The organism is Mycobacterium sp. 94-17, from assembly GCF_035617725.1.
In the GTDB taxonomy this organism is placed as follows: Bacteria; Actinomycetota; Actinomycetes; order Mycobacteriales; family Mycobacteriaceae; genus Mycobacterium.
Genome location: NZ_JAPIYN010000001.1, coordinates 114,015 through 170,516 on the forward strand (window position 1 = coordinate 114,015; position 56,502 = coordinate 170,516).

The 56,502-nt window shown below is 69.2% G+C and carries 58 protein-coding genes (2 of these 58 running past the window's edge); 40 read left to right on the top strand and 18 right to left on the bottom strand.

Annotated elements, in window-relative coordinates:
- Positions 1–571 carry the 3' portion of a tRNA lysidine(34) synthetase TilS gene (gene tilS / locus OQ789_RS00530; protein ID WP_324682690.1) on the top strand. The gene continues 404 nt to the left of window position 1, outside the view, so only the last 571 of its 975 coding nucleotides appear in the window; its start codon lies beyond the left edge, outside the window; its stop codon occupies positions 569–571.
- A gap of 50 nt (positions 572–621) precedes the next feature.
- On the top strand, positions 622–1,233 hold the full coding sequence (hpt, locus tag OQ789_RS00535; protein ID WP_324683330.1) for a hypoxanthine phosphoribosyltransferase: 612 nt from the start codon (positions 622–624) through the stop codon (positions 1,231–1,233).
- A gap of 10 nt (positions 1,234–1,243) precedes the next feature.
- Here the strand turns inward: hpt and OQ789_RS00540 are convergent, their stop codons facing one another.
- Both OQ789_RS00540 and OQ789_RS00545 read right to left on the bottom strand, forming a co-directional pair.
- Positions 1,244–1,975 (bottom strand): SIMPL domain-containing protein, encoded by a 732-nt coding sequence (locus tag OQ789_RS00540; RefSeq protein WP_324682692.1) that lies wholly within the window; start codon positions 1,973–1,975, stop codon positions 1,244–1,246.
- Positions 1,976–1,998: 23 nt separating this feature from the next.
- On the bottom strand, positions 1,999–2,973 hold the full coding sequence (locus OQ789_RS00545; protein ID WP_324682694.1) for a hypothetical protein: 975 nt from the start codon (positions 2,971–2,973) through the stop codon (positions 1,999–2,001).
- A gap of 408 nt (positions 2,974–3,381) precedes the next feature.
- Between OQ789_RS00545 and OQ789_RS00550 the strand changes: the two genes are divergently transcribed.
- The 3 genes from OQ789_RS00550 (at position 3,382) to OQ789_RS00560 (ending at position 5,220) form a co-directional block, all read left to right on the top strand.
- On the top strand, positions 3,382–3,681 hold the full coding sequence (locus OQ789_RS00550) for a PE family protein (RefSeq protein ID WP_324682695.1): 300 nt from the start codon (positions 3,382–3,384) through the stop codon (positions 3,679–3,681).
- An 11-nt stretch (positions 3,682–3,692) separates the two neighbouring features.
- Positions 3,693–4,886 carry a PPE family protein gene (locus OQ789_RS00555; protein ID WP_324682697.1) on the top strand — a complete coding sequence of 398 codons (1,194 nt, stop codon included), beginning with the start codon at positions 3,693–3,695 and terminating at the stop codon, positions 4,884–4,886.
- 199 nt (positions 4,887–5,085) lie between these two features.
- Entirely contained in the window at positions 5,086–5,220 is a 135-nt protein-coding gene (locus OQ789_RS00560; RefSeq protein ID WP_324682698.1) for a hypothetical protein, read from the top strand.
- A 193-nt stretch (positions 5,221–5,413) separates the two neighbouring features.
- Here the strand turns inward: OQ789_RS00560 and OQ789_RS00565 are convergent, their stop codons facing one another.
- Genes OQ789_RS00565 through OQ789_RS00575 form a run of 3 tightly spaced genes read right to left on the bottom strand, consistent with a single transcriptional unit; the run spans position 5,414 to position 8,576 of the window.
- Positions 5,414–6,427, bottom strand: a complete 1,014-nt coding sequence (locus OQ789_RS00565) for a zinc-binding dehydrogenase (RefSeq protein ID WP_324682699.1) — start codon at positions 6,425–6,427, stop codon at positions 5,414–5,416.
- On the bottom strand, positions 6,427–7,614 hold the full coding sequence (locus OQ789_RS00570) for an LLM class flavin-dependent oxidoreductase (protein WP_324682701.1): 1,188 nt from the start codon (positions 7,612–7,614) through the stop codon (positions 6,427–6,429). Before OQ789_RS00570 ends, OQ789_RS00565 begins: the two co-directional genes overlap by 1 nt.
- On the bottom strand, positions 7,611–8,576 hold the full coding sequence (locus OQ789_RS00575) for an alpha/beta hydrolase (RefSeq protein ID WP_324682703.1): 966 nt from the start codon (positions 8,574–8,576) through the stop codon (positions 7,611–7,613). Before OQ789_RS00575 ends, OQ789_RS00570 begins: the two co-directional genes overlap by 4 nt.
- A gap of 74 nt (positions 8,577–8,650) precedes the next feature.
- On the opposite strand from OQ789_RS00575, the gene OQ789_RS00580 reads away from it, so the two are divergent.
- The 18 genes from OQ789_RS00580 to OQ789_RS00665 all read left to right on the top strand — a co-directional run bounded on the left by OQ789_RS00580 (position 8,651) and on the right by OQ789_RS00665 (position 26,007).
- On the top strand, positions 8,651–9,088 hold the full coding sequence (locus tag OQ789_RS00580; RefSeq protein WP_324682704.1) for a VOC family protein: 438 nt from the start codon (positions 8,651–8,653) through the stop codon (positions 9,086–9,088).
- Positions 9,089–9,213: 125 nt separating this feature from the next.
- Positions 9,214–11,661, top strand: coding sequence for an ATP-dependent zinc metalloprotease FtsH (gene ftsH / locus OQ789_RS00585; protein WP_324682706.1), 2,448 nt, complete (start codon positions 9,214–9,216; stop codon positions 11,659–11,661).
- Between the two features lie 16 nt (positions 11,662–11,677).
- Entirely contained in the window at positions 11,678–12,292 is a 615-nt protein-coding gene (gene folE / locus OQ789_RS00590) for a GTP cyclohydrolase I FolE (protein WP_324682707.1), read from the top strand.
- Complete coding sequence (folP, locus tag OQ789_RS00595) at positions 12,289–13,140, top strand: dihydropteroate synthase (RefSeq protein WP_324682708.1); 852 nt, start codon at positions 12,289–12,291, stop codon at positions 13,138–13,140. The genes folE and folP overlap by 4 nt, the downstream gene beginning before the upstream one ends.
- Positions 13,133–13,534, top strand: a complete 402-nt coding sequence (folB, locus tag OQ789_RS00600) for a dihydroneopterin aldolase (RefSeq protein WP_324682709.1) — start codon at positions 13,133–13,135, stop codon at positions 13,532–13,534. The genes folP and folB overlap by 8 nt, the downstream gene beginning before the upstream one ends.
- Positions 13,531–14,079, top strand: coding sequence for a 2-amino-4-hydroxy-6-hydroxymethyldihydropteridine diphosphokinase (gene folK, locus OQ789_RS00605; protein ID WP_324682710.1), 549 nt, complete (start codon positions 13,531–13,533; stop codon positions 14,077–14,079). The genes folB and folK overlap by 4 nt, the downstream gene beginning before the upstream one ends.
- Positions 14,079–14,555 carry a DUF3180 domain-containing protein gene (locus OQ789_RS00610; RefSeq protein ID WP_324682712.1) on the top strand — a complete coding sequence of 159 codons (477 nt, stop codon included), beginning with the start codon at positions 14,079–14,081 and terminating at the stop codon, positions 14,553–14,555. The genes folK and OQ789_RS00610 overlap by 1 nt, the downstream gene beginning before the upstream one ends.
- Positions 14,556–14,678: 123 nt before the next feature.
- Positions 14,679–16,106 carry a DUF6779 domain-containing protein gene (locus tag OQ789_RS00615; protein ID WP_324682714.1) on the top strand — a complete coding sequence of 476 codons (1,428 nt, stop codon included), beginning with the start codon at positions 14,679–14,681 and terminating at the stop codon, positions 16,104–16,106.
- A 113-nt stretch (positions 16,107–16,219) separates the two neighbouring features.
- The gene (locus OQ789_RS00620) at positions 16,220–17,131 is read left to right on the top strand and encodes a Rossmann-like and DUF2520 domain-containing protein (RefSeq protein WP_324682716.1); all 912 of its coding nucleotides are present in this window, start codon (positions 16,220–16,222) and stop codon (positions 17,129–17,131) included.
- On the top strand, positions 17,128–18,066 hold the full coding sequence (gene panC / locus OQ789_RS00625; RefSeq protein ID WP_324682717.1) for a pantoate--beta-alanine ligase: 939 nt from the start codon (positions 17,128–17,130) through the stop codon (positions 18,064–18,066). The genes OQ789_RS00620 and panC overlap by 4 nt, the downstream gene beginning before the upstream one ends.
- Entirely contained in the window at positions 18,066–18,491 is a 426-nt protein-coding gene (gene panD / locus OQ789_RS00630) for an aspartate 1-decarboxylase (protein ID WP_324682718.1), read from the top strand. The genes panC and panD overlap by 1 nt, the downstream gene beginning before the upstream one ends.
- A 2-nt stretch (positions 18,492–18,493) precedes the next feature.
- Positions 18,494–19,318 (top strand): type III pantothenate kinase, encoded by an 825-nt coding sequence (locus OQ789_RS00635; RefSeq protein ID WP_324682719.1) that lies wholly within the window; start codon positions 18,494–18,496, stop codon positions 19,316–19,318.
- 76 nt (positions 19,319–19,394) lie between these two features.
- Positions 19,395–20,900 (top strand): lysine--tRNA ligase, encoded by a 1,506-nt coding sequence (gene lysS, locus OQ789_RS00640; protein ID WP_324682721.1) that lies wholly within the window; start codon positions 19,395–19,397, stop codon positions 20,898–20,900.
- A gap of 128 nt (positions 20,901–21,028) precedes the next feature.
- The gene (gene lsr2 / locus OQ789_RS00645) at positions 21,029–21,367 is read left to right on the top strand and encodes a histone-like nucleoid-structuring protein Lsr2 (protein WP_008263502.1); all 339 of its coding nucleotides are present in this window, start codon (positions 21,029–21,031) and stop codon (positions 21,365–21,367) included.
- Positions 21,368–21,709: 342 nt separating this feature from the next.
- On the top strand, positions 21,710–24,256 hold the full coding sequence (gene clpC1, locus OQ789_RS00650; protein ID WP_324682723.1) for an ATP-dependent protease ATP-binding subunit ClpC: 2,547 nt from the start codon (positions 21,710–21,712) through the stop codon (positions 24,254–24,256).
- Between the two features lie 204 nt (positions 24,257–24,460).
- On the top strand, positions 24,461–24,673 hold the full coding sequence (locus OQ789_RS00655) for a CbtB domain-containing protein (RefSeq protein WP_324682725.1): 213 nt from the start codon (positions 24,461–24,463) through the stop codon (positions 24,671–24,673).
- A gap of 9 nt (positions 24,674–24,682) precedes the next feature.
- Positions 24,683–25,468 (top strand): CbtA family protein, encoded by a 786-nt coding sequence (locus OQ789_RS00660; RefSeq protein WP_324682726.1) that lies wholly within the window; start codon positions 24,683–24,685, stop codon positions 25,466–25,468.
- Positions 25,465–26,007 (top strand): histidine phosphatase family protein, encoded by a 543-nt coding sequence (locus OQ789_RS00665; RefSeq protein WP_324682728.1) that lies wholly within the window; start codon positions 25,465–25,467, stop codon positions 26,005–26,007. The genes OQ789_RS00660 and OQ789_RS00665 overlap by 4 nt, the downstream gene beginning before the upstream one ends.
- 4 nt (positions 26,008–26,011) lie before the next feature.
- Here the strand turns inward: OQ789_RS00665 and OQ789_RS00670 are convergent, their stop codons facing one another.
- Positions 26,012–27,376 carry a serine hydrolase gene (locus OQ789_RS00670; protein ID WP_324682730.1) on the bottom strand — a complete coding sequence of 455 codons (1,365 nt, stop codon included), beginning with the start codon at positions 27,374–27,376 and terminating at the stop codon, positions 26,012–26,014.
- Positions 27,351–27,671 (bottom strand): mycobilin-forming heme oxygenase MhuD, encoded by a 321-nt coding sequence (gene mhuD / locus OQ789_RS00675; protein ID WP_064950523.1) that lies wholly within the window; start codon positions 27,669–27,671, stop codon positions 27,351–27,353. The genes OQ789_RS00670 and mhuD overlap by 26 nt, the downstream gene beginning before the upstream one ends.
- Before the next feature lie 63 nt (positions 27,672–27,734).
- Here mhuD and OQ789_RS00680 point away from each other — a divergent pair, with 63 nt between their 5' ends.
- The 8 genes from OQ789_RS00680 (at position 27,735) to OQ789_RS00715 (ending at position 35,971) form a co-directional block, all read left to right on the top strand.
- Positions 27,735–28,490, top strand: coding sequence for an alpha/beta hydrolase (locus tag OQ789_RS00680; protein ID WP_324682733.1), 756 nt, complete (start codon positions 27,735–27,737; stop codon positions 28,488–28,490).
- 104 nt (positions 28,491–28,594) lie between these two features.
- On the top strand, positions 28,595–28,930 hold the full coding sequence (locus OQ789_RS00685) for a lsr2/espR transcriptional regulator (RefSeq protein ID WP_324682735.1): 336 nt from the start codon (positions 28,595–28,597) through the stop codon (positions 28,928–28,930).
- 14 nt (positions 28,931–28,944) lie between these two features.
- A complete protein-coding gene (locus OQ789_RS00690; protein ID WP_324682736.1) occupies positions 28,945–29,424 on the top strand; it encodes an oxidoreductase in 480 nt (159 codons plus the stop codon).
- Positions 29,421–31,397 carry a proton-conducting transporter membrane subunit gene (locus OQ789_RS00695; protein WP_420716015.1) on the top strand — a complete coding sequence of 659 codons (1,977 nt, stop codon included), beginning with the start codon at positions 29,421–29,423 and terminating at the stop codon, positions 31,395–31,397. Before OQ789_RS00690 ends, OQ789_RS00695 begins: the two co-directional genes overlap by 4 nt.
- Positions 31,398–31,402: 5 nt before the next feature.
- Complete coding sequence (locus tag OQ789_RS00700) at positions 31,403–32,353, top strand: respiratory chain complex I subunit 1 family protein (protein ID WP_324683333.1); 951 nt, start codon at positions 31,403–31,405, stop codon at positions 32,351–32,353.
- Complete coding sequence (locus OQ789_RS00705) at positions 32,350–33,012, top strand: hypothetical protein (protein ID WP_324682738.1); 663 nt, start codon at positions 32,350–32,352, stop codon at positions 33,010–33,012. The genes OQ789_RS00700 and OQ789_RS00705 overlap by 4 nt, the downstream gene beginning before the upstream one ends.
- Positions 33,012–34,484: a proton-conducting transporter membrane subunit gene (locus OQ789_RS00710; protein ID WP_324682739.1), complete on the top strand. Its 1,473-nt coding sequence runs from the start codon at positions 33,012–33,014 to the stop codon at positions 34,482–34,484. Before OQ789_RS00705 ends, OQ789_RS00710 begins: the two co-directional genes overlap by 1 nt.
- Positions 34,481–35,971, top strand: a complete 1,491-nt coding sequence (locus OQ789_RS00715; protein ID WP_324682740.1) for an NADH-quinone oxidoreductase subunit C — start codon at positions 34,481–34,483, stop codon at positions 35,969–35,971. The genes OQ789_RS00710 and OQ789_RS00715 overlap by 4 nt, the downstream gene beginning before the upstream one ends.
- Before the next feature lie 8 nt (positions 35,972–35,979).
- Here OQ789_RS00715 and OQ789_RS00720 read toward each other — a convergent pair whose 3' ends face one another.
- On the bottom strand, positions 35,980–36,891 hold the full coding sequence (locus OQ789_RS00720) for an A/G-specific adenine glycosylase (protein ID WP_324682741.1): 912 nt from the start codon (positions 36,889–36,891) through the stop codon (positions 35,980–35,982).
- Here OQ789_RS00720 and OQ789_RS00725 point away from each other — a divergent pair.
- Together OQ789_RS00725 and OQ789_RS00730 are read left to right on the top strand one after the other, a co-directional pair.
- Positions 36,890–37,507 (top strand): carbonic anhydrase, encoded by a 618-nt coding sequence (locus OQ789_RS00725; protein ID WP_324682743.1) that lies wholly within the window; start codon positions 36,890–36,892, stop codon positions 37,505–37,507. The two genes, OQ789_RS00720 and OQ789_RS00725, sit on opposite strands and share 2 nt — an antisense overlap.
- 111 nt (positions 37,508–37,618) lie before the next feature.
- The gene (locus tag OQ789_RS00730; protein ID WP_324682744.1) at positions 37,619–38,428 is read left to right on the top strand and encodes a hypothetical protein; all 810 of its coding nucleotides are present in this window, start codon (positions 37,619–37,621) and stop codon (positions 38,426–38,428) included.
- Between the two features lie 22 nt (positions 38,429–38,450).
- Here the strand turns inward: OQ789_RS00730 and disA are convergent, their stop codons facing one another.
- From disA to OQ789_RS00745, 3 genes are read right to left on the bottom strand one after another with little or no spacing between them, the layout of a single operon-like run.
- Positions 38,451–39,524, bottom strand: a complete 1,074-nt coding sequence (disA, locus tag OQ789_RS00735; protein WP_324682745.1) for a DNA integrity scanning diadenylate cyclase DisA — start codon at positions 39,522–39,524, stop codon at positions 38,451–38,453.
- Between the two features lie 6 nt (positions 39,525–39,530).
- On the bottom strand, positions 39,531–40,967 hold the full coding sequence (radA, locus tag OQ789_RS00740) for a DNA repair protein RadA (protein WP_324682746.1): 1,437 nt from the start codon (positions 40,965–40,967) through the stop codon (positions 39,531–39,533).
- Positions 40,968–41,016: 49 nt separating this feature from the next.
- Complete coding sequence (locus tag OQ789_RS00745; RefSeq protein ID WP_324682747.1) at positions 41,017–41,574, bottom strand: hypothetical protein; 558 nt, start codon at positions 41,572–41,574, stop codon at positions 41,017–41,019.
- Between the two features lie 288 nt (positions 41,575–41,862).
- On the opposite strand from OQ789_RS00745, the gene carD reads away from it, so the two are divergent.
- From carD to OQ789_RS00775, 6 genes are all read left to right on the top strand, one after another.
- Entirely contained in the window at positions 41,863–42,351 is a 489-nt protein-coding gene (gene carD, locus OQ789_RS00750; protein WP_007166539.1) for an RNA polymerase-binding transcription factor CarD, read from the top strand.
- Positions 42,352–42,367: 16 nt separating this feature from the next.
- The gene (gene ispD / locus OQ789_RS00755) at positions 42,368–43,081 is read left to right on the top strand and encodes a 2-C-methyl-D-erythritol 4-phosphate cytidylyltransferase (RefSeq protein ID WP_324682755.1); all 714 of its coding nucleotides are present in this window, start codon (positions 42,368–42,370) and stop codon (positions 43,079–43,081) included.
- Positions 43,082–43,095: 14 nt separating this feature from the next.
- Positions 43,096–43,575, top strand: coding sequence for a 2-C-methyl-D-erythritol 2,4-cyclodiphosphate synthase (ispF, locus tag OQ789_RS00760; protein WP_324683335.1), 480 nt, complete (start codon positions 43,096–43,098; stop codon positions 43,573–43,575).
- Between the two features lie 114 nt (positions 43,576–43,689).
- Positions 43,690–45,099, top strand: a complete 1,410-nt coding sequence (gene cysS, locus OQ789_RS00765) for a cysteine--tRNA ligase (RefSeq protein ID WP_324682757.1) — start codon at positions 43,690–43,692, stop codon at positions 45,097–45,099.
- Positions 45,100–45,110: 11 nt separating this feature from the next.
- On the top strand, positions 45,111–46,043 hold the full coding sequence (gene rlmB / locus OQ789_RS00770; protein WP_324682759.1) for a 23S rRNA (guanosine(2251)-2'-O)-methyltransferase RlmB: 933 nt from the start codon (positions 45,111–45,113) through the stop codon (positions 46,041–46,043).
- A 74-nt stretch (positions 46,044–46,117) separates the two neighbouring features.
- The gene (locus tag OQ789_RS00775) at positions 46,118–47,035 is read left to right on the top strand and encodes a glycerophosphodiester phosphodiesterase (RefSeq protein WP_324683336.1); all 918 of its coding nucleotides are present in this window, start codon (positions 46,118–46,120) and stop codon (positions 47,033–47,035) included.
- Here the strand turns inward: OQ789_RS00775 and OQ789_RS00780 are convergent.
- Complete coding sequence (locus OQ789_RS00780; RefSeq protein ID WP_324682761.1) at positions 47,032–48,432, bottom strand: 2-polyprenyl-6-methoxyphenol hydroxylase-like oxidoreductase; 1,401 nt, start codon at positions 48,430–48,432, stop codon at positions 47,032–47,034. The genes OQ789_RS00775 and OQ789_RS00780 overlap by 4 nt on opposite strands.
- Positions 48,433–48,602: 170 nt before the next feature.
- Between OQ789_RS00780 and OQ789_RS00785 the strand changes: the two genes are divergently transcribed.
- Entirely contained in the window at positions 48,603–51,230 is a 2,628-nt protein-coding gene (locus tag OQ789_RS00785) for a helix-turn-helix transcriptional regulator (RefSeq protein WP_324682763.1), read from the top strand.
- Here OQ789_RS00785 and OQ789_RS00790 read toward each other — a convergent pair.
- The 6 genes in view from OQ789_RS00790 to OQ789_RS00815 are tightly spaced (at most 13 nt apart) and all read right to left on the bottom strand, a layout consistent with a single transcriptional unit that may run on beyond the window.
- Positions 51,227–52,468, bottom strand: coding sequence for an SLC13 family permease (locus tag OQ789_RS00790; RefSeq protein WP_324682765.1), 1,242 nt, complete (start codon positions 52,466–52,468; stop codon positions 51,227–51,229). The two genes, OQ789_RS00785 and OQ789_RS00790, sit on opposite strands and share 4 nt — an antisense overlap.
- 13 nt (positions 52,469–52,481) lie before the next feature.
- Complete coding sequence (locus OQ789_RS00795; RefSeq protein WP_324682767.1) at positions 52,482–53,399, bottom strand: MBL fold metallo-hydrolase; 918 nt, start codon at positions 53,397–53,399, stop codon at positions 52,482–52,484.
- On the bottom strand, positions 53,399–54,157 hold the full coding sequence (locus tag OQ789_RS00800) for a 5-oxoprolinase subunit PxpA (RefSeq protein WP_324682768.1): 759 nt from the start codon (positions 54,155–54,157) through the stop codon (positions 53,399–53,401). The genes OQ789_RS00795 and OQ789_RS00800 overlap by 1 nt, the downstream gene beginning before the upstream one ends.
- 9 nt (positions 54,158–54,166) lie before the next feature.
- Positions 54,167–55,027, bottom strand: a complete 861-nt coding sequence (locus OQ789_RS00805) for a metal ABC transporter permease (protein ID WP_324682770.1) — start codon at positions 55,025–55,027, stop codon at positions 54,167–54,169.
- Positions 55,027–55,848, bottom strand: a complete 822-nt coding sequence (locus OQ789_RS00810) for a metal ABC transporter ATP-binding protein (protein WP_324682772.1) — start codon at positions 55,846–55,848, stop codon at positions 55,027–55,029. Before OQ789_RS00810 ends, OQ789_RS00805 begins: the two co-directional genes overlap by 1 nt.
- A protein-coding gene (locus tag OQ789_RS00815; protein ID WP_420716016.1) for a metal ABC transporter solute-binding protein, Zn/Mn family crosses the window boundary here: on the bottom strand, positions 55,845–56,502 show its 3' portion. Its footprint extends 284 nt past the window's final position; only the last 658 of its 942 coding nucleotides appear in the window; its start codon lies beyond the right edge, outside the window; its stop codon occupies positions 55,845–55,847. Before OQ789_RS00815 ends, OQ789_RS00810 begins: the two co-directional genes overlap by 4 nt.

Sequence of the window (56,502 nt, forward strand, 5' to 3'; positions counted from 1 at the left end):
CGGGTCCGGGGCGCGCTCGATCGCCGGAATGCGTCCCTACGATCCGCCGTGGTGCCGGCCGTTACTGGGAGTGCGCCGGGCCGTCACGCACGCCGCGTGCGGGGAGCTGGGGCTGGCCCCCTGGCACGATCCGCACAACACCGACCGCCGCTTCACCCGGACCCGGCTGCGCACCGAGGTGCTGCCGCTGCTCGAGGACGTGCTCGGCGGCGGCGTGGCCGAGGCGCTGGCGCGCACCGCGACCTCGCTGCGGGAGGACTGCGAGCTGATCGACACGCTGGCCGCCCGCGCGCTGCCCGAGACGAAGGCGGACTCCGGCCTGCGGGTCCCGATGTTGGCGACGCTGGACGCCCCGGTGCGGCGCCGGGTGATCCGGGCCTGGCTGCTGGCCGGCGGCGCGACGAACCTGACCGACAAGCAGATTCGCGGCGTGGACGCGCTGGTCGCCGGCTGGCACGGGCAGGGCGGGGTGGCGGTGGGGTCGTCGCTGCAAGGCGAGCGATTGTTCGCGGGCCGCCGCGACGGTGTGCTGACGCTGTGGCGCGAGCCGGTCGGCGAAGCTATCCAGTAGCCGCACTATCGGGGCTGCCGTTGGTTATTCGCCCGACGTCGTGGCACGCTGTGGGCGTGGCCCAGATCTCCTCGGCGATCACCCCCGCGCAACCCGCCGAGCTGTACCCCGGGGATATCAAGTCTGTCCTGCTGACGTCGGCGCAAATTCAGGCGCGAATCGCTGAGCTCGGCCACGAAATCGGGGAGAACTATCGGGACGCCGCGCTGCAGACCGGACAAGACCTGCTGCTGATCACCGTGCTCAAGGGCGCCGTGATCTTCGTCACCGACCTGGCCCGCGCGATCCCGCTGCCCACCCAGTTCGAGTTCATGGCCGTCAGCTCGTACGGGTCATCCACGTCCTCCTCGGGCGTGGTGCGGATTCTCAAGGACCTGGACCGCGACATCGAGGGCCGGGACGTGCTGATCGTCGAGGATGTCGTCGACTCGGGTCTCACCCTGTCCTGGCTGCTGCGCAACCTCAAGACGCGCCACCCGCGTTCGCTGCGGGTGTGCACCTTGCTGCGCAAGCCCGACGCGCAGGGCGCCCACGTCGACATCGCCTACGTGGGCTTCGACATCCCCAACGACTTCGTCGTCGGCTACGGCCTCGATTACGACGAGCGCTACCGCGACCTGTCCTACATCGGCACGCTGGACCCCCGGGTCTACCAGCAGTAGCCGGTGCGGCTCAGTCCAACTCCCACACCGCGGTCACCGAGAAGTTCACGGTCTGCTGGCCGGGTTCCAGCGGAACCATCGTCGGCATGGCCCGCGGTGCCCCGGCCGGGGGCGGGGTGTTGCCGGTGGCCTCCGAAATGGACAGCACCCGTCCCAGCCGGAGCCCGGACAGCTGGGCGTACTGCTCGGCGCGGCTCTTGGCGTCGTTGAACGCCCGCGACCTCGCGTCCTTCACCAGCTGTGAGTCATCGGCGATGGAATAGCGGACCGACTTGATCCGGGTGGCGTCACCGCCCGTGCCGACGATGAGGGACAGCAGGCGCGACGCGGCGTCCGTCGGGCGGATTTCGACGGCGATGGCATTGGTCGCGCGATACGCGGTGATGGTGGCGGTACCGCTGGGCCCGGGGTTGTTGTACTCCGGCGACAGCGTGACCTCGGTGGTGCTGATGTTCTTGCGGTCGATGCCCGCGCCGGTCAGCGCGTTGATGACCGCCTGTTGCCGATCGTTGGTCTGGTTCATCGCCGTGGTGACGTCGGGCGCGCTGAATTCGATGCCGACGTCGGCGGTCAGGGTGTCCGGGACGCCTTGCACCCGGCCGGTGCCCACCACAGTGACCTGACGGGGATGGGCGCCGGGTTGCGGCGGGTTGTGCTCGTCGCACGCCGAGACCGCTGCGATGGTCAGGCCGGCCGCCGCCGCGGCGATCGACAGGCGGACCAAGCTTTCAGTGCTGGGCATGCCTGGACACTAGCGCGAACGCACTACAGCAGCGGCAGCAACCTTGCGTCCGAAGACTCGCTGCGTGCTCTGCTGAGTTCGGCTCTCATTCCGGCGAACCCGCCGCCCGTCGCCCGTTGCTCCTCGAGTCGCTGCTGGGCCTCGTCGGGGAGACGGGCCCTGCGGTCGGGCGTCTTCCAGAGTTCGAAGGTCTGCACCGCCCAGTACGCGGCGAACTCCAGGATCACCAGCGATTCCATCAGCAGAACCCAGAGTTGCCACCGGGGGTGTATGAGGTGCAGTGCGATGACGGCGATCAACGTCACCACCATCGCCCCGGCGATGCCCCGGTAGCACCACTGGTAGCGGCGCCGATGGGGTGACTTCGCCTCGTCCTCGTGCCCGACGACATACGCGGCGCCGAACACGGTGACGATGAATGACGAGAGCATCAGGACACCGGCAATGCCGTGGATATGCGCGTTGAACCAGGCCGGAAAGAAGACAAGGGCAATCGCGCCGAGCGCCATGATCAGCCAAAAAATGCACAGCGCCACGATTCCCAGCGGACTTCTCGCGTGCCGGGTGTGGTTGCGGTAGTGCAGCCAGGCCGTCCACAGCCAGCCCGCAATCAACGCCAGGACAACCGTCCAGACGTTGGGCCGAATTGCGGGCTCGAATTGGCTCGGCAAATCGCCTTGCCCACACAGCAACTCGGGCCGGCCCTGCGGCACCATCGCGATCATCAACGCGGACACGCCGGCCAGGGTCAGGAACGCATCCTCGGTGTCGTTGGTGCCCCTGTAGAGGATGAGTAGCACGCCCAGAGCCAGGAGCGCCGCAATCAGAATGCTGTGCGCCGACGTGTAGTAGTAAGCGCTGAGGGCGAATTGCCAACAGGTTGCCGACAATTCCTCGATGAGGATGGCCACGAAGACCATCAGCGTGATGATGACCATCCCGACCCGCAGGTCACGATAGATGGCAAGTGGGACGGGAGTCGGTGTCCGGTCGCTCATGGCCGCCTGCCACCGCCGGATCACGAGCGCATTTTCGTTCGCCTGAGGCGTGTCCGGCAACTGTTCGAGGACACTACCGAGTGAACTGGCCGACCGCAGCGGATATGGACAGATATCTGAAAAACGGCCCCCTTCTTATGCGCTGTTGCGGGACAACCCAATGGGCGCCGCGGGAGGCTCAGATATTTTCATATATGTCTCCAATCATATTGTTCTGAAACACCTTTCATTCGAAATCCAAATGTCGCAGCATTTCAGATCAGTGAAGTGAACAGTTGTCATCACGGCCGTGAATTAGCGATTTCTGGGCTGTTATTTGCGGACATGACTGACCTAACGTGTCCAGGCGTCCGATTCGGCACGGCTATTTGTGCCGAGAGCTATTGATTTGGAAGGGTTTTGAGAAGCATGTCTTTCTTGATGGCACAGCCGGAAATGCTGGACGCCGCGTCGCGCGAGCTGCACCGAATCAATGCTTCGGTGCGGGAGGGAAGCTCGGCGGTGGCAGTCTCCACGACGAGGTTGGCCCCCGCCGCGGCGGACGCGGTGTCGATATTGACCGCGCAGCAATTCTCCCGGCACGGCCTGCTCTTCCAGGAGATCAGCGCGCAGGCCGCGGCACTTCGTGAGCAGGCGGCGACGATGCTTGGCATCAGCGCGGGTTCCTACGCCGCCACGGAGATCGCCAACACCGCCGCGGTCGAATAGGCGGGAACGCCATGCTGGACTTCGCGCAGTTGCCGCCGGAGATCAATTCCGCGCTGATGTATTCCGGGCCCGGCTCGGCGCCCTTGCTCGCCGCGGCGGCCGCCTGGCAAGGCCTGGCCACCGAGCTGCACTCCGCGGCATCCCGCTACGGGTCGGTGGTCGCGGGCCTTGTCGACGGACCATGGCAGGGACCGGCTTCGGCCGCGATGCTGACCGCGGTTGCCCCGCACGTGGCGTGGTTGCACGGCACGTGCGGGCAGCTGGAACAGGCCGCCCGCCAAGCCATGGCGGCGGCGGATGCCTATGAGGTGGCGTTCGCCGCGACGGTGCCGCCGCCGGTGATCGCGGCCAACCGGGCGTTGCTGACCGAGTTGTCGGCGACCAACGTCCTCGGCCAGAACACCCCGGCCATCACGGCCACCGAGGCGCAATACGGCGAGATGTGGGCCCAGGACGCCACCGCGATGTACGGGTATGCCGGCACGTCGGCCGCGGCGGCGACGTTGCCGCCGTTCGAGCCGGCCCAACCCGCTACCGACCCGGCCGGCGCCGCTGCGCAGGCCGCCGCGGTGTCCCGCGCCGCGGGCACCGGGGGAAGTGAGGGCGCCCAGGCGCTCGCGTCGTCGGCCAATCCCACGGTGTCGCTGGGTGGAATCGGACTGAACCCCGAAGGTGATGGTCTGGTGGTGGGGGGCCCATTGGGTGATCTGTTGGAGGGCTTGACCGGGTCGCAAACATTGGATGCCAGCACGCCTTTCGACGCGTTCATCCGATTGATTTCTCCGACGCGGCTCTTCACCACCGCGTTCAAAGACATTCAGGGTGTCGCGCAGGGCTTCATGCCGGCCGCGAAGTCGGCTGCCGAGGGTGTCGCCAAGGCCGCGCAAGCCGCTGTGCCCGCGGCCGTTTCGAGCGCGGGCATTGGCCCGACGGGCGCGATCGGCGGCGTCGTCGGCAAGGCGGCATCGGTCGGTGGACTGTCGGTGCCGGCCGCCTGGGCGAGCGCGGCGCCTCAGGCGCATTCGGCCGCCGCGGCGCTCAACGGCGTGACCGCCGCTGGGGCCGTGGGAGGCGGCACCAACGCGGTGGGCGGGGTGCCGATGACGCCCGGCGGCGCGATCGGGCGCGGCGCCGGCGCCCACTTCGCCCCGCCCCGATACGGTTTCAAGCCCACCGTCATCGCTCAGCCCCCGGCGGGAGGCTGATCCGAAGGGCCTTAACGGGCGACTGCAGTCGAGTCGTCAAGATTGCACACCCACTGAGTTACACGAATCGTCCATGGCTACGCTTGCCGGCATGTCTGGCTACTTTTCGCGGTGGAGGCACCCGACGAGGAGGGACCTAGCAGGTGCGATCCTCGTCATTGCGTTGGTCGCGTTAGCCATGATGTGGACAGTCCACGAGATGCAGAAGCGATCGGACGAGGCCAAGAAGGCCAAGTACGAGAGCTGCCTTCACGAAGCCGAGTCGAAGCACGTCCTGCCGCTGCCCAGCATTGAGGAGATCCAGGCGTGCAAGCAGAATGCCGGCGTCAAGTAGCATTTTCGACCCGCTATTTGCGTGCCGTAATGGCGGCCATGACGGCTTGTCTTTCGTCGTAGGTATAGGGGTCTTGGCGTAGTCGGTTGTGGCGTGACCTATGCGGAGGCGCCGGACACCAGGCTGCCCACCAGCTCCGCGGGATCCGTCATCGTTTCGAACAGGGCGAATGTAGCCGGGCCCACCGGCAACCTCAGGGCGTGACGAGGATCTTGCAGTGCCGCTCGGGGTCGGCGAGGTCGTCGAACGCCGTGCCTACCCCTTCAAGGCCGACCTCGCCGGTGATCAGCGGGCTCGCGTCGATGTCGCCCTCGGCCAGGGCGCGCAGGGAATCGCCGAACTCCTCGGGCGTATAGGCGAGCACGAATTGCACATTGATCTCTTTGGCGATCGCGAAGAAGGGATGCACGGTATCGGGCTGCATGCACACGCCCGCGACCACCAGGCGAACGCCGGGCCGCGCCCGAAGGAGTACGTCGTCGATGATGCCGGGCACGCCGACCGCCTCGAATACCACCGACGGCTTGACGGTGTCGAACGGCGAACCCCGCGCGGGATCCAGCGTCTGATGCGCCCCCATCGCGGTGGCCAGCTCGCGGCGCTTGGGCGAAAAATCAGACGCCACAATGGTTTCCACGCCCTTAGCGCGAAGAGAGGCGATGATGGCGATTCCGATCGGGCCGCAGCCGAGCACCAGGGCGGTCTCGCCGGGCGCGATGCCGGACTTGTTGACCGCGTGCAGCCCCACCGCCATCGGCTCGGTGAGCGCGGCGTGCTTGAGGTCCAGCCCGTTGGGGATGGGCATCAGCAGCGGGGCGGACAAAAGCATTCGTTCGGCGTAGCCACCGACGGTGTGGTTGCTGTAGACGATCGGCTCGACACCCTTGGCGGACAACAGCACCGGCAACGACGTGACCAGCGTGCCCGGCGGATGGGTCTCGGTATCGGGTCCGGCTTCGAGTATCTCGGCGCTGAACTCGTGGCCCATGAAGACGTCGCGGCCCAGGTCCACGTGCATGGCGCCCGAGCCGCCGGCCACCCGATCGCTCATTTCCAGCACCTGCGCGCCGTGGGCGGCGAAATGCAGGTCGGAGCCGCAGATTCCGCACGCCCGCACGCCCACCAGCACCTGGCCGGATTCGGGTACCGGGTCGGGAACGTCGTCCCGGTACACCATGCGCCCGTCGCGCAATACCGCCGCGCGCATCAGTGCACCGCGTCTTTATGCTCGTCGACGTGCTCGGTGATCGCTTTGACGACGGCCTCGCCCGCCCGGCCGATCAACTGGTCGCGCATGCCCTTGGCCCAGTCGTGTGACGAGCGGGGCGCTTCGAGCTGACGTTTGAAATGCGGAATCACCTTGCGCGCCATCAGTTCATAGCTGTGGTACGTCGCCTGCGGGGAGGCCCAGTCGTGGCCGAGCATGAGCAGGGTGCCGAAGCCGCCGGAACGGTCGAGCAGGTCCTCGATGTGGGCGATCGCGTCCTCGGGCGTGCCGATGCAGCAGTTTCCCTTGGCCGCATAGTCGGCGACGAACTCGTGTGGCGTCTGGGTGCCTTCCACGCTGTTGGCCAGCGGCACGAATCCCGCGGCGCCAAAGTAATTCGCGAAATCCTGTAGCCCGTAGGTGCAGTCGTCGATGGCCTGCTCGCGGCTGTCGGCGATGTGCATGATGCTCAGTACCCGCCAGCCGGCCCGGTCCGGCTCATCACGGCCGGCCTTCGCGGCCTGTTCGCGGACCACGTCCCAGGTGGTTTCCAGCGCCGCGTAGCCGCCGGGCACCGACATCGACAACGACAGCAGCGAGGTGCCCAGTGCTCCGGCCAACCGCGGACCCGATGGCGAAATCATTGCCGCCGTGGAGATTTCGGGGTAGGGCCAGGTATAGGGCCGGACGTGCAGCTGCGCGTCGCGCAGGGTGAACCAGTCGGAGTGACGGTCTATGCGTTCGGTGGGGGCGGCGCGGAACAGCGCCAGGATGGCCTCGAGGGACTCCTGCATCATCCGGCGCTGCTCTATCGGGTCGATGCCCATCATGTAGGCGTCCGAGGGCAGGGCGCCGGGCCCGGTGCCGAACATCACCCGGCCGCGGGTCAGGTGATCCAACAGCACCCAGCGGTCGGCCACCATCAGGGGGTGATGGTAGGGCAGCGACACGACGCCGGTGCCCAGCCGGATGTGTTTGGTCCGCTCGGCCGCCGCCGCGATGAACACCTCCGGACACGCGATCAGCTCGTAGCCCCCGGAGTGGTGCTCGCCGAACCACGCCTCGTCGAATGCCAGCCGGTCCAGCGCGACGACGCGCTCCATGTCGTATTCCATTGCCACGGTTGGGGATTGGCCAGTGGGGTGAAACGGGGTGATGAAGACACCGAAACGCAGGGGCGCACTCATTGCAGCTCCAATCCGTTGAGGAATTCCAGTAAGGCCGCATTCACCTCGTCGGGGCGCTCCTGCTGCAGCCAATGCCCCGCGCCGTCGATCATCACCTGGCGATACGGGCCCGAGATCGCTTCCGCGGCGCGATCGGTGCGGGTGAACGACAGCACGGGGTCGGCCGTCCCGCCGATGAACAAACACGGCACCGCGATCTTCGCGCCGTCGAGTTCGGCGGTGGTCTCCCAATTGCGGTCGAAGTTGCGGTACCAGTTCAGGCCGCCGGTGAAGCCGGTGCGGGTGAACTCGGCGATGTAATGATCGATCTCGTCCTGGCTTATCCAGTCCGGCAGCCCGTCGGGTTCGGGCAGCCGCTCGATGAAACCTTCCGGGCCGGGGGCCACCATCCGCAGCGCCGCGGCCTTGTCGCCGGAGGTCCGCAGGCTGCCCATCATGCGTCGCATCACCCGGGCGGGATCGTCGTTGAGTTCCGCGTCGGCGACGCCGGGCTGCTGAAAGTACAGGATGTAGAAGAAGTTCTCACCGAACGTCTTGCGCCACGCCGTCGTCGGCGCCAGCCGCGGGCGCGGCGTCACCGGCACGCTCATCGCGGCGACTGCCGCGACTCGGTCCGGGTGCAGCAGCGGGGCGTTCCATACCACTGCGGCGCCCCAGTCGTGCCCCACCCACACGGCGCGTTGCGCGCCGACGTCGTCGAGCAGGCCGACCAGGTCGGCGGTCAGCTGGTGAATGTCGTAGGCGTCGACGGCGTCTGGGCGATCCGAACCGCCGTAGCCGCGCTGGTCGGGCGCCAGCACGTGGTAGCCGGCGTCGACGAGAACCGGTATCTGGTGGCGCCAGGAGTAGGCGAGTTCGGGGAAGCCGTGCGCCAGGATCACCACGGGTGCGCCTCGGTCGCCCGCTTCGGTCACTCTCAGCCGCACACCATTGGTATCTACTAACCGTTCGGTCGGTGGCACCGTTTCACCAAAGCACAACGGTTGCTGGCTGAGAAGGGCTTGCGCCGGGTCGGGGCACCGCAATACTCGAATCCATGCGGCTGGACCATGTGGTGCTCTGGACGAGGGATGCGCGCGTCTCGATGGACTTCTACACACGAGTCGTCGGGCTCGAACCGGTCCGGTTCACCGAATTCGAAGCCGGCGAGGCGCCGTTTCCGAGCGTGCGGGTGTCCGAGGACTGCATCATCGACCTGATGCCGATCGAGATGGCTTCCGGCGGGGCGTCATCCGCGGTGTCCGAAGGAAGTGCCGGCCAGTTGGTCAACCACGTCTGTCTTGCCTTCTCGAAACCCGAATACGACGCGCTCGATGCGCGCCTTCAGGCGGCGGGCGTGGACACCAGCGTGCGGCTGCACCATAGCTTCGGGGCCCGGGGGTGGTCGCCGCACACGTACTACTTCGCCGATCCGGACGGCAATGTGGTCGAGGCCCGGTACTACGAGGACCGGGAACTGCCGCTCGTTAACTGACCAGGACGGCGGTGACCCGCTGCGCCCCGGCTCTGCCGGAGCTGCCGGGTGCAGCTAGCGGTAGCCTGGACTTTTTCAGCTGCGTGTATATCGGGGAAGGACCTGGCCGGCACGGCCGATGATTGATGAACCGGAAAAATCTCATTCGCACCGTCACGGCAATCGCTGTCGTGGTGCTGCTCGGTTGGTCGTTCTTCTACTTCAGCGACGACACCCGCGGCTACAAGCCCGTCGACACGTCGGTGGCGATGTCCCAGATCAACGGCGACAACGTCAAGAGCGCGCAAATCGATGATCGCGAACAGCAACTGCGATTGACCCTGAAAAAGGGCAATGGCGACACCGACAATTCCGACAAGGTCATCACCAAATTTCCCAGCGGCTACGCGGTCGACCTGTTCAACGCGCTGAGCGCGAAAAACGCCAAGGTCAGCACCGTCGTCAACCAGGGCAGCATCCTGGGCGAGCTGCTGGTCTACGTCCTGCCGCTGCTGTTGCTGGTCGGGCTGTTCGTGATGTTCTCCCGCATGCAGGGCGGCGCCCGGATGGGCTTCGGGTTCGGCAAGTCGCGCGCCAAGCAGCTCTCCAAGGACATGCCCAAGACCACGTTCGCCGACGTCGCCGGGGTCGACGAGGCGGTCGAGGAGCTCTACGAGATCAAAGACTTCCTGCAGAACCCCGGCCGCTACCAGGCCCTGGGCGCCAAGATCCCCAGGGGCGTGCTGCTGTACGGGCCGCCCGGAACCGGTAAGACGCTGCTGGCCCGCGCGGTCGCCGGGGAGGCCGGGGTGCCGTTCTTCACGATCTCGGGTTCGGACTTCGTCGAGATGTTCGTCGGCGTCGGTGCTTCCCGGGTGCGCGACCTGTTCGATCAGGCCAAGCAGAACAACCCGTGCATCATCTTCGTCGACGAGATCGACGCGGTGGGGCGCCAGCGCGGCGCCGGCCTCGGTGGCGGTCACGACGAGCGCGAGCAGACGCTGAACCAGTTGCTGGTCGAAATGGACGGGTTCGACCCGCGGGCCGGCGTCATCCTGATCGCCGCCACCAACCGGCCGGACATCCTGGACCCGGCGCTGCTGCGGCCCGGCCGCTTCGACCGGCAGATCCCGGTGTCCAACCCGGACCTGGCCGGGCGTCGCGCGGTGCTGGAGGTGCACTCCAAGGGCAAGCCGATCGGCCCGGACGCCGACCTCGCCGGCCTGGCCAAACGCACCGTCGGCATGACCGGCGCCGACCTGGCCAACGTCATCAACGAGGCGGCACTGCTCACCGCCCGCGAGAACGGCACCGTCATCACCAGCGCCGCCCTCGAGGAAGCGGTCGACCGGGTGATCGGCGGGCCACGCCGCAAGGGCCGGATCATCAGCGAGCAGGAAAAGAAGATCACCGCCTACCACGAGGGCGGGCACACGTTGGCGGCCTGGGCGATGCCCGACATCGAGCCGATCTACAAGGTGACGATCTTGGCGCGCGGGCGCACCGGCGGGCACGCCGTGGCGGTCCCGGAGGAGGACAAGGGCCTGCGGACCCGCTCCGAGATGATCGCGCAACTGGTGTTTGCCATGGGCGGGCGCGCCGCCGAGGAGCTGGTGTTCCGGGAGCCGACGACGGGCGCGGTGTCCGACATCGAGCAGGCGACCAAGGTTGCGCGCGCGATGGTCACCGAGTTCGGGATGAGTTCGAAACTGGGTGCCGTCAAATACGGTTCGGAGCATGGCGACCCCTTCCTGGGCCGCACCATGGGAACTCAGGCCGACTACTCGCACGAGGTTGCCCGCGACATCGACGACGAGATCCGCAAGCTGATCGAGGCCGCCCACACCGAGGCGTGGGAGATCCTCACCGAATACCGCGACATTCTCGACACGTTGGCCGGCCAGCTGCTGGAAAAGGAGACCCTGCACCGGGCCGAGCTGGAGGCCATCTTCTCCGGTGTCGAAAAGCGCCCCCGGCTCACCATGTTCGACGATTTCGGCGGCCGCATCCCGTCGGACAAGCCACCGATCAAGACGCCAGGCGAGCTGGCCATCGAGCGCGGCGAGCCCTGGCCGCCGCCGACCCCCGAGCCGGCCTTCAAGGCGGCCATCGCGCGGGCCACCGAGGCGGCGGCCGCCGCCCGGCTGGATGCCGACAGAAACGCCAACAGCGGCAACGGTTCTCACGGTGCCCAGGGCGCCCAGGGCAGTGGCGGCGCCGAGGGCGAGCCGGGCGGGCCCACCCAGCCCGACTACGGCGCCCCGGCCGGCTGGCGGGCTCCCGGATGGCCACCGCAGCAACAACAGCCGAACTACTGGCATCCGCCCGCGCAGCCCGGACAGCAGCAGCCGTACTGGCAGCAACCGGCACGCGGCTACCCCGGCCCGCAGGGCTATCACGGACAGCAGGGCCATCCGGGTGGTCAGCAAAGTCATCCAGGTCAGCAGGGCGGTGCGGGCCACCCGGGTCAGGCGCACCCCGCCTACCCGCCGTATCCGCCGTATCCGCCGCCCGGCCAACCCGCCCGGGAGGGCGGCGCGCCGGACCGGCAGGATGACGACGTAAGCCGGTCCAAGCCGCCGGCTCACGGCTGAGCAAACGGAGGATTCGATGGCCTTAAGCGGTTTGGGGCCGGATACCGCGATGCCCGCGACACGGGTGTTCGATCAGGAGCGCGCCGAGGCGGCTGTCCGCGAGTTGCTGTGCGCGATCGGCGAGGATCCCGACCGCCACGGCCTGCGGGAGACGCCGGCTCGCGTCGCCCGTGCCTATCGCGAGATGTTCGCCGGGCTCTACACCGATCCCGACAGCGTGCTGAACACGATGTTCGACGAGGACCATGACGAGCTGGTGCTGGTCAAGGAGATCCCGCTGTACTCCACGTGCGAGCACCACCTGGTGGCCTTTCACGGTGTGGCCCACGTCGGCTACATCCCCGGTAACGACGGCAGGGTCACCGGTCTGTCGAAGATCGCGCGGCTGGTCGATCTGTACTCCAAGCGGCCCCAGGTGCAGGAGCGGCTCACCAGCCAGATCGCCGACGCCCTGGTGAAGAAGCTGAATCCGCGCGGCGTGATCGTCGTGGTGGAGGCAGAGCATCTGTGCATGGCGATGCGCGGGGTCCGCAAGCCCGGAGCGGTCACCACCACTTCGGCGGTTCGCGGACTGTTCAAGACCAACGCGGCTTCTCGAGCCGAGGCGCTCGACCTGATCCTGCGTAAGTGAGTCTGGCGCCTGTGCAGGTAATGGGAGTCCTGAACGTCACTGACGATTCGTTCTCCGACGGCGGCCGCTATCTCGACCCCGACAAGGCCGTCGCTCACGGTGTGGCCCTGATCGCCGACGGCGCCGACATCGTCGACGTGGGGGGAGAGTCGACCCGGCCGGGCGCCACGCGCATCGATCCGCACGTCGAGACGTCCCGGGTTGTGCCAGTCATCAAAGATCTTGCGGCACAAGGCATCACGGTCAGCATCGACACGATGCACGCCGACGTCGCGCGGGCGGCGCTGTGCGCCGGGGCGCGGATCGTCAACGACGTGTCGGGCGGCCGCGCCGACCCCGCGATGGCGCCGCTGCTGGCCGACGCGAAAGTGCCCTGGGTGCTGATGCATTGGCGATCGGTGTCGGCCGGGCGGCCGCACGCGGCGCCGCACTACCGCGACGTGGTCGCCGAGGTGCGCGACGAGTTGCTGGCAGGCGTCGACGCCGCTGTATCCGCCGGTGTGGACCCAGGCCAATTGATGATCGATCCCGGTCTGGGTTTCGCCAAGACGGGACAACACAATTGGGCGCTGCTCCATGCCCTGCCGCAGTTGGTCGCCACCGGTATTCCCGTGCTCCTGGGTGCGTCGCGCAAACGGTTCCTCGGTACGTTGTTGGCCGGGACCGGCGGTGCGCCGCGACCGCCCGACGGGCGTGAGACGGCCACCGCGGTGGTTTCCGCGCTGGCCGCGCTGCACGGGGCGTGGGGGGTGCGCGTGCACGATGTGCGCGCCACGGTCGACGCCCTCAAGGTGCTAGCGGCCTGGACCCACGGGTCGGACACGGAACTGGCTGGAGACAATGGCTGATCGAATCGAGTTGCGCGGATTGACGATCCGCGGATACCACGGGGTCTTCGACCACGAGCGCGCCAACGGGCAGGACTTCGTCGTCGACATCACGGTGTGGATCGACCTCGCTGCTGCCGCGGCCAGCGACGACCTGGCCGACACCTATGACTACGCCGCCCTGGCCCAGTTGGCCGCCGACGTGGTCGCCGGGCCCGCGCGCAAGCTGCTCGAAACCGTCGGGGCCCGGATCGCCGACCGGGTGATGGACGACGAACGCGTGCACGCCGTCGAGGTGGTGCTGCACAAGCCGCAGGCTCCGATCCCGCAGCAGTTCGCCGACGTCGCGGTGGTGGTGCGGCGGTCGCGCCGCGGCGGCCGGGGTTCGGTGGTGCCGGCGGGCACAGCGTTATGACGCGCGTCGTGCTGTCCATCGGGTCCAATCTGGGTGATCGCCTGGCGCGGCTGCAGTCGGTCGTCGACGGGCTGGCCGACGCGGTGCTCGCCGTGTCACCGGTGTACGAGACGGACCCCTGGGGACGGGTCGATCAGGCTCCGTTTTTGAACGCGGTGCTGATCGCCGACGACCCGGCCCGCGACGGGCAGGACTGGCTGCGCCGGGCGCAGGAGTTCGAACGCGCGGCGGGGCGGGTGCGCGGCGAGCGCTGGGGCCCGCGCACCCTCGACGTCGACCTGATCGCCTGCTACGGCCCCACCGAGGTGACCTCGCGGGAAAGCAACCTGACGCTGCCGCATCCGCTGGCCCACCTGCGGGCGTTCGTGCTCATCCCGTGGCTGGACGTCGACCCGGAGGCCCGGCTGACGCTGGCCGACGGGCCGCAGCCCGTCGCCGGCCTGCTCGCCCAGCTGGAGGCGCCCGACCGCAACGGCGTGCGGCCGACCGGCCTGACGCTGCGGACCAACCGGAATCCGCCGGGCGATCGGGGGCCGACGAGCTGATGGGGCCCACCCGCAAGCGTGACCTGACCGCTGCGGTGGTCGCCGCCGCCGTGGTGGGCTATCTGCTGGTCAAGGGCCTCTACCGGTGGTTTCCGCCGATCACCGTGTGGACCGGCCTGTCGCTGCTGGCGATGGCCGTCGCCGAGGCGCTGTGGGCGCGCTACGTGCGGGCCAGGATCAGCGAGGGCGAAATCGGGTCCGGTCCGGGCTGGCTGCACCCGCTCGCGGTGGCACGCAGCCTAGTGGTCGCCAAAGCCTCGGCCTGGGCGGGCGCGTTGATGCTGGGCTGGTGGATCGGCATCTTGGTGTACTTCCTGCCGCGGAAATCCTGGCTGCGTGCGGCGGCCGAGGACACCTCGGGGACCGTGGTGGCGGCCGTCAGCGCGCTGGCGCTGCTGGTCGCCGCGCTGTGGCTGCAACATTGCTGCAAGTCGCCGCCGGACCAAACGGATCGCGGCGAGGGTGCGGAAACCTAGTTCTGCACCGGCATTGCCGGCGTCCGGCGCGTCATCGACTCGGGCGCCCCGGCGGACAATGCGCGCGAGAATCGCCGGAGCGGCCCGACACGCGGATTGACCTCGCACAGGTACTCTCAGGCCATGACCGTTCTGTCCCGCGGCGCCCGGGTCCGGCGCGGCGGCCGCAGGCCGGGGTGGGTGCTCTTGACGGCGTTGCTGGTCCTCGCGATTGGGGCCAGTTCCGCCTTGGTTTTCACCAATCGGGTGGAACTTCTCAAGCTCGCTGTAATCCTGGCGCTGTGGGCCGCAGTCGCCGGCGCCTTCGTGTCCGTGCTCTACCGCCGCCAAAGCGACGCCGACAAGTCCCGGGTCCGCGACCTGAAGCTGGTTTACGACCTGCAGCTGGACCGGGAGATCTCGGCCCGGCGTGAATACGAGCTGACCGTCGAGTCTCAGCTGCGTCGCGAGCTGGCCTCCGAGCTGCGCGCTCAGGCCGCCGATGATCTGGCCGAGTTGCGCGCGGAGCTCAGCGCGCTGCGCACCAGCCTGGAGATTCTGTTCGACACCGACCTCGCGCACCGCCCTGCGCTGGGCGGGACGCCCGAAGCCGAGCCGCAACCGGAGCGCGCGTACAGCGAGTGGGACCGCAACGGCGAGAACCCGCGCGAGACTTCGGTCGATTGGGTGCCCAGCGACCGGATGACGTCGGTGCCGCATGACAACCCCGGCCGCAGTGATGACGCCATCATCGACGTGCCCGAGGAACCGCTGCTTCCCCCGCGGCAGCCGACGCCCCAGCCGGAACCGGACTCCTACCAGTACGAGGCCGCCCAGGATCCCGCGTACGCCGATGAGCCCGCGTACACCGCGCAGCCCCCTTACATCGGACCGGGGGAGCCCCGGTTCGAGCCTGGTCACCAACCGCCGCCCGCGGCGTACCCCCCGGAGCCTGCGGCGGCGTACCAACCGGAACCGGAGCCCGAACCGCAGCCCGAGCCGGAACCCCAACGACAGGCGCACTGGCCGGGGCAGGGTTGGCAGCCGGCCGCCGCCGAAGGCCAGTGGTTGCCGCCCGGCGCACCGGGCAGCAACTGGATCGGCGCGGATTCCCCCACGGACGCGACCGGCGGACGGCGGCGTGCCCGGCATTCGGGCGTCGACGAAGCCTGGGATGGTCTGCCCGTCGAGCCGGTGCCGCCACCGCCGTACGGCGATTCGGGTCGCCGGGCACGGTCTCGCCACTCGGCGGAGTACCGCGACTACGGGGTGGGCAATTTCTCGCCCGCCGACGAGGGGCCCGCTGGACCCGCACCGGCCGCCGCGACGCCGCCACCGGCGCCCGCGGCTCCGCCGATGCAGCCCGGTCCGTACGGCGCACCCCCGCCGCCCCGGCTGGCGCCGCCGCAGGTGCCGGACCAAGCGCCCCGGCACGGCGGAGACCTGCAGCAGGAGGAGTCGGCCGGTGCGGGCGAAGGCCCCGCGACGGGCGGCCAGTCGGTGGCCGATCTGCTGGCCCGCCTGCAGGTGCAGCCTTCCCAGGGCGGCCGGCGACGCCGCCGCGAAAGCTGAGCTGGGAGCTTCCTCACATTGGGTAATGCCTGGTAATCGACTACAGTCGTGGTGACCGAACGGTACCCACCTGGTGGGACCGGAACGAAACAAGATCTGTGAGGTCGTCTGCGATGGTGCAGTTCGACGGTCTGCGCCCGGCCCGGCTCAAGGTGGGAATCATCTCGGCCGGCCGGGTCGGCACCGCCCTCGGTGTCGCGCTGGAGCGCGCGGACCACGTCGTGGTGGCGTGCAGCGCCATCTCCCATGCGTCGCGTCAGCGCGCCCAGCGCCGGCTGCCCGATACTCCGGTCGCCGCCCCGCAGGACGTGGCCGCCGGTGCCGAGCTGTTGCTGCTTGCGGTCCCCGACAGCGAACTGGCCGGCCTGGTGTCCGGGTTGGCCGCGACGTCGGCGGTGCGCCCCGGGACCATCGTGGTCCACACGTCCGGCGCCAACGGGATCGGCATTCTCGAGCCGCTGGCCCGTAACGGGTGCATCCCGCTGGCGATCCACCCGGCGATGACCTTCACCGGCTCCGACGAAGACATCAGCCGGCTGGCGGATTCCTGTTTCGGCGTCACCGCCGCCGACGAGATCGGCTATGCGATCGGGCAATCGCTGGTCCTGGAGATGGGCGGTGAACCGTTCTGCGTCGCCGAGGACGCCCGCGTCCTGTACCACGCCGCCCTGGCCCACGCAGGCAACCACATCGTGACCGTGGTCGCCGACGCGCTCGACGCGCTGCGCGCCGCGTTGCGCGGCAGCGAACTGCTCGGCCAGCAGTCGGTCGACGACCAGCCGGGCGGCATCGCCGAACGCATCGTCGGGCCGCTGGCCAGGGCCGCGCTGGAGAACACGCTGCAACGCGGGCAGGCCGCGCTCACCGGTCCGGTCGCTCGTGGCGACGCTGCCGCGGTCGCGGGGCACCTGGCCGCGCTCGGTCAGGTGGGGCCGGAGTTGGCGCAGGCCTACCGGGTGAACGCCCTGCGGACCGCCCAGCGCGCGCACGCCCCGAAGGATGTCGTGGAGGTGCTGGCGCCATGAGACCCGGCAAGCCGCCGGCCTTCACGGCGGGCGAACTCAACGTCTTCTCCGCGCCCCGCGACGTCGCCGACGTCAGCCGCGCGCTGCGCCACACCGGACGCCGGGTGATGCTGGTGCCCACCATGGGCGCACTGCACGACGGACACCTGTCGCTGGTGCGCGCGGCCAAGCGGGTGCCCGGCGCGGTGGTGGTGGTGTCGATCTTCGTCAACCCGCTGCAGTTCGGTGCAGGCGAGGACCTCGACGCCTACCCCCGGACCCTGGACGACGACCTCGCATTGCTGCGCTCCGAGGGCGTCGAAATCGCCTTCACCCCGATGGCCAGCGCGATGTATCCCGACGGCCTGCGCTCCACCGTGCGTCCCGGGCCGCTGGCCGCCGAGCTCGAGGGCGGTGTTCGGCCGACCCATTTCGCCGGCATGCTCACCGTCGTGTGCAAGCTGCTGCAGATCGTGCGCCCGGACCGGATCTTCTTCGGCGAGAAGGACTATCAGCAGCTGGTGATGGTCCGCCAGATGGTCGCCGACCTCAACATCGACGTACAGGTCGTCGGGGTGCCGACCGTCCGGGAGGCCGACGGCCTGGCGATGTCGTCGCGCAATCGCTACCTGGACCCCACGCAACGCGAACTGGCCGTGACGCTTTCGGCGGCGCTGACGGCCGGCGCGCATGCCGCGCACCACGGCGCGGCGGCCGCACTCGCGGCGGCGCGCGCGGTGCTCGACGCCGTGCCCGAACTGTCCGTCGACTACCTCGAATTGCGCGACGCAGGCCTCGGCCCGGCGCCCGCCCACGGTTCGGCCCGGCTGCTGGTCGCAGCCCGGCTGGGCGCCACCAGGCTGCTGGACAACATCGAAATGCAGATCGAAACACCCGCCGGCACCCCTGGGCCGGACGGGCAGCACGAATATGCCCAATCACCTTGGAGGAATTGATGTTACGGACGATGCTCAGGTCGAAGATCCACCGCGCCACGGTCACGCAGGCCGACCTGCACTACGTCGGCTCGGTGACCATCGACGCCGACCTGATGGACGCCGCGGACCTGCTCGAGGGCGAACAGGTCACCATCGTCGACGTCGACAACGGCGCCCGGCTGGTCACCTACGCGATCACCGGTGAACGCGGCAGCGGTGTGATCGGAATCAACGGTGCGGCAGCCCATCTCGTCCATCCGGGCGACCTGGTGATCCTGATTGCCTACGGGACCATGGAGGATGCGGAAGCGCGGGCGTATGAGCCGCGGATCGTCTTCGTCGACGCGGACAACAGGCCGATCGACCTCGGTTGCGATCCGGCGTTCGTGCCGTCGGACATATCGGCCGCCGAGCTGCTTGATCCCCGGATCGTTGTGCGGTAGCCGTGCTGCTGGCGATCGACGTCCGTAACACCCACACCGTCGTCGGGCTGATATCGGGGACGAAAGAGCACGCAAACGTCGTGCAGCAGTGGCGGATTCGCACCGAAGCGGAGATCACCGCCGACGAACTGGCGCTGACCATCGACGGTCTCATCGGCGACGATTCCGAGCGGCTCACCGGCGCGGCGGCGCTGTCGACCGTGCCATCGGTGCTGCACGAAGTGCGGGTCATGCTCGACCAGTACTGGCCGTCGGTGCCGCATGTGCTCATCGAGCCCGGCGTTCGCACCGGCATCCCGCTGCTCGTCGACAACCCCAAGGAAGTCGGCGCCGACCGAATCGTCAACTGTTTGGCTGCTTTTCACCGGTTCAACGGCCCCGCGATCGTCATCGACTTCGGATCCTCGATCTGTGTGGACGTCGTGTCGGCCAAGGGCGAATTTCTCGGCGGCGCGATCGCGCCCGGATTGCAGGTGTCCTCCGACGCCGCCGCGGCCCGCTCGGCCGCCCTGCGCCGGGTGGAATTGACCCGCCCCCGTTCGGTGGTCGGCAAGAACACCGTCGAGTGCATGCAGGCGGGAGCGGTATTCGGTTTCGCCGGGCTGGTCGACGGCCTGGTCGGGCGCATCCGCGAGGACGTGGCGGGATTCGGCACCGAGCTCGGCGAACAGGTCGCGGTCGTCGCCACCGGCCATACCGCGCCGCTGCTGCTGCCCGAGTTGCAGACCGTCAGCCAGTATGACCAGCACCTGACCCTGCACGGCCTGCGGCTGGTCTTCGAGCGCAACCGCGACGCCCAGCGCGGCCGGCTGAAGACGGCGCGCTGACACCCCGGCCCGTAATCGCGGCGTGCGAGCAAAGCCGTCGGCACCCGCAGAGCGCAGTCCTTTAAGCTGGCACGTCGTGAGTGTCGACGACCCGGATATTCCCGAGCAGTACCGAATTCGCCGCGACAAGCGCGCTCGGCTGCTCGCCGAGGGGCACGACCCCTACCCGGTGGCCGTCGCACGCACCCACACGCTGGCACAGGTCCGTGCCGCCCATGCCGACCTGCCGGTCGACACCGCGACCGATGACGTCGTCGGCGTCGCAGGCCGGGTGATTTTCGCCCGCAACTCGGGCAAGCTCTGCTTCGCCACGCTGCAGGAGGGCGACGGCATCAGCCTGCAGGTGATGATCAGCCTCGACAAGGTCGGCCGGCAGTCCCTCGACGCGTGGAAAACCGACGTCGACCTCGGTGACATCGTCTACGTGCACGGCAACGTGATCAGTTCGCGGCGCGGCGAACTGTCGGTGCTGGCCGACTCCTGGCAGATGGCGTCCAAGTCGCTGCGTCCGCTGCCCGTCGCGCATAAGGACATGAGCGAAGAGTCGCGAGTCCGGCAGCGCTACGTCGACCTGATCGTGCGCCCCCAGGCGCGCGCGGTGGCCCGACAGCGGATCGCCGTCATCCGCGCGATACGCAACGCATTGGAACGCCGCGGGTTTCTCGAAGTCGAAACCCCAATGTTGCAGACGCTGGCCGGTGGCGCCGCCGCGCGGCCGTTCGTCACGCATTCCAATGCGCTGGACATCGATCTCTTCTTGAGGATCGCACCGGAACTGTTCCTGAAGCGCTGCGTCGTCGGCGGTTTCGACCGGGTTTTCGAACTAAACCGCGTGTTCCGAAACGAAGGGGCGGATTCCACCCATTCTCCGGAATTCTCCATGCTGGAGACCTATCAGGCGTACGGAACCTATGACGATTCCGCAGTAGTGACGCGTGAGCTTATTCAAGAGGTGGCCGATGAGGCGATCGGAACCCGACAACTCCCGCTGCCCGACGGCAGTGTCTACGACATAGACGGAGAATGGGCTTCCATACAAATGTACCCGTCGCTGTCCGAGGCGCTCGGTGAAGAGATCACGCCCGCGACGCCGGTAGAACAACTGCTCGGAATCGCCGAGCGGCTCGGCCCGGACTTTCCCGGGATTCCCGCCGACCGTGGCTACGGACACGGAAAGATCGTCGAGGAACTGTGGGAGCACACGGTGGGCAACACGCTCGTCGCTCCGACGTTCGTGCGGGATTTCCCAGTCGAGACAACGCCTTTGACGCGACAGCATCGCAGCATCGAGGGCGTCACCGAGAAGTGGGATCTCTATGTGCGCGGCGTCGAGCTGGCCACCGGGTATTCCGAGTTGAACGATCCCGTCGTGCAGCGTGAGCGGTTCGCCGCGCAGGCGCGCGCGGCCGCCGCGGGCGACGACGAAGCGATGGTGCTCGACGAGGATTTCCTTGCCGCGCTCGAGTATGCGATGCCGCCATGCACCGGAACGGGAATGGGGATCGATCGGTTGTTGATGACATTGACCGGGCTGTCAATTCGAGAGACCGTTTTGTTCCCGATTGTTCGGCCGCAGTCGTAGTTGAAATTTTCGGCTGTGCGGCTTCCGTACAGATTGAGTATGCTTCGCTCTTATGGCACATTGGTGAGCCGGGGAGGTTTGATCCAATCTGCTCAGTAACCACCAGGACGAAATGCGAGGGAAAGCCAATGGCAAAAAAAGTGACCGTCACCTTGGTCGATGATTTCGACGGTGCCGGCGCGGCCGACGAAACGGTGGAATTCGGACTTGACGGGGTGACCTACGAGATTGATCTTTCTTCCAAGAATGCGGCGAAACTGCGCGGGGATCTGAAGCAGTGGGTGGAAGCCGGCCGCCGCGTGGGGGGCCGTCGGCGCGGCCGCTCGGGCTCCGGACGCGGGCGCGGCGCGATCGACCGCGAGCAGAGCGCGGCCATCCGCGAATGGGCCCGTCGCAACGGGCACAACGTGTCGACCCGGGGCCGCATCCCGGCCGACGTGATCGACGCGTTCCACGCGGCGACCTAGCAACTGCGCAACCGGCGCCTGGGCCAGCAGGCCTGGGCGCCGGTTCGTCGTTTCGCTGGGCGCGAAACAATCGGCGGGCGGCGGGGAAACGAATTAGAACCGCGCGACGTTTATCCGGTTACGGCGCGCAACGCCGCAGGCGGTCGTGGGTGAGATCGGCCCGGAAAGGACCGGGACGGGCAGGACGGGCCCGCGGCCGGAACGCACAGCAACGTTAGGCCCGCCGGCGAGCCGACCATTACAGTGGAGACAGGTACGCGATTCCGGCCACCGGGGACCGGCAGGGTTGTCAAAAGGGCCGCTAACTAGTTTGTACCGATGTGAGGGAGAGCAGGTAACCCGATGTTTGAAAGATTTACCGACCGAGCGCGACGGGTCGTCGTCCTGGCTCAAGAAGAAGCCCGGATGCTCAACCACAACTACATCGGCACCGAGCACATCCTGCTGGGTTTGATCCACGAGGGTGAAGGCGTCGCGGCCAAGTCGCTGGAGTCGCTGGGCATCTCGCTCGAGGGCGTCCGCAGCCAGGTCGAGGAGATCATCGGCCAGGGCCAGCAGGCCCCGTCGGGACACATTCCATTCACTCCGCGTGCCAAGAAGGTGCTCGAGCTGAGCCTGCGCGAGGCGCTGCAGCTCGGCCACAACTACATCGGCACCGAGCACATTCTGCTGGGCCTGATCCGCGAGGGCGAGGGCGTGGCCGCACAGGTGCTGGTGAAGCTGGGCGCCGAGCTGACCCGGGTGCGCCAGCAGGTGATCCAGTTGCTCAGTGGCTACCAGGGCAAGGAAGCCGCCGAGGCCGGTACCGGTGGACGCGGCGGCGAGTCCGGCAGCCCGTCGACGTCGCTGGTGCTCGACCAGTTCGGTCGGAACCTGACCGCCGCCGCGATGGAAGGCAAGCTCGACCCGGTGATCGGCCGCGAGAAGGAAATCGAGCGGGTGATGCAGGTGTTGAGCCGGCGCACCAAGAACAACCCGGTGCTGATCGGCGAGCCCGGCGTCGGGAAGACCGCCGTCGTCGAGGGCCTGGCGCAGGCGATCGTGCACGGCCAGGTCCCCGAGACGCTGAAGGACAAGCAGCTCTACACCCTCGACCTGGGTTCGCTGGTCGCGGGCTCGCGCTATCGCGGTGACTTCGAGGAGCGCCTGAAGAAGGTGCTCAAGGAGATCAACACCCGCGGCGACATCATCCTGTTCATCGACGAGCTGCACACCCTGGTCGGTGCGGGCGCCGCCGAGGGCGCGATCGACGCCGCGAGCATCCTCAAGCCGAAGCTGGCCCGCGGCGAGCTGCAGACCATCGGCGCCACCACGCTCGACGAGTACCGCAAGTACATCGAGAAGGACGCCGCCCTGGAGCGCCGCTTCCAGCCGGTGCAGGTGGGCGAGCCGACGGTGGAGCACACCATCGAGATCCTCAAGGGTCTGCGCGACCGCTACGAGGCGCACCACCGGGTGTCCATCACCGACGGTGCGATGGTGGCCGCGGCCACCCTGGCCGACCGTTACATCAACGACCGGTTCCTGCCCGACAAGGCGATCGACCTGATCGACGAGGCGGGTGCCCGGATGCGCATCCGCCGGATGACCGCGCCGCCGGACCTGCGCGAGTTCGACGAGAAGATCGCCGAGGCGCGCCGGGAGAAGGAATCGGCGATCGACGCCCAGGACTTCGAGAAGGCGGCCAGCCTGCGCGATCGGGAGAAGCAACTGGTCGCTCAGCGCGCCGAGCGCGAAAAGCAGTGGCGCTCAGGCGATCTCGATGTGGTCGCCGAGGTGGACGACGAGCAGATCGCCGAGGTGCTGGGCAACTGGACCGGCATCCCGGTGTTCAAGCTCACCGAGGCCGAGACCACCCGCCTGTTGCGCATGGAGGACGAGCTGCACAAGCGGATCATCGGCCAGGAGGACGCCGTCAAGGCCGTCTCCAAGGCGATCCGCCGCACCCGGGCCGGGTTGAAAGACCCCAAGCGCCCGTCGGGTTCGTTCATCTTCGCCGGTCCGTCCGGTGTCGGTAAGACCGAGTTGTCCAAGGCGCTGGCCAACTTCCTGTTCGGCGACGACGACGCGCTCATCCAGATCGACATGGGTGAGTTCCACGACCGGTTCACCGCGTCGCGGTTGTTCGGCGCCCCGCCGGGATACGTCGGCTACGAGGAGGGCGGCCAGCTCACCGAGAAGGTGCGGCGCAAGCCGTTCTCGGTGGTGCTGTTCGACGAGATCGAGAAGGCGCACCAGGAGATCTACAACAGCCTGTTGCAGGTCCTCGAGGACGGCCGGCTCACCGACGGTCAGGGCCGCACGGTCGACTTCAAGAACACCGTGCTGATCTTCACCTCGAACCTCGGCACGTCGGACATTTCCAAGCCCGTCGGCCTCGGGTTCACCCAGGGTGGCGGCGAGAACAACTACGAGCGGATGAAGCAGAAGGTCAACGACGAGCTGAAGAAGCACTTCCGCCCGGAGTTCCTCAACCGCATCGACGACATCATCGTCTTCCACCAGCTGACCCGCGACGAGATCATCCGGATGGTCGACCTGATGATCGGCCGGGTGGCCAACCAGCTCAAGAGCAAGGACATGGCCCTCGAGCTGACCGACAAGGCCAAGGCGTTGCTGGCCAAGCGCGGCTTCGACCCGGTGCTGGGCGCCCGCCCGCTGCGGCGGACCATTCAGCGCGAGATCGAGGACCAGCTCTCCGAGAAGATCCTCTTCGAGGAGGTCGGTCCGGGCCAGGTCGTCACGGTCGACGTGGACAACTGGGACGGCGAAGGCGCCGGTGACGAGGCGACGTTCACGTTCACCGGAACCCGCAAGCCGCCGGCCGAGCCGGACCTGGCCAAGGCGGGCGCGCACAGCGCCGCCGATCCGGCGCCGGACGTGCAGTAGCTGCGCAGAGAAACGGGCGGTCGGTTCCAGTCGGGACCAACCGCCCGTTTTCCGCTGTGCCCCGCCGCGGGGTCTAGACTGACCGTTGTCATCGACGTGTAACGGAATCTGGTGAAACTCCAGAGCGGTCGCGCCACTGTCAAAGCCAGACCCGAGGCTCGTCACATGCAGGCGGGGACGCGTTATCCCCAGAAGGAGTCGATTGTGTCCCACCCACAGCTGGCCGGCCGCGCCCGATCGGTTGATCTGTCCGCGGCCGGTACCGCGGTCTGGCTGGCGGGGACCGTCTTCTTGGCGTTGCTGGCGGTGTACTTCGTCGGCGTCGATCAGGGGGCGGTCTCGCTGTTCGGCAGCGATTCGCACGTGCACGAGTTCGTGCACGACGCCCGGCACCTCCTCGGCTTCCCCTGCCACTGACCGCGTCTCGTGGAGAAACGCCTGATCGGGGGCGGTCTTCTGGCGGGTGCGGTGGGCGCGATGCTGGCGTTCGTTTTCGCCCGCCTGTGCGCCGAGCCCGTCATCGGCCGCGCAATCGCGTTTGAAGACGGCCGCACCGACGCCGAGAACGCGCACGGCGTGCACGAGCACGGCGCCGAGTTGTTCACCCGCGGTGTGCAATCGGGTCCCGGGCTGGGGTTCGGTGTGCTGATCTTCGGCCTCGCCATGGGCGCGCTGTTCGCGGTGCTCTTCAGCGTCGTCTGTGCGCGAACGGAAGTCGGCGGGCCGCAGCGGCTTTCGTTGCTGTTGGCGGCGGGTGCGTTCGCGGCGGTGTACCTCGTCCCGTTCCTGAAGTATCCACCGAACCCACCGGCGGTCGGCCAGTCCGACACGATCGGGGCGCGCACCGGCTGGTACCTGGTGATGGTGCTGGCGTCGGTGGTGCTGGCGATCGGCGCGGTGTGGCTGGCGCGCCGGCTCACCGCCCGGTTCGGCGTTCGGAATGCGGGGCTGCTGGCGGCGGCGGCGTATCTGGTGGCGATCGTGGGGGTGGCGGTGCCGCTGCCCAGCGTCGACGAGACACCCGAACCGTTGCGCGACGCCGCGGGCACGATCATCTATCCGGGATTTCCCGCCGACGTCCTCTACGAGTTCAGGTTGCTGTCGCTGGCCACGCAGCTGGTGCTGTGGGCGGGCATCGGCCTGGTGTTCGCGACGATCAGCGGGCGGCTGCTGGGCAAGCCGGCTGAAAGGTCGTCGAACGTCGCGGCGTGAGTGAGGTGCTAAGGCTCACACTGGTGTCGCATGCGATGACGGACGCGATGGCGGCCGGGCGTTTTCCCGCCGACGAGCCGCTGAGCGATATCGGCCGTTGGCAGCTGAGTGCCTTGGAAATGCGAAGCGGGACAACACAACTCGTCGGACCAGAACTGCGGGCCCGGCAAACCGCGGAGTTGATGGGCCTGCGTGCCGTCACCGACCGGCGGCTGGCGGACCTGGACTTCGGGTGTTGGCGGGGGCGGACCCTCGAGGATGTGTCACCGACCGAATTGACCGCCTGGCTCAACGATCCTGCCGTCGCCCCGCATGGCGGCGAGTCGATCGCCGACCTGGTCGGCCGGGTGGCCGGATGGCTGGAGTCGTTGACGGGCAACGCTGCACCGACGGTGGCGGTCACGCATCCGGCGGTGATCAGGGCGGCGATATTGGTCGCGCTCGACGCCGCGCCGAAGTCGTTCTGGCGCATCGATATTGCCCCGGCCGGGCGCACCGTGATGCATTGGCGCGGCGGACGTTGGACGGTGCGGTTGTAAGCGGTCAGCGCGGGGCGATCAGCGCGAAGGCCTGCTTGGCGACCTGAAGCATCCAGCCGGTCACCGTCGGCCCGTGATCGCGCGGCCAGGTCAGCTGGAAGCTGACCACCCACGGCTGGCGCGTCTTGTCCACGGTGTACCAGCTGAACGTCAGATCGCCCGGCAGGCCACCGGCTTTCGCGCCGATGTAGGGCCAGACGTTGCGGTCCAGCCGGATACCGGCGACCGCCGACAGGATGTCGCGCACCGGTGCGGCCCTGCCGACCGCGTCGGCCTGCAGCGCCGCATGCACCCGGCAGATGTCCTCGGCGTTGCCATACCACTCCGCACCGTAAGACGACGCCGGCGAGTGGGCCCGCAGCGGATCCGGGTCGTAGGGCGTCGAATTCGCCTGTTCCAGCAACTGTTGGCGGACTTGGGGCGATCCATGCTCCCATTGGCTCCGCAGGTCCGGCCTGCCCCAGCCGACGGAGAACAGTTCGTACATGGTGGGGAATGGGGTCATGCTCGCCGGGTCGTGATGGCCGGCCGTGGCCAGTGCTTCGGAGATGGCCTGCCTGCCCAGCTTCTCGATCAGCAGGTCGGTTGCCATGTTGTCACTGGTGGCGATCATCTTCTCGGCGGCGGTGCGCACCGAAACACGCGCTCCGGCAGGCAAGGCCAGCCCCGAGGAGCCGACCGCCCGGCTCTTGTCGGTGACGGTCATCTGGTCGTCCCAGGACACCGTGCCGCTCCTGATCGCGCCCGCCAGCGCGTGCAGTACGTACAGCTTGAAAATGGAGGCCAGCGGCAGAGATTCGTGGGTGTTGGTGCCGTGCACCGGATCGCAATGCCCGTCGTCGACCCTCGCGACCTGATAGGAGTAGCGTGCGCCGGTCTTGCCCAGCACCGCGTCGATGTCGTGCCATGAGTTGATGGCGGGCGCCTGGGTCTCGAGATCGAAACGGTCCACCGCACCGACGTCGTCGGTGTGAATCCGGATGTCTTGCCGGGCACCGTAGGACGAGGTCAGGTGCAGCATCGCCACGTTGGCGCCGAGGTCGACCCCGTTGAGCGTGAACGGGCGGTCCCACCACAGCGCCTCCATGGTGGTCTTCACGGATTCGACCTTGTCGGGTGTGGCGAGGGTACCGACCCCGACCGGGCCGATGGGCCAGTCCGAGTTGAGCATGTCGAGCGTCTGCTGGGCCCGGATCCCCGGCGGGGTCCGGGTGTCGATCTGCCGTCCCGGATTCGCCGCGTTCGCCTGCGGGGAGGGGTTGGGGGCGCAACCGGGCGCCAACGTCACCACCAGGGCGACGGCCGCGCTCAGCGTCAATGCGCGGCGCCTGGCCGAGAGGGCGCTAGCCAGCCTGCTTGTTGCCGGCAACGTCCATCACAACCTCGAATTCCAGCAGCGAGGCCCCGGTGGCCACCGGCTTCGCCCGCTCGCCGGAGTGCGCTTCGATGGCGGGCCCCTGCGCCCAGGCCTGGAAGGCCTCTTCGGACTCCCACTGGGTCACCACGAAGTAGCGGTTCTCGCCCTTGACCGGGCGGAGCAGCTGAAAGCCGAGGAAGCCGGGCTGGTTGTCGACGGCGTGCGCCCGGTGGGCGAACCGCTTCTCCAGCTCCGGGCCGGCGTCGGCGGGTACCTCGATTGCGTTGATCTTCACCACTGGCGACATTCCGCCAGGCTACCTCCTGGCCCGGGATGCCCACCCCGAGGGCGGTGCACGCAAGATGGTGTTATGCCCAGCAGTCTGTTGACGTGCCGCGGCGGCCGGGGCGAGCCGTTGGTGCTGGTGCATGGCCTGATGGGACGGGGGAGCACCTGGCCGCGGCAGTTGCCCTGGCTGACCCGGCTGGGCACCGTCTACACCTACGACGCGCTGTGGCACCGGGGCCGCGACGTCGAGGATCCGCACCCCATCAGCACCGAGCGGTTCGTGGCCGACCTGGCCGACGCGGTGAGCACGTTGCCGGGGCCGACGAGGCTGGTGGGGCATTCGATGGGCGCCCTGCATTCGTGGTGTCTGGCCGCCGAGCGCCCCGAACTGGTTTCCGCCCTGGTGCTCGAGGACATGGCGCCGGACTTTCGCGGCCGCACCACCGGTCCCTGGGAGCCCTGGCTGCACGCCCTACCGGTCGAATTCACCTCCGCGGAGCAGGTTTTCGCTGAATTCGGTCCGGTCGCCGGCCGGTATTTTCTGGAGGCCTTCGATCGCACCGAGACGGGGTGGCGGCTGCACGGTCACACCGGACGCTGGATCGAGATCGCCGCCGAGTGGGGCACCCGGGACTACTGGGCGCAGTGGCGCGCGGTGCGTGCCCAGGCGCTGCTGATCGAGGCCGGCAATTCGGTCACCCCGCCGGGCCAGATGCGCGAAATGTACGAAACCGGATTTGCCACAACGTATTTGAATGTCCCCCGAGCCGGCCACCTCGTTCATGACGAGGCGCCGGAGGTTTATCGCGAAGCCGTCGAGGTGTTCCTGACCGGGTAACCCGGACGGAAGGTGGGGCGCCCGAGATGACGGGCGCGCGAGCAGATGATAAATTCTTCAATTGCTGGAATTCAGAAAGCTTGCATTCTTCAAGGGACTGAGACGTGTCGGAGCCGCTGTACAAGGTCAAGGCCGAGTTCTTCAAGACGTTGGGGCACCCGGCGCGGATCAGGATCCTCGAGTTGCTGGTGACCGGCGATAAGTCGGTCGCCGAACTGTTGCCCGAGATCGGGTTGGAATCGTCGAACCTGTCTCAGCAGTTGGGTGTGCTGCGCCGCGCGGGAGTGGTGGACGCGATCAGGGACGGCAACACCGTGATTTACTCGATCGCCTCACCGGACATCGCCGAACTGCTGCAAGTGGCGCGCAAGGTGCTCAGCGGGGTGCTCAGCGACCGCATCGCAATGCTGGAGGACCTGCGGGCCGGGGGCCCGCAATAGTGCGGGGTGGATCGATGGGCTGGATCGGCAAGGCCCTGCGCGTGGGCCGGATCACCGAAGGCGCGGCACCCGCACCGGCGGATGCGGCGAAACCGACTGCGACAGTGCGTGGTTCGCTGCAGATCCGGCATGTCGACGCGGGTTCGTGCAACGGCTGTGAGGTGGAGATATCGGGCGCGTTCGGACCGGTGTACGACGCCGAGCGGTTCGGGGCACGGCTGGTGGCCTCGCCCCGCCACGCGGATGCGCTGCTGGTGACCGGCGTCGTGACGCGCAACATGGCCGGCCCGTTGCGTGCCACGCTGGAGGCCACGCCGCGCCCCCGCCTGGTGATCGCCTGCGGCGACTGTGCCCTGAACCGGGATGTCTTCACAGACGCCTACGGTGTGGTCGGGGCGGTGGGTGAGGTGGTGCCGGTCGACGTCGAGATCCCGGGATGTCCACCCGCGCCGGGCGAGATCGTCGCCGCGCTGCGGTCGGTGACCGGCAGGTGACCGCGGAACTGCTGACCGGCACGGTGCAGGGACCGAAGCCGGTGCGGAGCAACGATTCCGGGCCCGCCATCGCGGGCGTGCTGACGGCACTGCTCGGTGCCTGCGGGGTGTGGGCGGGCGCGCTGGGAATGTTCGGCGCAGTCGGCGTGGTTCGCATCGGCTGGCTGCTTCCGCTGTCCGGAGTGGAACTGGCTCTGGATCCGCTGGGCGGATTCTTCATGACGATCGTCGGGGCCGTCGCGGTCGCCGTCGGCGTCTACGTCATCGGGTATGCCCGCCACGGGCATCTGAGCGGCGTCGCGCTCGCTGCGTTGCCGATGTTCGTCGCGGCGATGCTGCTCGTCCCCGCCGCCGGGGCCATCACCACCTTCCTGCTGGCGTGGGAGTTGATGGCGGTCGCGTCATTGGTGCTGGTGCTGACGGAGCACACCCGTAAGGAGGTCCGCTCAGCCGCGCTGGTATACGCCGTGATGACCCAGCTGGGTTTCGTGTCGATCCTGGTCGCACTGGTGGTGCTGGCGGCCGCCGGCGGCGCGGACCGCTTCGCCGACCTGCACCGCATTTCACGGGGCGCCGGCACCGCGGTCTTTCTCCTGACGGTGGCGGGATTCGGGTCGAAGGCCGGCCTGGTGCCGCTGCACGCGTGGCTGCCCCGCGCGCATCCCGAAGCCCCCAGCCCGGTGTCGGCACTGATGAGCGCGGCGATGGTCAGCCTCGGGGTGTACGGCATCTGCCGCGTCGATCTGCAGCTGCTCGGGCCGGGGCCGCGCTGGTGGGGGCTCACCCTGATGGCGGCGGGCGCGGTGTCGGCGCTCTACGGCGTGGTGCAGGCCTCGGTCGCCACGGATCTCAAACGGCTACTGGCCTATTCGACCACCGAGAACCTGGGCCTGGTCACCCTCGCCCTGGGCGCCGCGACTCTGTTCGCGGGATCCGGCGCCGCCGGGCCCGCGACGATCGCGGTTGCCGCCGCCATGCTGCACCTGATGGCCCACGCCGCGTTCAAGAGTCTCGGGTTCCTCGCCGCCGGGTCGGTGCTGGCCGCGACCGGCCTGCGGGATCTGGACCGGCTGGGCGGTTTGGCCCGCCGGATGCCGGCGACCACGGTCCTGTTCGGGGTCGCCGCGCTCGGGGCGTGCGGCCTGCCGCTCGGTGCCGGGTTCCTCAGCGAATGGCTGCTGGTCCAGTCGCTGATCCACACCGCCTCGGGGCACGCGCCCATCCTGGCCCTGACGACACCGCTTGCCGTGGGTGCCGTCGCGCTGACCACCGGACTTGGCGTTGCCGCAATGGTCAAGGCGTTCGGGATCGGGTTTCTGGCGCGGCCGCGCAGCGACGAGGCCGCCCGAGCCCGGGAAGCAGGACCCGCCATGGCCGCCGGCATGGCGGTCGCGGCGGCCGCCTGCGCGGTGCTTGCGGTGGTGCCTTCGGTCGTCGCACCGGCGCTGCGCCGCGTGGTCGCCGCGCTCCCCGCGGCGACCGCGGCGCAGTTCGGCGACTTCGGCACCGTGGTGCGGCTGCCCGGCATGCACGGTTCGATAGCGCCCGGGGTGGTCGCGGCCGCGCTGTTGATTGCGGCGCTGAGCGCGGCCGGGCTGGCGCAATGGCGCCGACGGCGGCGCCCGCGCCCGGCGGCCCTGCCGCTATGGTCCTGTGGCGCAGACGATCTCACCGCGCGTATGCAATACACGGCGACGTCTTTCGCCGAACCGCTGCAGCGGGTCTTCGACGACGTGCTGCGACCCGATACCGATATCGAGATCACGCACGTCGCGGAGTCACGGTATTACGCCGAGAGGATCGTCTACCGCACCCGGATCGCCGATGCGATCGAGGAACGCTGCTATGCGCCGGTGCTTCGGGCGGTGACGGACGCCGCGACGATGATGCGGCGCGCCCACACCGGCAGCGTCCACCTGTATCTGGCCTACGGTGCGCTCGGCGTGCTGACCGTGATTGTGGTCGCCCGATGAACGCCCTGTCCTACGTCGCGGGGGCTGTGCAGCTGGGCGCCGTGGTCGCCGGTGCGCCGCTGGTGGTGGGCGTGACTCGGCAGGTCGGCGCGCGCTGGGAGGGCCGCGTCGGCGGAGGCGTTCTGCAGCCGTGGCGCGACATCGTCAAACAGCTTGGCAAGCAACAAATCACGCCACGGGGAACGACGGTGGTGTTCGCCGCCGCTCCCATGGTCGTCGCGGGGTCGACACTGCTGATCGCCGCGATCGCGCCGCTGGTCGCGACCGGATCGCCGTTGGATACCAGCGCCGACTTGTTCGCCGTCGTCGGTCTGCTGTTCCTGGGCACCGTGGCGCTGACCCTGGCCGGCATCGACACCGGCACCTCGTTCGGCGGCATGGGGGCCAGCCGTGAGATCACCATCGCCGCCTTGGTCGAGCCCACCATCCTGCTCGCGGTCTTCGCGCTGTCAATACCGGCGGGATCGGCCAACCTCGGTGCGCTGGTTGCGCATACCATCTCCCATCCGGGCCAGGTGGTGTCGCTGGCCGCGGTGCTGGCCTGCGCCGCGCTGGTGATCGTGATCGTGGCCGAGACCGGGCGGCTTCCGGTGGACAATCCCGCGACCCACCTCGAACTGACGATGGTGCACGAGGCGATGATCCTCGAATACGCCGGCCCGCGTCTCGCGATGGTCGAGTGGGCGGCCGGCATGCGACTGACCGTGCTGCTGGCGCTGCTGGCAAACCTGTTCGCCCCGTGGGGAATTGCCGCCAGCCCGCCCAGCGCGCTCGGCATCGCCGTCGGCCTGGCTGCGGTGACCGGCAAGGTCGCCGTCCTGGCCGCAGCGCTCGCCACCGCCGAGGTGTTCATGGCCAAGCTCCGGCTGTTCCGCGTCCCCGAACTGCTGGCCGGGTCGTTCGTGCTGGCGCTGCTCGCCGTGGTCGCCGCCAACTTCTTCGTGGTGCCCGCATGACGCCGGCCACCTTTGCCGTACTCGTCGACTTCGCGGCCGGCGGACTGATTTTGGTTGCCGTGCTGGTCGTGTGGCGCCGCGATCTGGGTGCCATCGTGCGTCTGCTGGCGTGGCAGGGCGTCGCGCTGTCGGCCATCCCGATCCTGCGCGGCGCCTACGACGGCGACATGGCGCTGCTCGGCATCGGTGGGGCGGTGCTGGTGCTGCGCGCCGCGGTGTTGCCGCGGTTGTTGGCCCGCGCCGCGGGCGTCGGGTCGAACTCGCACCGCGAGGCGACCCCGTTGCTCAACCCCGCCGCGTCGCTGCTGATCGCCGCCGCCCTGACCCTGGCTGCGTTCGCGGCCGCCCGCCCCTTGGTGAACCTGCAGCCCGCGGCCACCACCACCGCCGTCCCGGCTGCCACCGCCGTGGTTCTCATCGCGCTGCTGGTGATGGTCACGCGCCGCCACGCGGTGTCGCAGGCCGCCGGATTCCTGATGCTGGACAACGGGATTGCCGCCACCGCGTTCCTGCTGACGGCCGGGGTGCCGCTCATCGTCGAACTCGGTGCGTCCCTGGACGTGCTGTTCGCCGTCCTGGTAATCGGCGTCCTGACCGGACGCTTGACGGGCACCTTCGGCGGAGCCGACCTCGACGCCTTACAGGAGTTGCACGACTGATGACCGGCCTGTTGCTCGCCGCGATCCTCACGCCGATCGCCGCCTCGCTTGCGACCCTGATCCTCGGGTGGCGCCGGGCCACCGCGACGCTGGTCGCCGTTTCATCGGCAACCGTGCTCGCGTGCGGCGCGGCATTGGGGTGCGGTGTCATCCGAGGAGTGGGGACGCGGTTGGCGTTGGGCGGGCTGCTGCGGGTCGACGCGCTGAGCGTGACCATGCTGATCGTCATCGGAATCGTTGCCACACTGGCGACTTGGGCCAGCATCGGCTACCTCGACACCGAGCTGGCTCGCGGCCACACCGACGCCCGTGGCGCCCGAACGTACGGTGCGCTGACGGCGGCGTTCGTCTCGGCCATGGTTGTCGCGGTGTGCGCTAACAACATTGGAGTGACCTGGGTCGCGATCGAAGCCACCACCGTGATCACCGCCTTTCTGGTCGGACATCGCCGCACCCGCACGGCGCTCGAAGCGACCTGGAAGTACGTGGTGATCTGCTCGGTCGGCATCGCCATCGCGTTCCTGGGTACCGTGCTGCTCTATTACGCCGCCCGGCATGCGGGCGCAGCCGCAGACACGGCCCTGAACCTGGACACGCTCAGCGCGCACGCCGCGGGCCTCGATCCCGGCATCGCGCGGCTTGCCGGCGGTCTGATGCTGATCGGCTACGGTGCCAAGGCCGGGCTGTTCCCGTTCCACACCTGGCTCGCCGACGCCCACAGCCAGGCGCCGGCGCCCGTCTCGGCACTGATGAGCGGGGTGCTGCTGGCCGTGGCCATCTCAGTGCTGGTGCGCATCAAGCCGATCATCGACGCCGCGACCGGGCACACGTTCATGCGGTCGGGCCTGCTGGTGGTCGGGCTGGCGACCCTGCTGATCGCGGCGCTGATGTTGACCGTCACGCCCGACGTCAAACGGATGCTTGCCTACTCCTCGATGGAGAACATGGGGCTGATCGCGATCGCGGCGGCGGCGGGCACAACGCTGGCGATCGCCGCGCTGCTGTTGCACGTACTGGCGCACGGGATCGGAAAGACGTTGCTGTTCTTGGCGAGTGGCCAACTGCAGGCGGCGCACAACTCGACCGCGATCGCCGACATCACCGCCGTGCTGCGGCGCTCCAGGCTGGTCGGTGTGGCGGTCGCCGTCGGGGTGGTCGTCTTGCTGGGCCTGCCGCCGTTCGCGATGTTCGCCAGCGAGTTGTCGATCGCCCGATCGCTCGCCGACACCAGGCTGGGCTGGGTGCTCGGGGCGGGCATGCTGCTGATCGCGATCGCCTTCGCCGCGCTGGCGCGCAACTGCGGCCGCATCCTGCTGGGCGGCGCGACCGATGGACCCGAAATCGCAGTGCCCGACACGATGGCAGCCACGCTGCTGCTCGGTGTCGGGGCGTCGGTAGCCCTCGGGATAACCGCCGGCCCACTCACCGGCCTGTTCACCGCCGCGGCGGGTGTCGTCGGGGCGTCACCGTGAATCGCGACTTCGTGCGCCACAGGCTGTCCCACGACAGGCTCCTCGATATGGCAGAGGAACTGCTGGGCAACGGTTTTCGGCTCGGATTGGTGGCCGCGCACGACGACGGCGACGTCTTTCGGCTCGTCTACCTCTTTCTTGCCGGCGCGCCCGATCGCCGCGTCGAGCTCGAATGCCTGCTCGCCGCAAGCGATCCGGTGGTGCGTTCGATGGCGTACGTGTCGTTCCCGGCCGGCCGATTCGAGCGCGAGATGGCGGACCTGTACGGGATTCGGCTGGTCGGTCACCCCAAGATGCGACGACTGGTGCGCCACGCGCACTGGCCCGAGCAGTGGTATCCGATGCGCAGGGACGCAGGCGTCGCGTCGGAATTCGCAGGTGCAGCGCATTTTCCGTTCGTCAACGTCGAGGGCCCGGGTGTCTACGAAATTCCGGTGGGCCCCGTGCACGCGGGCCTGATCGAGCCGGGGCATTTCCGCTTCTCGGTCGCCGGTGAGACGGTAGTGCGGCTCAAGGCCCGGCTCTGGTTCGTGCACCGGGGCTTGGAGAAGCTGTTCGAGGGCCGGGCGGCCGGCGACGCGGTCGAGCTGGCCGAAAAGGCCAGCGGCGACACCTCCGCCGCCCACGCGCTCGCCCACAGCCTCGCCGTGGAAGACGCGCTGGGCATGCACGTCCCCGACGAGGTGCACCGGCTGCGGGCGATGCTCGTCGAGCTCGAGCGGCTGTACAACCACGTCGCCGATCTGGGTGCGCTGGCCAACGACGTCGGATTCGCCCTCGCCAACGTTCACGCCCAGCGAATTCGCGAACAACTGCTCCGGATCAACGCGGCCACCACCGGACATCGGCTGCTGCGCAACGCAATCCGTCCGGGCGGGGTCGCGGTGCAGGCGTTGCCCGACGCCGGCGTGTTGAGAGCCGTCGCCGCCGACGTCGCCGAGGTGGCCGAGCTGACCCTGCGCAACACCGTCGTCTACGACCGATTCGCCGGCACCGCAGTGCTGTCCCGGGAAGACGCGCACGCCATGGGCTGCCTGGGTTTCGTGGCGCGCGCCAGTGGGCTGCGCACCGACGCCCGCGTCGAGCACCCCACCACCGCGCTACCCGTCCGTGCGGCGGGCTCGGACGCGGGCGACGTGCTCGCGCGCTATACGGTACGGCGCGACGAATACGCCGCGGCCACCGAGCTGGCCTGCCATCTGATCGAAACACATTCCGGGCCAACAGAATACGCGCCGATCAGCCAGCAAGTGCGATCGGCCCGCAGCGGCATCGGCAGCGGCATCGGCATCGTCGAGGGCTGGCGCGGCACCATCGTGCACCGGGTGGAAACCGACGTCGCCAACCGGATCACCCGCGCCAAGATCGTCGACCCGTCGTGGTTCAACTGGCCCGCGTTGCCGGTCGCGATGGCCGACACCATCGTTCCCGACTTCCCGTTGGCCAACAAGAGCTTCAACCAGTCCTACGCCGGCAACGACCTGTGACGTGCGCGCTAGTCTTCGCCCGGCAGTGCGAACCGACCGTCGGCCGTCTGCGCTACCAGGCCGTCGGCGAGCAACGAATACAGGGCCCGGTCGCGCTGCGCGGTATCGGTCATCCACGCCACATCCAGTTCGGCCCGGGTAACCGGAGAATCGCTGGCGCGCAACACATCCAGTAGACGGCCGCGGACCTGCCGATCGGTTCCTGCGTAGGTCTGGACGCGGCGGGCCGGGCCCTGCGCGGGCGGATAGCCGGCATGCCGCCACGCGCAGCGGCCCAGCGGACACAGCCCGCAGCGCGGCGCGCGCGCCGTGCACACCGTCGCACCCAGTTCCATTAGTGCGACCGAAAACGTCGGCGCCGTACCGTCGGCCGGCAGCAGCGCCGACACGTCGGCGTGGTCGCGCGTCGCGGACGGTGCGCCCGCATCGGCCAATCCGTGCACCACCCGCGCCACCACCCGGCGCACGTTGGTGTCCACCACCGGAACCGACTGCCGGTAGGCGAAGCACGCGATCGCGCGGGCGGTGTAGCTGCCGACACCCGGCAGCGTCAGCAGGGTGTCGACGTCCTCGGGAACCCGGTCGCCGTGATCCCGCGCGATCACGATGGCGCACTCGTGTAACCGCTTGGCCCGGCGCGGATAACCCAGCTTTCCCCAGGCGCGCAGCACGTCCGCGGCGCTGGCCGCCGCAGTGGCCGACGGGGTTGGCCAGCGCCGTACCCACTCCGTCCAGATCGGCAGCACCCGCGACACCGGTGTCTGCTGCAGCATGAATTCACTGACCAGGATCTGCCAGGCGCTCACCCCGGCCGCGCGCCAGGGCAGGTCGCGGCGGGACCGTTCGTACCAGTCGATCAACTTGTCGGCCGGAACATTTGGCCGACCGTTCACCGCCGGATGCGGCATGATGGCTGCCATGCCTAACACCAGCCCGGTAACCGCGTGGAAGTCACTCAAAGAAGGTAACGAGCGATTCGTCGCGGGAAAGCCGCAGCATCCCAGCCAAAGCGTTGAGCATCGGGCTCAGCTGGCCGGGGGCCAGAGTCCCACCGCGGTGGTGTTCGGCTGCGCGGACAGCAGGGTCGCCGCCGAGCTCATCTTCGATCAGGGCCTGGGCGACATGTTCGTGGTGCGCACCGCCGGGCAGGCCATCGATTCAGCGGTTCTGGGCTCCATCGAGTTCGCGGTGACGGTGCTCAACGTGCCGCTCATCGTCGTGCTGGGCCACGACAGCTGCGGTGCGGTCAAGGCCGCCATGAGCGCGATCCAGGACGGGACCATTCCCGGCGGTTTCGTGCGCGATGTGGTGGAGCGCGTGGCGCCGTCGATCCTGATGGGACGCCGGGACGGGCTGAGCCGGGTGGACGAGTTCGAGGAGCGGCACGTGCGTGAAACCGTGGCCCAGCTCGTGTCGCGGTCGACGGCGATCGCCGAGCGGGTGGCGGCGGGCACGGTGGCGGTCGCCGGTGTCACCTACCACCTTGCCGACGGGCGGGCGGCGCTGTGCGACCACGTCGGCGACATCGGCGAGTAGCCGGCGGCGCATAGGGCCCCGGGCGCTACTACACGGCGGTTGGCCAGCAAACCTGGCGACACGCCGAGGCAGGTCAGCCGAATCGGCGTGACCTGGGCCTACGCTGCGAACGTGCTCGATCTGGAACCGCGTGGCCCGCTACCCACCGAGATCTATTGGCGGCGCAGAGGCCTGGCCATTGGTATCGCGGTCGTCGTGATCGGGATCGTGGCCGCCATCGTCATCGCCTTCATGGGGCATAGCTCGGGCGCCAAGCCCGCCAAAGCCGACAAGGCCAGCGCCGCGCAGAACAAGCCGGGATCGCCTGCGCCCCAGGCGCCCCCGCCGGCGGGACCCGAGGGCCCCGCTCCGGTGGTGCCGCCGGTGCAGGGGCAGAACCCCGAGACCCCCACACCCACCGCCGCGGTGCAGCCGCCGCCGGTGCTGAAGGAGGGCGACGACTGCCCCGATTCGACGCTGGCTGTCAAGGGCCTGACCAACGCGCCGCAGTACTTCATCGGCGACCAGCCGAAGTTCACCATGGTCGTCACCAACATCGGGCTGGTGGCCTGCAAGCGCGACGTCGGCGCCGCGGTGCTGGCGGCTTACGTCTACTCGCTGGACAACAAGCGGCTGTGGTCGAACCTGGACTGTGCCCCGTCCAACGAGACGCTGATCAAGACCTTCACCCCGGGCGAGCAGGTCACCACCGCGGTGACGTGGACGGGAATGGGGTCCGCCCCGCACTGCCCGCTGCCGCGGCCGGCGATCGGGCCGGGCACCTACAACCTCGTCGTGCAGCTGGGCAATCTGCGCTCGATGCCGGTGCCGTTCATCATGAACCAGCCGCCCCCGCCGCCGGGTCCGGTGCCCGGGCCCGGGCAGCCGGGCGCCGTGCCGCAGCCGGAGGCGCCGCCGATGCCCCCGCCGCCGGCCGGCTGACGCAGACACAAATCAGCACGCACTAGCTCAATGAGTCGGTGATCGTCGACTCCGCCAGCTGCGACAGCCCTTCCCGCACGTGGCGGGCCCACATCGCGCCGATGCCGTCGACCGATTGCAGGTCGCTGGCGCTGGCCGCCAGCACGTTCTGCAGCGTGCCGAAGGAGCGAACCAGTAGGTCGGCGTGGGCGAACTGCAGCCTGGGAATGCCGGCCAGCGCCCGGTAGCCGCGCGGGCTGACCGCCGAATCCTGCGCCTCGGTGGTGGTCGGGTAGCCGAAAATCTTTGCCAGGATGGTGAAGTCGAGCAGCTCGGTGTCCGACAGCGCGTCCAGCTCGTCGAGCGTGGCCGTCATCTGCACCTCGGACAGCGGCTCCGGGCTGGCGTGATAGTCACGCACCATCAGTTCGCGGGCGTTGTCGTTGCCGCCCAGCAGCTCGTCGAGCTGCAGCCGCAGCTGGCGGCCGTCGGTGCCGAGTTCCACCACATCGTTGTCGATCACCTGTCCGATCCGGCGGACCAGCTCAAGCCGTTGCACCACCGTCATGACGTCGCGCAGGGTGACGAAGTCCTCGATCTCGGCGCGGGAGAGCTGCCTGCTGACCTCGTCGAGCCTGATCTTGTAGCGCTCCAGGGTGGCGATGGCCTGGTTGGCCCGCGAGAGGATTGTCGCCGAGTCGGTGACCACGTGGCGCTCCCCGCCCACATAGACCGTCACGATGTTCATCGAATGGCTCACCGAGATCACCGGGTAGCCGGTCTGGATCGCGGCCCGCTCCGCGGAGCGGTGCCGGGTTCCCGACTCGTCGGTGGCGATCGACGGGTCCGGCACCAGCTGCACGTTCGCGCGCACGATGCGGCTGCCGTCGGTGGACAGCACCACGGCGCCGTCCATCTTGGCCAGCTCGCGCAGCCGGGTGGGCGCGTAGCGCACATCCAGGGCGAAGCCGCCGTCGCAGATGGCCTCGACGGCCTCGTCGTTGCCGAGCACGATCAACGCGCCGGTGCGGCCGCGCAGGATGCGTTCCAGGCCGTCGCGCAGCCCGGTGCCCGGCGCCAGGCGGGCGACCGTTTCACGCAGTGTCGGACGAGTCACAACGTGTCATTCTTCAGGCCTGATGCGCCATGCGTCCAGCCGCCGCGGGTCTGCGCGCCCGCCGCCGCGGGGACCGGCGATGTCGACCATGTGCTGCAGCGCCGCTCCGATGGTGGGCGCGCGGAGCGCGCGCATCCCGTCCGGCACGATCTCGCGCCGCGGATCGTCCCCGTCCGGGATGAGCGCCACGGTGAAGCCCTGGCGGGCGGCTTCGGCCAGGCGCCGTTCCATGCCGCTGACCCGCCGGAGGTCTCCGGCGAGACCGACCTCGCCGATCATCACCGCCGTGGTGGGCAGCGGCAGATCCCCGAGCGCCGACGCCAGCGCGACCGCGACCGCCAAGTCCGACGACGGATCGGTCAGCCGCATGCCGCCGACCGTGGACAGGTAGATGTCGTTGGCCCCGATGGGCAACTTGGAGTGCTTTTCCAGTACTGCGGTGATCATGGCGGCCCTGGAGTGGTCGATGCCGCTGACGGCGCGGCGCGGCGATCCGCCCATCGGCATGGCCAGCAGCGCCTGCACCTCACCGATCAGCGGCCGCTTTCCGTCCAGCGTCACCGTGATCGCGGTGCCCGGGACCGGGGCCGGACGCTGATCCAGGAACAGGTTCGAGGGGTCGGTGATGCCCTCGATTCCGTTGTCGTGCAACAGGAAACACCCGACCTCGTCGGCCGCGCCGAACCTGTTCTTGATCCCGCGGACCATGCGCAGCGAGCCGCTGCGGTCGCCTTCGAAGTGCAGCACCACGTCGACCAGATGTTCCAGGGAACGCGGCCCGGCGATGGCCCCGTCCTTGGTGACGTGTCCGACGAGGATGAGCGCGACCCCGTTGGTTTTGGCCGCCGCGGTCAGCGCCGCCGTCACCGCGCGCACCTGGGTGACGCCGCCGGCCACGCCGTCGGCCTCGGTGGTGGACATGGTCTGCACCGAGTCCACGATCACCAGCGCGGGCTTGACGCTGGCGATGTGCTCGAGCACAGCGTGCAGGTCGGATTCGGCGGCCAAATAGAGTTGGTCGCTGCCGCAGCCGATGCGGTCGGCGCGCAGCCGGATCTGGCCCGCGGACTCCTCACCGGAGATGTACAGCGCGCGGCGGCCGGATTGCGCCGAGCGATGCGCGACCTCGAGCAGCAGCGTGGACTTGCCCACGCCCGGATCGCCGGCCAGCAGGGTGACCGAACCGGGCACCACCCCGCCGCCGAGCACCCGGTCTAATTCGTCGACACCCGTTGTGCGGTGCCGGCTGACGTCGGGCGCGATGGAGGTGATGGGTACGGCCGGCGACGCCGTCGCAAGACTGCCGCGACGGCCGGCGACCGCGCTGAGCACCGGGACCTCGTTTACGGTGCCCCAGGTGCCGCACTCCAGGCAGCGACCAACCCATTTCGCGGTGATATGCCGGCATTCCGAACACCGGTATTGAGAGCGTGCAACTGCCACGTCATGACGGTAGCGAGCGGCACCGACAAGCCGCCGTCACGACAGGCGGTTACCCTGCGTGGTCTTGGTGCGGCGCCAATCCGGCCGCGATCGGTACGGCGACGGTGGCCTGCCCGGCCTTCTCGAAATTGAAGGTGAAGTGGTAGGTGAGGCCGTTGGAGATCGGCTTGGCCAAGTTGACGGTCGCCCTGGCCGCGGCGGTGTTGGGGCCGACCGGGCCGGGCGCGACCTTCTGGCCCTCCGGCGTGCCCACGAACAGCGACCCGCCTGCCGGCAACCGCGGGTCGCCGCTGAGTGTCACCGTGCCGATGTCGCTGGTGACGGAGACCAGCCTGTCGGAGACGGTCGGCGATTGGTTGACGGCCACCAGCACCAGGTCGACCGTCCGGCCCGGCTGCAGGAAAGCCCCGTCTTGACTGGCCTGGATCCGGATGTCACGCAGCGCCACGTTGTTGAACGTGACCTTGTTGCCGTTGATGGCGGGCTCCTGGACCGCCATCTGCGAGACCTGGCCGGCCCCGCAACCGCTGAGCAGGGCGACCGGCAGGGCCAGCACAGCGGCGACGGCGAGCGCGGGAAGGCTGAGGCGGATCTTGACGCGGTTCACTCTCTCGAGCCTCCTGCTGAGCCGGTTCGACAATGCAACTATGCACAGTAGTAGGAAGGCCTGCCGCGCGATAGCGCGGGGCGCCAGACCAGCGCAGGAACGCCCCGGGAGCCGTTCCTCAGGCCGCCCCCGGACCCTCGCGGCGGCGTTGGTAATGTGCTGCACTGCACGACTTGGTCCCCATGTCAACCCCTAATCTGCGCGTGTTGTGCCCCTGACCTGCATCGTTGCTTCGCGCGTAGTTGGGTGGCCGTGTTAGGATGAAGTAACGAAAGGGGCTCGAATCAGATGATCTTCAAGGTCGGCGACACCGTTGTTTACCCGCATCACGGTGCTGCGTTAGTCGAGGCGATCGAAACCCGGACCATCAAAGGGGAGCAAAAAGAGTATCTCGTCTTGAAGGTGGCGCAGGGAGACCTGACGGTTCGAGTTCCCGCCGATAACGCCGAGTACGTCGGTGTCCGCGACGTCGTCGGACAAGAAGGTCTCGACAAGGTTTTCCAGGTGTTGCGCGCCCCGCACACCGAAGAGCCGACCAACTGGTCGCGCCGCTACAAGGCCAATCTGGAAAAGCTCGCATCCGGCGATGTCAACAAGGTCGCCGAGGTAGTCCGCGATCTGTGGCGTCGCGACCAGGAGCGCGGCCTGTCGGCCGGCGAGAAGCGGATGCTGGCCAAGGCCCGGCAGATTCTGGTCGGTGAATTGGCGCTCGCCGAGAGCACTGACGACGCCAAGGCGGAGACCATCCTCGACGAGGTTCTGGCCGCCGCTTCCTGAAGGTCCTGACGCTTCGGTGGCCCCGGAGACGGGCCCCTCGGGCAAAGTAGTCGCAGTCGTCCCCGCCGCAGGGTCGGGTGAGCGACTCTCGGCAGGTATTCCCAAGGCATTTTGTTTGGTCGACGGCCGCACGCTGCTGCAGCGGGCCGTTGCCGGCTTGCTGGACTCCGGAGTCATCGATCACGTCGTTGTGGCGGTCCCCGCCGACCGGACCGACGAAGCCGAGCGGGTCCTGGGCGACCCGGTCGGCGCCGCACAGGTCACCGTCGTCGCCGGCGGGGCCGACCGCAGCCAATCGGTCAGCCTGGCCCTGGCGGCTCTGCCGAGCGCGTCCGAGTTCGTGCTCGTGCACGACGCCGCGCGGGCGCTGACACCGCCGGCCCTGATCACTCGCGTAGTCGAGGCGCTGCGGGCGGGTCACGACGCCGTGGTGCCCGCGCTGCGCCCGCATGACACCATCAAGGCCGTGGACGCCAACGGGGTGGTCCTGGGGACGCCGGAGCGCGACGGGCTGCGCGCCGTGCAGACTCCGCAGGGCTTCGCGGCCGATCTGCTGTCGCGCGCCTATCGTGCCGGGTCCGGGATGCCCGGCTTCACCGACGACGCGTCGCTGGTCGAGCACATCGGCGGCCGGGTCCAGGTGGTCGAGGGCGACCCGCTGGCCTTCAAGATCACCACCCCGCTCGATTTGCTGCTCGCCGAGACCCTGGTGCGCGGGGTGCGCGGGTGACCGCGCCGGGTTCCCTGCCATCCCTTCCGAGGGTCGGTTTGGGCGTCGACGTCCACCCGATCGAACGAGGACGGCCGTGCTGGCTGCTTGGCCTGCTCTTCGCCGGCGCCGACGGCTGCGCCGGGCACTCCGACGGCGACGTCGGGGCACATGCGCTGTGTGACGCGGTGCTGTCGGCGGCCGGGCTGGGGGACGTGGGCGCGGTGTTCGGAGTCGACGACCCGCGCTGGAAGGGCGTCAGCGGCGCCGACATGCTGCGCCATGTCGTCGACCTGCTGTCGCGGCACGGCTTCCGGATCGGCAACGCGGCCGTGCAGGTGATCGGCAACCGGCCGAAGATCGGCCCGCGCCGCGACGAGGCGCAGCGGACGCTGTCGGACCTGCTGGGTGCCCCGGTGTCGGTGTCGGCCACCACCACCGACGGGCTCGGCCTGACGGGACGCGGCGAGGGCCTGGCCGCGGTCGCGACGGCCCTGGTGATGTCGGCTTCATAGCGCGGCTTCACAGCGCCGCGCGTCACGCTGGGGCAACGCTCGGCACCCGGAGCCACCCTGGCGTGACGCTCGCGGGCGCGGGCCGCGGCAATTGGCCAGGTAAGCTGGCACGTCGTGACCGATCACGCCCGCTTGCGGCTACACGACACGGCGGCAGGCGCCGTGCGTGATTTCGTTCCGCTACGCGAGGGTCACGTCTCGATCTACCTCTGCGGCGCCACCGTCCAGGGCCTCCCGCACATCGGCCATGTCCGCAGCGGGGTGGCCTTCGACATCTTGCGCCGATGGCTGATCGCCCGCGGCTGCGACGTCGCGTTCATCCGCAACGTCACCGACATCGACGACAAGATCCTCAACAAGGCCGCCGCGGCGGGCAGGCCGTGGTGGGAGTGGGCGGCCACCTACGAGCGCGCCTTCAGCGCCGCCTACGACGCCCTGGACGTGTTGCCGCCGTCGGCCGAGCCGCGGGCCACCGGGCACATCACCCAGATGGTCGAACTGATGGGACGGCTGATCGAAACCGATCACGCCTACGCCGCGGGCGGCGACGTCTACTTCAACGTGCTCAGCTATCCCGAATACGGGCAGCTGTCCGGGCACCGGCTCGACGACGTCCACCAGGGCGAGGGCGTGGCCACCGGCAAACGCGATCAGCGTGATTTCACCCTGTGGAAGGCCGCCAAGCCCGGCGAGCCGTCCTGGCCCACCCCATGGGGCCGCGGCCGCCCGGGCTGGCACCTGGAATGCTCCGCGATGGCCCGCACATATCTGGGGCCGGAATTCGACATCCATTGCGGTGGAATGGACTTGGTCTTCCCGCACCACGAGAACGAGATCGCCCAGAGCCGTGCCGCCGGCGACGGCTTCGCCCGCTACTGGCTGCATAACGGCTGGGTGACGATGGGCGGCGAGAAGATGAGCAAGTCGCTGGGCAACGTGCTGGCGATACCGGCGTTGCTGCAGCGTGTGCGCCCCGCCGAACTGCGCTACTACCTGGGCAGCGCCCACTACCGCTCGATGCTGGAATTCTCCGATCTGGCCCTGCAGGACGCGGTGAAGGCCTACGTCGGCGTCGAGGAATTCCTGCACCGGGTACGGATACGGGTCGGCGGGGTCGAGCCGGGGCAGTGGACGCCGAAGTTCGCGGCGGCGCTCAACGACGACCTGGCGGTGCCCTCCGCGCTGGCCGAGGTGCACCAGTCCCGCGCGGAAGGCAACCGGGCGCTGGACTCCGGCGATCACGAAGGCGCACTGCGACATGCCGGTGCCATCCGCGCGATGATGGGCATCCTGGGCTGCGACCCGCTCGACGAACGCTGGGAGACCCGCGACGAGACATCGGCGGCGCTGGCCGCCGTCGACGTGCTGGTCCACGCGGAGCTGGAGAACCGACAGAAGGCGCGCGAGGAACGCAACTGGGCGCTCGCCGACGAGATCCGCGACCGGCTCAAGTACGCCGGAGTCGAGGTCACCGATACCGCCGACGGGCCGCAGTGGTCGCTGCGGGCCGGTCCGGAACAGTAGGGGCCGCGCAGATGGCGGGCAATTCGCGTCGCCGCGGGGCGATACGCAAAGAGGGCACCAAGAAGGGCCCGACCGTGGGTTCCGGGGGCCAGCGCCGCCGCGGCCTGGAGGGCCGTGGGCCCACCCCGCCCGCGCACCTGCGCCCCAACCATCCGGCGGCCAAGCGGGCCAAAGCCCAGAGCCGCCGGCCGGCGCGGGCCCGGACCGACGAGTCGGAGACGGTGCTCGGCCGCAACCCGGTGCTGGAATGTCTGCGGGCCGGGGTGCCTGCCACCGCGCTCTACGTGGCGCTGGGCACCGAAGCCGACGAGCGGCTCACCGAATCCGTCACCCGCGCAGCCGATTCGGGAATTTCCATCCTCGAGTTGCCGCGTGCCGACCTGGACCGGATGACCGGCAACCACCTGCATCAGGGCCTCGCGCTGCAGGTACCGCCGTACAACTACGCCCACCCCGACGATCTGGTTGCCGCCGCACTGGCCTCCCCGCCGGCCCTGCTGGTCGCGCTGGACAACATCTCCGACCCCCGCAACCTGGGCGCCATCGTGCGGTCGGTGGCGGCATTCGGAGGCCACGGGGTGCTGATCCCGCAGCGACGGTCGGCCTCTGTGACGGCGGTGGCCTGGCGCACCAGCGCCGGGGCCGCCGCCCGCATCCCGGTGGCGCGAGCCACGAATCTGAACAGGACGCTGACGGATTGGGCCGGCCGCGGGCTCCGGGTGCTCGGGCTCGATGCCGGCGGTGACACCACGCTCGACCAGATCGACGGCACCGATCCTCTGGTGGTGGTCGTGGGCTCGGAAGGCAAGGGTCTGTCGCGGTTGGTGCGGCAGAACTGCGACGAAATCGTGTCCATCCCGATGGCGGGTAACGCCGAATCGCTGAACGCGTCGGTGGCCGCCGGGGTGGTGCTCGCCGAAATCACGCGCTTGCGCAGGATCTGACTCCGGTGCCCGGCCCGCCCGCACGCCTGGCGGCCGTGCTGGCGCTGCTGGCCGTCGTGGCGTTACCGCTCGGCATGGCCCGGGCCCAGGCGTCCGACTTCGACCTGCAGGCCCATCGCGGCGGCCGCGGGGAAACCACCGAGGAATCCCTGCGCGCGTTCGCCAAGTCGCTCGAATTGGGCGTCAGCACTTTGGAACTCGACATCGTGCTCAGCAAGGACAAGCAGCCCCTGGTCTGGCACGACCCGATGATCCAGCCCGACAAGTGCGCCGACACCGCGCCCGCGTTCGCCGGCGACCCGCAGTACCCGTACGTCGGCAAGTCGGTGCACGAGCTCACCCTGGCGCAGGTCGGCACCCTGGACTGTGGGCGCCGGCTCGATGACTATCCGCGGGCCGAAGTGGTGCGGGGCAACAAGATTGCGACGCTGCCGCAGGTGTTCGCGCTGGCCGACTCTTATCGCGCCGACGCGATCCGCTACAACATCGAAACCAAGGTGGAGGCCGATCGGCCCGGTGTATCCGCCGAGCCGCAGGAGTTCGTCGACGTGATATTGGCCGCGGTCAGGTCCGGGGGCAAGGTCGACCGGGTGGCGATCGAGAGCTTCGACTGGCGCACCCTGCCCCTGGTACGTGGCGCCGAGCCGTCAATTCCGTTGGTGGCCTTATATGACGAGCAGACCTGGGTGGCCGGCTCCCCGTGGCTGGCGGGCGAAAACCCTGCGCTCATCGGCGATCCCCTGGTCGGCGCGCGGATGGTGGGGGCGAGCATCGCCTCCCCGGACTACCGGCTGGTCGCCGGTGAGCCGTACGTCGACCGCGCGCATGCGTTGGGGCTCAAGGTGATTCCGTGGACGGTGAACGACGCGGCCACCATGCGTGAGCAGATCGGCTTCGGCGTCGACGGCATCATCACCGACTATCCGAAGCTCGCGCGTGGCGTGCTCGCCGAACTGTCGATGCCGTTGCCGCCGGCCTACCGGCGGGGTTAGCGGGTCACGCTGCCGGCCAGATCGCGTGCCGGCCGCTCGTCGTCGCGGCGCGGCCGGCGACGGTTGGCCAGGGCGGCGCGCCACATCATGCCCGGGCGCAGCAGCCGGGTAGCGGGATCGAGGAGCGCGGTGACCCTCACGAAGTGATCGACGGCGACGGGGTCGTACTCGGTCGCGGTGAGTATGCGGTCGATGTACCCATTCAGGATGCGGGTGAAAAATGGTGGTGTGCCTTCGATTTCGGGCAGGCACAGGTCGGGGTTGGCGGACAGTTCCCATGCCTGGCGGATCGGCGCCGCGGCGGCGCGGAAGAATCGCCGCGCCAGATCGCCCGTGCCGCCGGACAGGCAGTCGTGCAGCGCCTCGGCCTCCAGCGCGGCGACCGTCATGCCCTGACCGTAGATAGGGTTGAAGCTGCAGATCGCGTCCCCCATCACCAACAGGCCTTCGGGGAAGCGTTGCATCTGGTCGTATCGGCGCCACTGACTCGACGGCTGACCGTGCCGGGTGGGCTCCCCGACGGGTTCGGCGGCCCGGACCGCGGCCAGCAGGTGGGCCGGTGCGAAGTCCTCGACGAACTCGCACATCGACACCAGGTCCAGCCGCGGCGCCTGGCCCGCGACGCCGTAGACGGTGAACATCCAGGTGTCGTTCTCCATGCGCAGCATGCCCAGCCCGCGCGGCCGCCCCGGCACCACCCCGACTACGAAACCCGACTCGTGCAGCGCGTCCGGCGCCATGCGCAGGAACTGGCTCGCATAGGTGAGGTGCACGGGAACGTGAACCTCGGGCGGGCGCTGGTAGCCCAGGGCATGCAGCCATGCCGGGGTGCGGGCACCGCGGCCGGTGGCATCGAGCACCAGATCCGCGGCCAGCACGATGTCCTCGCGTGTCCGACGGTTGACGATCCGGGCGCCACTGACGCGGCGGCGGTCTGCTGTGGTGGTCAGGTCCACGATGTCGTGCTCATCGAGGAGCGTGATGTTGGGGATACGGCGCAGGCGCGCGCGGACGTGTTCCTCGAGGAACGGCCGGGTGGCGAGATACGCGGCGAACGAGGGGGCGCCACCGGTGCGCACCATCAGGTGCCCGCCGAGGTTGTAGTACAGCAGGGAGAGATCCCCGCCATCCAGGTGATGAGCGCCGTCGCCGACCATCTCGTCCAGGACGCCGGGGAACAAGCGCTCGAGCACCTGGGCGCCGCGAGGCAGCAGGCCATGGAGGTGCCGGCCCTGTGGCACGCCGCGGCGCGGGGCGGCGGTTTCGGCGGGAATGTCGGGCAGCGGATCGCGCTCCACCACCGTGACCGTGCCGTAGAAGTCGCTGAGCGTTCGCGCGGCCACCAGGCCGGCCATGCTCGCTCCCAATACCACTGCGTGCTCGCCGATCTTTGCCATAGCCCACCGCCCGTGTTGCGTGCCAATCCGACGAAAACCATGCTCACGTGGCAGAACAGGCGCCGACAGCGTAGTCGGCTACGTCATTGCTGTACGGCGGCCGCACCGTGGGCCCCCGAAACCGCGGCAAAGCCCCCCGTTCCATGCTGGTGCGCCGTTATAGTCGCCGAGTGATCGGCGCCGAGCCGCTGGCCGGGCGTGACAGCGAATTGAGGATCATTCGCCGCGCCCTGAGTCCGGGCGGCAACCGCACGGGGGTGGTGATCGCCGGAGCCGCCGGCGTGGGCAAGACCTGGCTCGCGCAGGAAGTGCTGCGGCGCGCCGAGGCGTCCGGGGAGTGCACCAAGTGGATCGTGGCCACCGGCTCGGCGCAGGCGCTGCCCCTGGGCGCGTTCATCGGGGCGCTGGGCGCCGCGATGTCGGATCCGCTGACCGATGTGCGGCGGGTGATCAATTCGTTCGTCGCGCAACAGCGTCAGCGCCGTGTGCTGGTGGGGATCGACGACGCACACCTGCTCGACGGGCTGTCGGCGCTCGTCGTGCACCAGCTGGCGCAGTCCGGTGGGGTCCGGCTGGTGGCCACCGTCCGTACCGGCAGCGACGGGCCGGACGCGGTGACGGCGCTGTGGAAAGACGGGCTGTTGGAAAGGCTTGACCTCACGCCGTTTTCGGCCGCGACCACGCGCGAAGCCATCGAGAGCCGGCTGGACGGTCCGGTCGATGCGCGCAGCGCCGCCCGGTTTCACAAGCTGACCGGTGGCAACGCGCTGTTCCTGCGGCAGCTGGTGGCCGACCAGGTGGCCGCCGGGCGGATGCGCAAGACGGCCGGGGTGTGGATGTGGGACGGCGACGTCGCGGTATCGGAAACCCTGTCGGACACGGTGGGCCGTCAGATGGGTCGGCTGAGCGCCGAAGTGGCGATCGTGATCGACACCCTGTCGCAGTGTGAGCCGTTGGCCGTGGAGGCGCTGTGCGATCTGGCACGGCGCAGCGACGTCGCGGCGGCCGAACGGATGGGGCTGGTGACCATCGAACGCACCGGAGCCGGGTTGACGGCCCGGCTCGCCCATCCACTGTTCGGTGAGCTGCGCCGGGCGGGCGCCGGTGAGATGTACCTGTCGGAACTCCGCGGCAGGCTGGCGACGCGGCTGGGCAAGGACCGCGACGCCGACATGCAGGCCACGGTGCGCCGCGCAGTGCTGCGTCTCGAGTCCGACCTCGACCCCGACCCCGGGCTGTACCTGGAATCGGCGCGGCATGCGATGACCCTGCTCGATCTCGATCTGGCCGACCGGTTCGCCACCGCCGCCGCCAAAGCCGGGGCGCCCGGTGCCGCCGGGGTGCAAGCCATGAACCTGGCGCTGCTCGGCCGCGGCGAGGCCGCCGAGGCGGCGCTGCGCGAGATGGCCGACGCCGACCTTCCCGACGGCCATCACTGGGCGACGGTGCGGGCGGCCAACCTGATCTGGAATCTGTTCCGGCCCAAGGACGCGGCCGCGATCCTCGACGGCCTCGCCGTGACCGCGGAGACGCCGGCCCAGCGGGCCGAGCGGCTCGCGGTGCAGGCGTGCCTGGACGCGGTGGCGGCGCGGTGTGAGATCGCGGCCGAAACCGCCCGGGCCGCTTTGGGTTTCCCCGAACTGCCCGGCTTTCACGCGATGATGGCCTCGCTCGCCTTGATCATGGCGATGGGGGCGCTGGGTCGGGTCGGCGAGCTCACGGGCGTGGCGGAGCAGACGCTGCGCGGTGCGACGACGTCGTTTCAGGCGTCGCACATGCGGTTCTGGTTCGGCGCCGTGTACGGGCGCGCCTGCCGATTGACCGGCCGGATCGACGAATTCGTCAACACCGCAAGGAAACTGGACGATGCGTCCCGTGACATTCCGGGCCTGGCGTATGCCAACCTCGCCCTGCTGTCGGGCAACGCCGAGCTGGCCCGCGGTGCCGTCGCGGAGGCCGCCCGGCTGATCCACGAGGCGGTGGCCGGGGTGCAAATACTTTATGTAACAACGGGTTTGCGTCCTGCGAGCTACTTCGCGCTGGCCGAGTCACATGCCAAGCTCGGGCAGGCCGGGGAGGCGAATGACGCGGTCGCCGCGGCGCGCTCCTGCGTGCCGGAGGACTTTCTGTTCATGCACACCGGCTTGTCGCTGGCAGAGGGGTGGGCGCTGGCGGCCGGCGGCCGGTTGGGCGAGGCCGTGGCATGTGTGCAGGAGGCGGCGCGGGTGGCCCGCGACCGAGGCCAGCCCACGCACGAGCTGGCCTGCATTCAGGCGGCGGCGCAATGGGGCGATGCCTCGCAGGCGGCGCGGGCGCGAGAGCTGGCCGGTGCGTTGTCGTTACCGCTGGCCGACGCCGTCGCGTCGCACGCGCAGGCGCTGTCGGCCTCCGATGGCGAGAGCCTGCTCGCGGCCTCGGCGGCATATCGCAGGATCGGTGATCGGGTCGCGGCCGCCGACGCGGCGGCGCAGGCCGCGGTGCTGTTCGACGAACAGCAACACCATCGCCGTGGGCTGTACGCGGCGGCGTCGGCCAGGGAACTGGCCGACGAGTGCGGGGGTCTGCACACGCCCGCCCTGCACACTCCGACTGGCCTCAAATTGTCCGGCCGCCAGCGTGATGTCGTCGAACTCGTGGTGGCCGGTCTGTCCAACCGCGACATCGCCGAGAAGCTGGTGATGTCGGTGCGCACCGTCGAGGGCCACGTGTATCGGGCCTGCCAGCGCGTGGGCGCGCAGTCGCGCGAGGAGCTGGCGTCGATCATCCGGTCGGGACCCTGCGTCCCGCCCGCACCCTAGAGGCCCAGCAGCCGCGCCGACGCCCACAGCGCGAGCACCGCCGCCGTCAGCGAGGCGGGCACCGTGCATATGCCGAGGCGGGTGTATTCGCCGGCGCCGGCGTCGACGTTGTGCTGCCGTAACACTCGCCGCCACAACAGGTTCGACAGCGAACCGACATACGTCAGGTTGGGGCCGATGTTCACCCCGACGAGTACCGCCAACACCGCGACCGGGCCGGTCGGCGCAACCAGCGGCAGCAGCACCAGGGTGGCGGGCAGGTTGTTGACGACGTTGGCCAGCGCGGCCGCCGTCGCCGCGACCGCGAGCAGTGCGGGCAGTCCCGCGCCCGACGGCAGCACCGCCGACATCGCCCGGTTCATCCCGTTGAGCATGACCGCCTGCACCACCACGCCCAGCGCGGGTACGAACACCAAGAACGACACGTTCGCCGAGCGCACGATGTCGGACGCCGAGGTGCGCCGGTGCCGCAGGCTGCGCACCGCCAGCACCGCGGCGCCGCACAGCGCCACCCAGGCCGGGGCGATCCCGACGGACTGGGCGACCGCAAATCCGGCGAGTGTCAGCGCGACGACCACCAACACGAACACCGGTGGGCGCGGCGGCGCGCCCAGCTGCTCGGGGTGGGGCTGCACCCGCAGGTCGTCGGCGAAGAACCACCGGAAGACCACGTAGAGGACGGCCACCGTGCCCACCCACGGCGCCGCCATCGCCAGCGTGAACTTGGTGAACGAAATGTGGGCGGTGTGGAAGGCCAGCAGGTTGGTCAGGTTCGACACCGGTAGCAGCAGCGACGCGCCGTTGGCCAGGTGCGCGGTGGCGTAGGCGTACGGCCGCACCGGGGTGCGCTGTCGCCGAACCGCGGCGAGCACCACCGGGGTGAGCAGCACCACGGCCGCGTCCAGGCTCAGCACCGCGGTGATCGCCGAGGCGATGACGAACACGCGGCCCAGCAGGCCGCCCGAGGAGACCCGCCCCCGCGCGATCGCCGCGCCCGCGGCCTCGAACAGGCCCTCATCGTCGCAGAGCTTGGCCAGCACCAGCACCGCACCCAAAAACGCCACCACCCCGGACAGGTCGGCGATCTCTTTGGCCGCCTGGTCGACCGAGATCGCGCCGACGGCGATCAGGATCAGGGCAGCTGGCACCGCGGCCAGCGCCTCGGGCCAGCCCCTGGGGCGCGCAACGGCGAATGCCAGCACAACGGCAAGCAGCAGCAGCGCAAGCGTCAGGGCCAACGTCGAAATCGCTTCACTGCCAAGGGTCTTCGCGCCGCCACAGCGTGGGCAGGTGGATCGTGACGCCGTCCTGTGCGGCCAGCTCGTCGAGGATGCCGATCGACACGTCCAGGTCATCACCCGCATAGGGCAGGGCGCGCAACGGTTTCGTCAGCGGGCGAAAGAAGTCGTCCCAGTGAATCAGAACGACCCGGCGCGCCCCCACCGCGCGCACGGTCTCGGTCCAGTAGTCGACCAGGTAGGAGCGCGACCGTAATCCCAGCTGGCCGACGGACAGGTATGCGGCGTCGGCGCGCCGGCCGGCCAGCGCGCCTTTGACGAAGCCGGCACTGCCCTGGATCAGCAGTCGCCGGTTTGTCGGGCGGTGACACACCAGCATCGACCAGGACTCCCCGCAGCGATACGCCGACGCCCGTACCGGCGGGTTCACCGGTTGGTCGATGACGCCCGGGAACCGGTCGGGCGGGCAGTGGTGCGACTCGATCAGGGTGACGTCGTAGGCGCCCAACGGAATCGGTTCGCCGTCGACCGCAACCACGATCCGGTTCTCGGGCAACCCGTACCCGCGCCCGACATTGGCCGCGGACTGCCCGCCGACCAACTGCGCGCCCGTGCGGTCGGCGACCAGCGCGGAGTCCAGCACGTGGTCGAAGTGGGTGTGCACGGGTACCACCGCCGCCAGCCGCGAGACCTTCGCCCGTGCAAGGCATCCGTCGACGCGCGCGGGCACGGGCGCCACCTTGCCGGCCGCGACCCTGGCCAGGCTCGGCCGGGAGAAGTAGCCGTCGGTCAGCAACGCCGACGAGCCGTCGTCGACCAGCAGGGTCGCCACTCCCATCCACGTCACCGAGAGCGCGCCGGGTTCGGCGGTGGGGGCGTCGAATCGGTTGGCGTAGCGGGCGATATCGGGCCGGCCGGGCTTCATGCGCATCAGCCGAAGGCCCGCATCTCGACGCCGGACGCCTCGAGGCGATGGCGAACGGCGGCGGCGATCTGCACCGCTCCCGGCGAATCGCCGTGCACGCACACCGATTCCGCTTTCAGGGCGAGGCGGGTGCCGTCGATGGCGGTGACCTCATCCGAGGTGACCATCGTCAGCACCCGGTCGGCGATCTGCGCCGGGTCGTGCAGCACCGCCCCCTTCTCGCGGCGCGACACCAGCGCGCCGTCCGGCCGGTAGGCCCGGTCGGCGAAAGCCTCTGCGACCGTGCGCAAGCCGCGGCGGGTGGCTTCGCCGAAAAACGCGGAACCCGCCATGCCCAGCACCGGCAGCCCCGCGTCCACCTGGCGCACCGCCTCGGCCACCGCGGCGGCCTGTTCGGTGTGCGTCACGATTGTGTTGTACAGCGCCCCATGCGGTTTGACGTAGCACACCGCCGTACCTGCCACGTGCGCTATCGACCGCAGCGCGCCGATCTGATACACCACATCGGCGACGAGATCCTCGGCGGAAACGTCGATGAAGCGCCTGCCGAACCCGGCCAGGTCGCGATAACTCACCTGTGCCCCGACCCGGACACCGAGCCGGGCGGCCGACCGGCATACCCGCAGCAGGCCCGCCGGGTCGCCGGCATGGAAGCCGCAGGCGACGTTGGCGCTCGTGACGATGCCGAGCATGGCGTCGTCGTCACCCAGGCGCCACACGCCGAAGCCCTCGCCGAGGTCGGCGTTGAGGTCGATGCGGGCCACCCGCCCAGCTTAGGCGGCGGCTTCGTGCCGGCGTCCGATCAGCCAGCAGACCAGATAGATCAGGAACGAGATACCGGCCACGAAGACCGACACCGGCACGCCGGGCGCCAGCGACAGCACCAGGCCGCCCACCGCGGCCACCTCGGCGAACACGACGGAGGTCAGCATCGCCGCCGCAGGCGAGGCGACCACCCGGGCCGCGGCGGCCGCCGGCGTGATCAGCAACGACATCACCAGCAGCGCGCCGACGATCTGCACCGCCTGGGCCGCCACCACGCCGACCAGCGCGGCGAACACGATGCCCAGCGCGTAGACCGGCACACCGCGGGCCGCGGCCACATCGGGATCGACCGTGGCGAACAGCAGCGGGCGGTAACACGTCACCAGCACGACGATGACGAGCAGGCAGACCAGGGCGAGCATGGTCAGGCCGGTGTAGCCCACCCCGACGATCTGGCCGGTCAGCAGGGCGAAGCTGGTCGACGTGCGGCCCGGGTAGAGATGGATGAACAACACCGCCAGGCCCAGCCCGAACGCCAGCACCACGCCGATCACGGAGTCGCGCTCCCGGTCGCGCCGCCCCAGCACGCCGAACAGCGCCGCGGCCAGGGCGCTGCCGATCAGCGCGCCCAGCCCGACGCCGAAGCCGGCCAGCAGCGCGAAAGCGGCGCCGGTCAGCGACAATTCGCTGGAACCGTGCACGGCGAACGACATCTGCCGCATGACGATGAACGGCCCGATCAAGCCCGCCACCAGGCCCAGCAGCGCGGCCGCCAGCACCGCCTGCTGCACGAAGTCGTGGCCGAGCAGGTGGGCGGTGACGTCGAAGGAGAACAAGTTGTCCAGCAGGCCTGCGAGCCGATGCTCCATCAGCAATACCCGTCGTCGCGTGCGCCGGCCACGACGTAGCCGTCCTTGACCTTCACCACCTGGATGTCGGATCGGTACAGCGCCGACAATGTCCGGCTGGTCATCACCTGCTCGACGGTGCCGATCTCGAACCGGCCGTCTACCAGATAAAGCAGCCGGTCCACGTACGGCAGGATCGGGTTGATCTCGTGGGTAACCACCATGACCGTGGTCGAGGTGTCCCGTCGGCGCCGTTCGATCAGCGCCGACACCAGCTTGGCGTTGGCGGGGTCCAGCGTCAGCAGTGGTTCGTCGCACAACAACAGCGGCGGATCGCTGACCAGCGCCTGCGCGATGCGCACCCGCTGCAACTCCCCGCCCGACATCCTGCCGACCCGGACGTCCGCGAGGTGTTCGCAGTTGACCTGGCGCAGGGCGTGCTGCACGGCCGCGCGCCGGCGGGCCCGATCGGCGGACCGCAACGGGATGGCGCCCCAGCGCGGCCCGTCGATGCCCAGCCGAACCAGGTCACGCCCGCGCAGCATCACGTCGGCGTCCATCGGATGATGTTGCGGCACATAGCCGATGCGCCCGCTGCCCGAGGTGATCGGCTTTCCGTCCACCAGCCCGCTGCCTGCGCTCAGCGCCAGCTGCCCGAGCAGCACCCTGAGCAGAGACGTCTTCCCGCTGCCGTTCGGGCCCAGCACAGCGACGAACTCGCCGCGCGATACCGACAGGTCCAGCCGGTCCCACAGGACGCGGTCGCCGAACGACAGCCGCGCGCCGCGCAGCGACACGGTCTCGGCAGGATCCTTCACGGCCGCGACGGACTCGATGCTCATGACCGCGGCAGCCGGCTCGACTGCAGCGCGGACTGCAACTGGTTGACCGTATTGCGTTGCCAGGTCAGGTAATCCGTGCCGTCGGGCAGGGTTTCGGACACGTCGGTGACCGGGACGCCCGCGCGTCGCGCGGCGTCACGCAGGGCGGTGATCGCGGCTGTCGCGGTCTGCGGGTTCACCAGCACCGCCGTGACTTGTCGTCGGTTGACCAGGTCGAGGACGGCCGCCATGTCCGACGGCGCGGGGTCGGTCTCGTTCTCGGTGGCCGCCTCGAAGGCGGGCGGGGTCCGGTTCTGCAGGCCGGAGGCCTTCAGCAGATAGAACGCGACCGGTTCGGTCGCGATCACAGAGGTGTTGGGGTGGGTGGCCGCTATCGCGTGTTCGGCGCCCGCGATGGAGTCGGCGTCGCGGCCGAACACCGCGGCGTTGGCCCGGTAGTCGGCGGCGTTGGACGGGTTGATGGCCGCGAGCCGCTCGGCGATGGTGGCGGCGACGGATTTGGCGACGGCCAGATCGTAGAAGACGTGCTCGTTGCGGGGTTGTCCGTCGGCCACCAGGAAGGAGAAGGCGCTGATCGCCTTGGCCGGGTGGTGGGCCAGCACGTCGTCGACCCAGGCGTCGTAGCCGCCGCCGTTGCACACCACCACCGGGGCG

What these genes read in the sequence shown, in the direction of transcription:
- ftsH (WP_324682706.1), top strand. Translation starts at nt 9,214, where the DNA reads ATGAACCGGAAAAATCTCATTCGCACCGTCACGGCAATCGCTGTCGTG.
- carD (WP_007166539.1), top strand. Translation starts at nt 41,863, where the DNA reads ATGATCTTCAAGGTCGGCGACACCGTTGTTTACCCGCATCACGGTGCT.
- mhuD (WP_064950523.1), bottom strand. Translation starts at nt 27,671, where the DNA reads ATGTCGCCAGTGGTGAAGATCAACGCAATCGAGGTACCCGCCGACGCC.
- lsr2 (WP_008263502.1), top strand. Translation starts at nt 21,029, where the DNA reads ATGGCAAAAAAAGTGACCGTCACCTTGGTCGATGATTTCGACGGTGCC.
- OQ789_RS00795 (WP_324682767.1), bottom strand. Translation starts at nt 53,399, where the DNA reads ATGCGCATGAAGCCCGGCCGGCCCGATATCGCCCGCTACGCCAACCGA.
- OQ789_RS00560 (WP_324682698.1), top strand. Translation starts at nt 5,086, where the DNA reads ATGCAGAAGCGATCGGACGAGGCCAAGAAGGCCAAGTACGAGAGCTGC.
- OQ789_RS00570 (WP_324682701.1), bottom strand. Translation starts at nt 7,614, where the DNA reads ATGAGTGCGCCCCTGCGTTTCGGTGTCTTCATCACCCCGTTTCACCCC.
- folE (WP_324682707.1), top strand. Translation starts at nt 11,678, where the DNA reads ATGGCCTTAAGCGGTTTGGGGCCGGATACCGCGATGCCCGCGACACGG.
- rlmB (WP_324682759.1), top strand. Translation starts at nt 45,111, where the DNA reads ATGGCGGGCAATTCGCGTCGCCGCGGGGCGATACGCAAAGAGGGCACC.
- OQ789_RS00615 (WP_324682714.1), top strand. Translation starts at nt 14,679, where the DNA reads ATGACCGTTCTGTCCCGCGGCGCCCGGGTCCGGCGCGGCGGCCGCAGG.
- folB (WP_324682709.1), top strand. Translation starts at nt 13,133, where the DNA reads ATGGCTGATCGAATCGAGTTGCGCGGATTGACGATCCGCGGATACCAC.
- OQ789_RS00550 (WP_324682695.1), top strand. Translation starts at nt 3,382, where the DNA reads ATGTCTTTCTTGATGGCACAGCCGGAAATGCTGGACGCCGCGTCGCGC.
- OQ789_RS00725 (WP_324682743.1), top strand. Translation starts at nt 36,890, where the DNA reads ATGCCTAACACCAGCCCGGTAACCGCGTGGAAGTCACTCAAAGAAGGT.
- OQ789_RS00680 (WP_324682733.1), top strand. Translation starts at nt 27,735, where the DNA reads ATGCCCAGCAGTCTGTTGACGTGCCGCGGCGGCCGGGGCGAGCCGTTG.
- panD (WP_324682718.1), top strand. Translation starts at nt 18,066, where the DNA reads ATGTTACGGACGATGCTCAGGTCGAAGATCCACCGCGCCACGGTCACG.
- OQ789_RS00705 (WP_324682738.1), top strand. Translation starts at nt 32,350, where the DNA reads ATGACGCCGGCCACCTTTGCCGTACTCGTCGACTTCGCGGCCGGCGGA.
- OQ789_RS00775 (WP_324683336.1), top strand. Translation starts at nt 46,118, where the DNA reads ATGGCCCGGGCCCAGGCGTCCGACTTCGACCTGCAGGCCCATCGCGGC.
- OQ789_RS00710 (WP_324682739.1), top strand. Translation starts at nt 33,012, where the DNA reads ATGACCGGCCTGTTGCTCGCCGCGATCCTCACGCCGATCGCCGCCTCG.
- clpC1 (WP_324682723.1), top strand. Translation starts at nt 21,710, where the DNA reads ATGTTTGAAAGATTTACCGACCGAGCGCGACGGGTCGTCGTCCTGGCT.
- panC (WP_324682717.1), top strand. Translation starts at nt 17,128, where the DNA reads ATGAGACCCGGCAAGCCGCCGGCCTTCACGGCGGGCGAACTCAACGTC.
- OQ789_RS00620 (WP_324682716.1), top strand. Translation starts at nt 16,220, where the DNA reads ATGGTGCAGTTCGACGGTCTGCGCCCGGCCCGGCTCAAGGTGGGAATC.
- folK (WP_324682710.1), top strand. Translation starts at nt 13,531, where the DNA reads ATGACGCGCGTCGTGCTGTCCATCGGGTCCAATCTGGGTGATCGCCTG.
- OQ789_RS00610 (WP_324682712.1), top strand. Translation starts at nt 14,079, where the DNA reads ATGGGGCCCACCCGCAAGCGTGACCTGACCGCTGCGGTGGTCGCCGCC.
- OQ789_RS00780 (WP_324682761.1), bottom strand. Translation starts at nt 48,432, where the DNA reads ATGGCAAAGATCGGCGAGCACGCAGTGGTATTGGGAGCGAGCATGGCC.
- OQ789_RS00805 (WP_324682770.1), bottom strand. Translation starts at nt 55,027, where the DNA reads ATGGAGCATCGGCTCGCAGGCCTGCTGGACAACTTGTTCTCCTTCGAC.
- OQ789_RS00810 (WP_324682772.1), bottom strand. Translation starts at nt 55,848, where the DNA reads ATGAGCATCGAGTCCGTCGCGGCCGTGAAGGATCCTGCCGAGACCGTG.
- OQ789_RS00580 (WP_324682704.1), top strand. Translation starts at nt 8,651, where the DNA reads ATGCGGCTGGACCATGTGGTGCTCTGGACGAGGGATGCGCGCGTCTCG.
- OQ789_RS00540 (WP_324682692.1), bottom strand. Translation starts at nt 1,975, where the DNA reads ATGCCCAGCACTGAAAGCTTGGTCCGCCTGTCGATCGCCGCGGCGGCG.
- OQ789_RS00565 (WP_324682699.1), bottom strand. Translation starts at nt 6,427, where the DNA reads ATGCGCGCGGCGGTATTGCGCGACGGGCGCATGGTGTACCGGGACGAC.
- OQ789_RS00545 (WP_324682694.1), bottom strand. Translation starts at nt 2,973, where the DNA reads ATGAGCGACCGGACACCGACTCCCGTCCCACTTGCCATCTATCGTGAC.
- OQ789_RS00720 (WP_324682741.1), bottom strand. Translation starts at nt 36,891, where the DNA reads ATGGCAGCCATCATGCCGCATCCGGCGGTGAACGGTCGGCCAAATGTT.
- OQ789_RS00690 (WP_324682736.1), top strand. Translation starts at nt 28,945, where the DNA reads ATGGGCTGGATCGGCAAGGCCCTGCGCGTGGGCCGGATCACCGAAGGC.
- OQ789_RS00555 (WP_324682697.1), top strand. Translation starts at nt 3,693, where the DNA reads ATGCTGGACTTCGCGCAGTTGCCGCCGGAGATCAATTCCGCGCTGATG.